Source organism: Pseudoalteromonas sp. JC3, from assembly GCF_030291895.1.
Taxonomy (GTDB): domain Bacteria; phylum Pseudomonadota; class Gammaproteobacteria; order Enterobacterales; family Alteromonadaceae; genus Pseudoalteromonas.
Window position 1 is genome coordinate 4,005,001 of sequence record NZ_CP127855.1, and the last position, 57,671, is coordinate 4,062,671.

General features: G+C 44.9%; 47 protein-coding genes and 1 rRNA gene (2 of these 48 only partly in view). 13 read left to right on the forward strand and 35 right to left on the reverse strand.

Going from position 1 to position 57,671, the window contains the following annotated elements; all coding sequences use genetic code 11:
- From QSH61_RS17480 to QSH61_RS17570, 19 genes are all read right to left on the reverse strand, one after another.
- A 16S ribosomal RNA gene (locus tag QSH61_RS17480) occupies positions 1–312 on the reverse strand (it extends 1,221 nt beyond the left edge of the window).
- 972 nt (positions 313–1,284) lie between these two features.
- Complete coding sequence (gene rplQ, locus QSH61_RS17485) at positions 1,285–1,683, reverse strand: 50S ribosomal protein L17 (protein WP_010606804.1); 399 nt, start codon at positions 1,681–1,683, stop codon at positions 1,285–1,287.
- Positions 1,684–1,722: 39 nt separating this feature from the next.
- A complete protein-coding gene (locus QSH61_RS17490; RefSeq protein WP_010378288.1) occupies positions 1,723–2,709 on the reverse strand; it encodes a DNA-directed RNA polymerase subunit alpha in 987 nt (328 codons plus the stop codon).
- A 24-nt stretch (positions 2,710–2,733) separates the two neighbouring features.
- Positions 2,734–3,354, reverse strand: coding sequence for a 30S ribosomal protein S4 (gene rpsD / locus QSH61_RS17495; protein ID WP_010378286.1), 621 nt, complete (start codon positions 3,352–3,354; stop codon positions 2,734–2,736).
- Positions 3,355–3,375: 21 nt separating this feature from the next.
- A complete protein-coding gene (rpsK, locus tag QSH61_RS17500) occupies positions 3,376–3,762 on the reverse strand; it encodes a 30S ribosomal protein S11 (protein ID WP_010378285.1) in 387 nt (128 codons plus the stop codon).
- Positions 3,763–3,775: 13 nt separating this feature from the next.
- Positions 3,776–4,132, reverse strand: a complete 357-nt coding sequence (rpsM, locus tag QSH61_RS17505; RefSeq protein ID WP_010378282.1) for a 30S ribosomal protein S13 — start codon at positions 4,130–4,132, stop codon at positions 3,776–3,778.
- Positions 4,133–4,263: 131 nt separating this feature from the next.
- A complete protein-coding gene (rpmJ, locus tag QSH61_RS17510; protein WP_002959476.1) occupies positions 4,264–4,377 on the reverse strand; it encodes a 50S ribosomal protein L36 in 114 nt (37 codons plus the stop codon).
- Positions 4,378–4,399: 22 nt separating this feature from the next.
- Positions 4,400–5,728 (reverse strand): preprotein translocase subunit SecY, encoded by a 1,329-nt coding sequence (gene secY, locus QSH61_RS17515; protein ID WP_010606805.1) that lies wholly within the window; start codon positions 5,726–5,728, stop codon positions 4,400–4,402.
- Positions 5,729–5,739: 11 nt separating this feature from the next.
- Positions 5,740–6,174 carry a 50S ribosomal protein L15 gene (rplO, locus tag QSH61_RS17520; protein ID WP_010378278.1) on the reverse strand — a complete coding sequence of 145 codons (435 nt, stop codon included), beginning with the start codon at positions 6,172–6,174 and terminating at the stop codon, positions 5,740–5,742.
- Positions 6,175–6,178: 4 nt separating this feature from the next.
- On the reverse strand, positions 6,179–6,358 hold the full coding sequence (gene rpmD, locus QSH61_RS17525) for a 50S ribosomal protein L30 (RefSeq protein WP_010378276.1): 180 nt from the start codon (positions 6,356–6,358) through the stop codon (positions 6,179–6,181).
- 6 nt (positions 6,359–6,364) lie between these two features.
- A complete protein-coding gene (gene rpsE, locus QSH61_RS17530) occupies positions 6,365–6,871 on the reverse strand; it encodes a 30S ribosomal protein S5 (RefSeq protein ID WP_010606806.1) in 507 nt (168 codons plus the stop codon).
- A 9-nt stretch (positions 6,872–6,880) separates the two neighbouring features.
- Entirely contained in the window at positions 6,881–7,231 is a 351-nt protein-coding gene (rplR, locus tag QSH61_RS17535) for a 50S ribosomal protein L18 (protein WP_010378271.1), read from the reverse strand.
- Positions 7,232–7,240: 9 nt separating this feature from the next.
- The gene (rplF, locus tag QSH61_RS17540; protein WP_010378268.1) at positions 7,241–7,771 is read right to left on the reverse strand and encodes a 50S ribosomal protein L6; all 531 of its coding nucleotides are present in this window, start codon (positions 7,769–7,771) and stop codon (positions 7,241–7,243) included.
- Between the two features lie 13 nt (positions 7,772–7,784).
- Complete coding sequence (rpsH, locus tag QSH61_RS17545; RefSeq protein WP_206471182.1) at positions 7,785–8,177, reverse strand: 30S ribosomal protein S8; 393 nt, start codon at positions 8,175–8,177, stop codon at positions 7,785–7,787.
- Between the two features lie 20 nt (positions 8,178–8,197).
- The gene (rpsN, locus tag QSH61_RS17550) at positions 8,198–8,503 is read right to left on the reverse strand and encodes a 30S ribosomal protein S14 (protein ID WP_010378264.1); all 306 of its coding nucleotides are present in this window, start codon (positions 8,501–8,503) and stop codon (positions 8,198–8,200) included.
- Positions 8,504–8,513: 10 nt separating this feature from the next.
- On the reverse strand, positions 8,514–9,053 hold the full coding sequence (rplE, locus tag QSH61_RS17555; protein ID WP_010378262.1) for a 50S ribosomal protein L5: 540 nt from the start codon (positions 9,051–9,053) through the stop codon (positions 8,514–8,516).
- 15 nt (positions 9,054–9,068) lie between these two features.
- The gene (rplX, locus tag QSH61_RS17560) at positions 9,069–9,383 is read right to left on the reverse strand and encodes a 50S ribosomal protein L24 (RefSeq protein ID WP_010378260.1); all 315 of its coding nucleotides are present in this window, start codon (positions 9,381–9,383) and stop codon (positions 9,069–9,071) included.
- Between the two features lie 10 nt (positions 9,384–9,393).
- A complete protein-coding gene (rplN, locus tag QSH61_RS17565; protein ID WP_010378257.1) occupies positions 9,394–9,762 on the reverse strand; it encodes a 50S ribosomal protein L14 in 369 nt (122 codons plus the stop codon).
- 413 nt (positions 9,763–10,175) lie between these two features.
- On the reverse strand, positions 10,176–11,015 hold the full coding sequence (locus QSH61_RS17570; RefSeq protein WP_206471183.1) for a polysaccharide deacetylase family protein: 840 nt from the start codon (positions 11,013–11,015) through the stop codon (positions 10,176–10,178).
- Positions 11,016–11,182: 167 nt separating this feature from the next.
- Here QSH61_RS17570 and QSH61_RS17575 point away from each other — a divergent pair, with 167 nt between their 5' ends.
- Positions 11,183–13,735: a serine/threonine-protein kinase gene (locus QSH61_RS17575; protein WP_206471184.1), complete on the forward strand. Its 2,553-nt coding sequence runs from the start codon at positions 11,183–11,185 to the stop codon at positions 13,733–13,735.
- Here the strand turns inward: QSH61_RS17575 and QSH61_RS17580 are convergent.
- Together QSH61_RS17580 and QSH61_RS17585 are read right to left on the reverse strand one after the other, a co-directional pair.
- Positions 13,732–14,196 (reverse strand): DP-EP family protein, encoded by a 465-nt coding sequence (locus QSH61_RS17580; protein ID WP_206471185.1) that lies wholly within the window; start codon positions 14,194–14,196, stop codon positions 13,732–13,734. The two genes, QSH61_RS17575 and QSH61_RS17580, sit on opposite strands and share 4 nt — an antisense overlap.
- A gap of 239 nt (positions 14,197–14,435) precedes the next feature.
- Positions 14,436–16,379, reverse strand: a complete 1,944-nt coding sequence (locus QSH61_RS17585; protein WP_174170286.1) for an AsmA family protein — start codon at positions 16,377–16,379, stop codon at positions 14,436–14,438.
- Positions 16,380–16,578: 199 nt separating this feature from the next.
- Here QSH61_RS17585 and QSH61_RS17590 point away from each other — a divergent pair, with 199 nt between their 5' ends.
- Complete coding sequence (locus tag QSH61_RS17590; protein WP_206471186.1) at positions 16,579–17,745, forward strand: hypothetical protein; 1,167 nt, start codon at positions 16,579–16,581, stop codon at positions 17,743–17,745.
- Between the two features lie 269 nt (positions 17,746–18,014).
- Positions 18,015–18,686, forward strand: a complete 672-nt coding sequence (locus QSH61_RS17595) for a TorF family putative porin (RefSeq protein ID WP_206471187.1) — start codon at positions 18,015–18,017, stop codon at positions 18,684–18,686.
- A 91-nt stretch (positions 18,687–18,777) separates the two neighbouring features.
- Here the strand turns inward: QSH61_RS17595 and QSH61_RS17600 are convergent, their stop codons facing one another.
- The 3 genes from QSH61_RS17600 to purT form a co-directional block, all read right to left on the reverse strand.
- Positions 18,778–19,878, reverse strand: a complete 1,101-nt coding sequence (locus QSH61_RS17600; RefSeq protein WP_206471188.1) for a hypothetical protein — start codon at positions 19,876–19,878, stop codon at positions 18,778–18,780.
- Between the two features lie 274 nt (positions 19,879–20,152).
- Positions 20,153–21,046 carry an aldo/keto reductase gene (locus QSH61_RS17605; RefSeq protein WP_206471189.1) on the reverse strand — a complete coding sequence of 298 codons (894 nt, stop codon included), beginning with the start codon at positions 21,044–21,046 and terminating at the stop codon, positions 20,153–20,155.
- Positions 21,043–22,230 (reverse strand): formate-dependent phosphoribosylglycinamide formyltransferase, encoded by a 1,188-nt coding sequence (purT, locus tag QSH61_RS17610; protein WP_174170283.1) that lies wholly within the window; start codon positions 22,228–22,230, stop codon positions 21,043–21,045. The genes QSH61_RS17605 and purT overlap by 4 nt, the downstream gene beginning before the upstream one ends.
- 162 nt (positions 22,231–22,392) lie before the next feature.
- On the opposite strand from purT, the gene QSH61_RS17615 reads away from it, so the two are divergent.
- From QSH61_RS17615 to QSH61_RS17630, 4 genes are read left to right on the forward strand one after another with little or no spacing between them, the layout of a single operon-like run.
- Positions 22,393–27,375, forward strand: coding sequence for a non-ribosomal peptide synthetase (locus QSH61_RS17615; protein ID WP_206471190.1), 4,983 nt, complete (start codon positions 22,393–22,395; stop codon positions 27,373–27,375).
- Between the two features lie 2 nt (positions 27,376–27,377).
- Complete coding sequence (locus QSH61_RS17620) at positions 27,378–33,689, forward strand: non-ribosomal peptide synthetase (protein WP_206471191.1); 6,312 nt, start codon at positions 27,378–27,380, stop codon at positions 33,687–33,689.
- 3 nt (positions 33,690–33,692) lie between these two features.
- A complete protein-coding gene (locus QSH61_RS17625; protein ID WP_206471192.1) occupies positions 33,693–37,805 on the forward strand; it encodes a non-ribosomal peptide synthetase in 4,113 nt (1,370 codons plus the stop codon).
- Entirely contained in the window at positions 37,802–39,055 is a 1,254-nt protein-coding gene (locus tag QSH61_RS17630; RefSeq protein ID WP_206471193.1) for an MFS transporter, read from the forward strand. The genes QSH61_RS17625 and QSH61_RS17630 overlap by 4 nt, the downstream gene beginning before the upstream one ends.
- Before the next feature lie 34 nt (positions 39,056–39,089).
- Here QSH61_RS17630 and QSH61_RS17635 read toward each other — a convergent pair whose 3' ends face one another.
- From QSH61_RS17635 to QSH61_RS17655, 5 genes are all read right to left on the reverse strand, one after another.
- Positions 39,090–39,752, reverse strand: a complete 663-nt coding sequence (locus QSH61_RS17635; RefSeq protein WP_206471194.1) for a fumarylacetoacetate hydrolase family protein — start codon at positions 39,750–39,752, stop codon at positions 39,090–39,092.
- Positions 39,753–39,839: 87 nt separating this feature from the next.
- Positions 39,840–41,036: an ABC transporter permease gene (locus QSH61_RS17640; protein WP_174170277.1), complete on the reverse strand. Its 1,197-nt coding sequence runs from the start codon at positions 41,034–41,036 to the stop codon at positions 39,840–39,842.
- Positions 41,026–41,982: an ABC transporter ATP-binding protein gene (locus tag QSH61_RS17645; protein WP_206471195.1), complete on the reverse strand. Its 957-nt coding sequence runs from the start codon at positions 41,980–41,982 to the stop codon at positions 41,026–41,028. The genes QSH61_RS17640 and QSH61_RS17645 overlap by 11 nt, the downstream gene beginning before the upstream one ends.
- Before the next feature lie 59 nt (positions 41,983–42,041).
- A complete protein-coding gene (locus tag QSH61_RS17650; RefSeq protein WP_206471196.1) occupies positions 42,042–45,611 on the reverse strand; it encodes an ABC transporter permease/M1 family aminopeptidase in 3,570 nt (1,189 codons plus the stop codon).
- 11 nt (positions 45,612–45,622) lie between these two features.
- The gene (locus QSH61_RS17655) at positions 45,623–46,504 is read right to left on the reverse strand and encodes an ABC transporter ATP-binding protein (RefSeq protein WP_010606823.1); all 882 of its coding nucleotides are present in this window, start codon (positions 46,502–46,504) and stop codon (positions 45,623–45,625) included.
- 151 nt (positions 46,505–46,655) lie between these two features.
- Between QSH61_RS17655 and QSH61_RS17660 the strand changes: the two genes are divergently transcribed.
- Positions 46,656–47,333 carry a nitroreductase family protein gene (locus tag QSH61_RS17660; protein ID WP_010606824.1) on the forward strand — a complete coding sequence of 226 codons (678 nt, stop codon included), beginning with the start codon at positions 46,656–46,658 and terminating at the stop codon, positions 47,331–47,333.
- A 17-nt stretch (positions 47,334–47,350) separates the two neighbouring features.
- Here QSH61_RS17660 and QSH61_RS17665 read toward each other — a convergent pair whose 3' ends face one another.
- Genes QSH61_RS17665 through QSH61_RS17675 form a run of 3 tightly spaced genes read right to left on the reverse strand, consistent with a single transcriptional unit; the run spans position 47,351 to position 52,013 of the window.
- Positions 47,351–48,397, reverse strand: coding sequence for an efflux RND transporter periplasmic adaptor subunit (locus QSH61_RS17665; protein ID WP_174170274.1), 1,047 nt, complete (start codon positions 48,395–48,397; stop codon positions 47,351–47,353).
- The gene (locus QSH61_RS17670; protein WP_206471197.1) at positions 48,387–51,692 is read right to left on the reverse strand and encodes an efflux RND transporter permease subunit; all 3,306 of its coding nucleotides are present in this window, start codon (positions 51,690–51,692) and stop codon (positions 48,387–48,389) included. The genes QSH61_RS17665 and QSH61_RS17670 overlap by 11 nt, the downstream gene beginning before the upstream one ends.
- Before the next feature lie 15 nt (positions 51,693–51,707).
- The gene (locus QSH61_RS17675) at positions 51,708–52,013 is read right to left on the reverse strand and encodes an ArsR/SmtB family transcription factor (protein WP_010606827.1); all 306 of its coding nucleotides are present in this window, start codon (positions 52,011–52,013) and stop codon (positions 51,708–51,710) included.
- 134 nt (positions 52,014–52,147) lie between these two features.
- On the opposite strand from QSH61_RS17675, the gene QSH61_RS17680 reads away from it, so the two are divergent.
- The 4 genes from QSH61_RS17680 (at position 52,148) to QSH61_RS17695 (ending at position 53,684) form a co-directional block, all read left to right on the forward strand.
- Positions 52,148–52,300, forward strand: coding sequence for a YgaP family membrane protein (locus QSH61_RS17680; protein WP_083229929.1), 153 nt, complete (start codon positions 52,148–52,150; stop codon positions 52,298–52,300).
- A gap of 37 nt (positions 52,301–52,337) precedes the next feature.
- Entirely contained in the window at positions 52,338–52,682 is a 345-nt protein-coding gene (locus QSH61_RS17685) for a rhodanese-like domain-containing protein (protein WP_010606829.1), read from the forward strand.
- A 242-nt stretch (positions 52,683–52,924) separates the two neighbouring features.
- Positions 52,925–53,338, forward strand: coding sequence for a hypothetical protein (locus QSH61_RS17690; protein ID WP_010606830.1), 414 nt, complete (start codon positions 52,925–52,927; stop codon positions 53,336–53,338).
- A gap of 19 nt (positions 53,339–53,357) precedes the next feature.
- Positions 53,358–53,684, forward strand: a complete 327-nt coding sequence (locus QSH61_RS17695) for a helix-turn-helix transcriptional regulator (protein WP_010606831.1) — start codon at positions 53,358–53,360, stop codon at positions 53,682–53,684.
- 69 nt (positions 53,685–53,753) lie between these two features.
- Here the strand turns inward: QSH61_RS17695 and QSH61_RS17700 are convergent, their stop codons facing one another.
- Positions 53,754–54,380, reverse strand: a complete 627-nt coding sequence (locus tag QSH61_RS17700; protein ID WP_010378204.1) for a YiaD family glycine zipper/OmpA-like lipoprotein — start codon at positions 54,378–54,380, stop codon at positions 53,754–53,756.
- Positions 54,381–54,462: 82 nt separating this feature from the next.
- Entirely contained in the window at positions 54,463–55,260 is a 798-nt protein-coding gene (locus tag QSH61_RS17705) for a substrate-binding periplasmic protein (protein ID WP_206471198.1), read from the reverse strand.
- 96 nt (positions 55,261–55,356) lie between these two features.
- On the opposite strand from QSH61_RS17705, the gene chrA reads away from it, so the two are divergent.
- Positions 55,357–56,487, forward strand: coding sequence for a chromate efflux transporter (gene chrA, locus QSH61_RS17710; protein ID WP_206471199.1), 1,131 nt, complete (start codon positions 55,357–55,359; stop codon positions 56,485–56,487).
- A 24-nt stretch (positions 56,488–56,511) separates the two neighbouring features.
- On the opposite strand, the gene QSH61_RS17715 is transcribed toward chrA, so the two are convergent.
- Positions 56,512–57,671: the 3' portion of a mechanosensitive ion channel family protein gene (locus tag QSH61_RS17715; RefSeq protein ID WP_174170269.1), read on the reverse strand. Its footprint extends 70 nt past the window's final position; 1,160 of the gene's 1,230 nt are visible here — the last part of the coding sequence; its start codon lies beyond the right edge, outside the window — the gene reads right to left on this strand; its stop codon occupies positions 56,512–56,514.

Sequence of the window (57,671 nt, forward strand, 5' to 3'; positions counted from 1 at the left end):
TCCAGTGTGGCTGATCATCCTCTCAAACCAGCTAGGGATCGTCGCCTTGGTGAGCCTTTACCTCACCAACTAGCTAATCCCACTTGGGCCAATCTAAAGGCGAGAGCCGAAGCCCCCTTTGGTCCGTAGACATTATGCGGTATTAGCCATCGTTTCCAATGGTTGTCCCCCACCTCAAGGCATGTTCCCAAGCATTACTCACCCGTCCGCCGCTCGTCATCTTCTAGCAAGCTAGAAATGTTACCGCTCGACTTGCATGTGTTAGGCCTGCCGCCAGCGTTCAATCTGAGCCATGATCAAACTCTTCAATTAAAAGTTTTTTCGAAACCTAAGCTTCGTGCTCATTGAATTCTGATTGTTTGTTTCTACTTTTCAAAAAAGTAAAATCAAAACGAATTGACTATATAGTCACTCAGTTACAATTGAGACTCTAAATTTGTTTGCGTCATCTAGCGAACTAGAATCTGCTGTTAGAACTCAACCTGTACGAGTGCCCACACAGATGATTGCTTCATATTTTTAAAGAACGTTTCGAAACATTTCGTTGTTTCGAGGGATGTGCATTCTAAGCATTCCCAACTTTTTGTCAACACTTAATTTTGAATTTCTTGAGAAGAAGTTTCGAACTTAAGTTTTATTTGACGCTAACTCGTTGCTGCTTTGCTTTTCAGCGTAGCGCCCCGTGTCAGTGGGGTCGCATTATAGGGCGATCCGATTTTAGTGCAACCCTTTTTTTAAAGAAAATTGCAAAAAATAGATCGCTCGAGCAAAAAAAAGCCGAAACGTTCATTTTTAACACGTTAATAAGGCATATTAGGCTTTCTAAAGGCGACTTTTCTAGTTTAATTAACACAATTTTCGAATCTACAAATATGTAAGAGAGGTGTGTCTACTATAGATAGCACTTTTTAGTATGGACTTGGTGAACACTATCTATAAAACAAACCGGCCTAAACTGAATCTATTCAGTTTAGGCTGAGGGAATTGAGATAACTCCTAAAAACTACTGTTGTAGAAGATGAATAGCTGTAAGCCCTCTTTTATTTTATCAACTGGACCAAGTTCAATTTTTATGTTGATTAGAGCAGAATACATTGTCGGTAATGTATGAGTTAGCAGTTGCAGGTTCTTCAATTGCTAACTTTATAAATGAAGCTAATAAGAATAGTGACCAAAAGATATGAGAGAGCGTTTAGTTATTATAAACAGGCGCAAAAGTCTTAAGGGATATAAAAAGAAAAAGCCGAGCTATGCTCGGCTTTTTTGTGTCTTTAAAAAGACTAATTACTCTGCAGACTGCGCGTCTTCTTGAACTTCTTCTGTCGCTGGGCGATCTAGTAGTTCAATATAAGCCATTGGCGCATTGTCACCTGTACGGAAGCCACACTTAAGAATACGAGTGTAACCACCTGGACGATCCGCGAAACGTGGACCGATCTCAGAGAACAATTTACCAACTACTTCTTTATCACGCGTGCGAGCAAACGCTAAACGACGGTTTGCTACGCTGTCAGTCTTAGCCAGTGTGATTAAAGGTTCAATTACACGGCGCAGCTCTTTTGCTTTAGGCAAAGTAGTTTTGATGATTTCGTGCTTCACCAAAGAACCAGCCATGTTGCTAAACATCGCTTTGCGATGGCTGCTGTTACGGTTTAATTGACGACCACTCTTACGATGGCGCATGACCCTATCCTTCTAACTAAACTAATATAGTAACTTAGATTACTCAGCTAGACTTGCAGGTGGCCAGTTTTCTAGGCGCATACCTAGAGATAGACCACGTGAAGCTAGCACGTCTTTAATTTCAGTTAGAGACTTCTTACCAAGGTTTGGTGTTTTCAGAAGCTCAACTTCAGTACGCTGTACTAAGTCACCGATATATTGAATTTGCTCGGCTTTCAGACAGTTTGCAGAACGTACAGTTAGTTCTAAGTCATCAACTGGACGAAGTAGAATCGGATCGAACTCCGGCTTCTCTTCTTTCTCTTCTGGCTCAGAAACATCACGTAGGTCTACGAATGCATCTAACTGCTCAGCAAGGATAGTTGACGCACGGCGGATCGCTTCTTCAGGATCTAAAGTGCCGTTCGTTTCCATATCGATGATTAGTTTATCTAAGTCTGTACGCTGCTCAACACGAGCTGACTCAACCGAGTACGCAATACGCTCAACCGGGCTGAATGATGCATCTAGCAACAAACGGCCGATTGGACGCTCATCGTCATCAGAGGATAAACGACTAGACGCCGGTACATAACCGCGACCACGCTCAACACGAATGCGCATGCTGATTTCGCTATTGTCAGCAGTTAAGTGACAAATGACATGCTCAGGGTTGGCGATAGTCACATCTCCGTCGTGCTGGATATCAGCCGCAGTCACAGGGCCTACACCAGACTTAGTCAGGGTAAGGAAAACTTCATCTTTACCTTCTAGAGATACCGCTAGACCTTTAAGGTTTAACAGAATTTCAATGATGTCTTCTTGTACGCCTTCTTTCGCACTGTACTCGTGCAATACGCCGTCAATTTCAACTTCTGTCACAGCACAACCAGGCATAGATGAAAGAAGTATACGACGTAGAGCATTACCTAGTGTGTGGCCAAAACCACGCTCTAGAGGCTCTAAAACTACTTTAGAACGCGTTGAGCTTACAGCGTCGATATCGACTAATCTTGGTTTTAGGAATTCGGTTACAGAACCCTGCATTTTATCCTCTCTTAACTCTTAACTTTACTTCGAGTAAAGTTCGACGATTAGTTGTTCGTTAATGTCCGCAGACAGATCAGAACGCTCTGGTAGACGCTTGAAAGTGCCTTCCATTTTCTTACCGTCAACTTCAATCCAAGTTGGCTTTTCACGTTGCTCAGCCAACTCTAGAGCAGCGATGATACGCGCTTGCTTTTTAGACTTCTCGCGAATTACTACTACATCTTCAGGAGTAACTACGAAAGAAGGGATATTAACAACACGACCATTAACCATAACCGCTTTGTGGCTTACTAGCTGACGCGCTTCAGCACGTGTGCTTGCAAAACCCATGCGATATACAACATTGTCTAGACGTTGCTCTAGAAGCTGTAACAAGTTTTCACCTGTGTTACCTTTAAGGCGAGCAGCTTCTTTGTAGTAGTTACGGAATTGCTTTTCTAGTACACCGTAGATACGACGAACTTTTTGCTTTTCACGTAGCTGTAAACCGTAATCAGATAGACGACCTTTACGTGCGCCGTGCTGACCAGGTGCTGTTTCTAGTTTACACTTAGAGTCAATTGCTCTTACGCCGCTTTTAAGGAACAGGTCAGTACCTTCACGACGACTCAGCTTGAGCTTAGGGCCCAAATATCTTGCCATGTTCTTTCTCCTAACCTATTGTTATACGCGACGTTTCTTCGGTGGACGACAACCATTGTGTGGAATTGGCGTCACGTCAGTGATGTTAGTGATACGGTAACCAGCAGCATTCAATGCACGAACAGCAGACTCACGGCCTGGACCTGGACCTTTGATGAATACTTCTAGGTTCTTAAGACCGTACTCTTGTGCAGCAACACCTGCACGCTCCGCAGCAACCTGTGCAGCGAATGGAGTAGACTTACGAGAACCACGGAAACCTGAACCACCCGCAGTCGCCCAAGAAAGAGCATTACCTTGACGGTCAGTGATGGTCACAATCGTGTTGTTGAAAGATGCATGAACGTGAGCCATGCCGTCAACAACCTGCTTTTTGACCTTTTTACGACGAATTGGTGCTTTTGCCATAACTTACCCCACCTTATTTCTTGATAGGCTTGCGAGGACCCTTACGAGTACGCGCGTTAGTCTTAGTACGCTGACCACGTAGTGGTAGCGAACGACGGTGACGTAAGCCACGGAAACAACCAAGGTCCATAAGACGCTTGATGTTTAGTGTAACTTCACGACGAAGATCACCTTCAACAGTGTACTTGCCAACTTCTTCACGAAGGATGTCAAGTGTTTCGTCATTTAACTCGCCGATTTTAGTAGTTTCAGCGATACCTGTCGCAGCTAAGATCGCCTTAGCGCGAGTTTTACCTACACCATAGATGCTTGTTAAACCGATAACAGCATGCTTATGATCAGGAACGTTAATGCCTGCGATACGGGCCACTAACATATCTCCTATAAATAAACTTGATTATCATCTTGCTGGAAAGCCCGTATAGGATACCCAACCGACATTCAAGTTTTACCAAAGAAACAGGCTAAGTAAAGTTACTCAGCCTGCACGACTTAATTTGCTTAGCCTTGCCTTTGCTTGTGCTTTGGCTCACTGCAGATCACACGTACAACACCTGCACGCTTGATTACTTTGCAGTTACGGCAAATTTTCTTAACGGAAGCACGTACTTTCATTACTCAACTCCGTAAACTGACCTTAACGGCCGTAGCCTTTAAGGTTCGCTTTTTTCAGCACAGAATCATATTGATGTGACATCATATGAGTCTGTACTTGTGCCATAAAGTCCATGATGACAACAACGATAATCAGAATCGATGTACCGCCGAAGTAGAATGGCGTTTGCCATGCCATAGTCATAAACTCGGGCACCAGACAGATAAAGGTTATATACAAAGCACCTGCCAATGTCAGGCGTGTCATCACTTTATCAATGTATTTAGATGTCTGCTCACCTGGACGAATGCCTGGAATAAAAGCGCCAGATTTTTTCAGGTTATCTGCTGTCTCACGCGGGTTAAACACCAACGCAGTGTAGAAGAAGCAGAAGAAGATAATAGCCGCAGCTAATACCATCGCATACAGTGGTTGACCTGGAGTCAATACTGCTGAGATAGCTTGTAGCACATCAGCGACCGGACCTTCACCTTGGCCAAACCAGCTTGCTATTGTACCAGGGAACAAAATGATACTGCTAGCAAAGATTGGTGGAATAACACCCGCCATGTTAACTTTTAGTGGTAAGTGCGTGCTTTGAGCAGCAAATACCTGACGACCTTGTTGACGCTTCGCATAGTTTACAACGATACGACGTTGACCACGTTCGAAGAACACAACTAGGTAAGTTACGGCGAATACGATTACCGCAATCAATAACAATGCTAAAATATGCAGATCACCTTGGCGCGCCATTTCTGCTGTCGAACCAATTGCAGACGGCAGGTTAGCTACAATACCAACAAATATTAGAACTGAGATACCGTTACCGATACCACGCTCAGTGATTTGTTCGCCCAACCACATAAGGAACATAGTTCCCGTGACTAAGCTCACTACAGCTGTGAAATAAAAGCCGAAGCCTGGATTCACAACTAGGCCTTCCATCATGTTAGGTAGACCAGTAGCGATACCTATCGATTGGAATGTAGCAAGCACAAGCGTACCATAACGCGTATACTGGCTGATTTTCTTACGCCCTTGCTCACCTTCTTTCTTAAGCTCTATCATCGCAGGATGTATGTGCGTTAATAGCTGCATAATAATCGAAGCCGAGATGTACGGCATAATACCTAGCGCCAATACCGATGCACGCTCAAGCGCACCACCGCTGAACATGTTGAACATCTCAACAATGGTGCCCTTTTGTTGCTCGAAGAATTCGGCAAGTACAGCGGCGTCAATCCCAGGGATTGGCACAAAAGAGCCCAGACGGTAAATAATGATAGCACCCAATACGAATAGTAATCGGCGCTTCAGTTCCGCAAGCCCACTTTGTGCACTTTGCATATCTTGACCTGGTTTAGCCATAGCGTACTTCCTTAGTCTTCTACCTTGCCTCCGGCAGCTTCGATAGCTTCGCGTGCACCTTTAGACACTTTCATGCCTTTAACAGTAACAGCGCGTGAAACTTCGCCAGATTTTACAACTTTTACGAACTGGATGTTCTTTTTAACGATACCAGCTGCCTGTAACGCGTTTAGATCTACCACATCGCCTTCAACTTTAGCGATTTCGAATAGATTCACTTCTTTAGACACAAGAGACTTGCGTGAAGTGAAACCAAACTTAGGTAGACGACGTTGCATAGGCATTTGACCGCCTTCGAAACCAACGCGTACTTTACCGCCAGAGCGTGACTTTTGACCTTTGTGACCACGGCCACCAGTCTTACCAAGACCAGAACCGATACCACGGCCAAGACGCTTACCAGCTGTTTTTGAACCTGCAGCAGGTGAAAGTGTATTCAAGTTCATCGAATTACCCCTCAACCTTAACCATGTAAGAAACTTGGTTGATCATACCGCGAACTGCTGGCGTATCTTCTAGCTCAACAGTGTGGTTGATACGACGTAAACCAAGGCCACGTAATGTAGCTTTATGCTTCGGTAAACGACCGATTGAGCTACGTACTTGAGTTACTTTTACTGTGTTTGCCATGGTGTCTTACCCCAAGATTTCGTCAACGCTAAGACCACGCTTCGCAGCAATACCTTCTGGAGAATTCATATTCTCTAGCGCTGCGATAGTTGCGCGAACGATGTTGATCGGGTTAGTTGAACCGTATGCTTTAGATAGTACGTTCTGTACGCCAGTTACTTCTAGTACTGCACGCATCGCACCACCTGCAATGATACCTGTACCTTCAGATGCAGGCTGCATGTAAACTTTAGAACCCGCGTGGCGACCCTTGATTGGGTGCTGTAGCGTGTTACCTTTAAGTTCAACTGTGATCATGTTACGACGTGCTTTTTCCATTGCTTTTTGAATAGCAGCAGGAACTTCACGTGCTTTACCATAACCAAAACCTACTTTACCAGCGCCATCACCAACTACTGTTAGTGCAGTGAAGCTAAAGATACGACCACCTTTAACCACTTTAGACACACGGTTTACCGCGATTAGCTTTTCAGCCAATTCAGGCTGTTGTGCTTTTGCTTCTACGTTAGCCATTGTCTACTCCTAGAATTGCAGACCGGCTTCGCGCGCAGCATCAGCTAGCGCCTTCACACGGCCGTGATATTTAAAGCCACTGCGATCAAAAGCGATTTTTTCAACGCCTTTGTCAGCTACGCGCTCAGCGATTGCTTTACCAACTGCTTGAGCCGCTTCGATGTTGCCTGTGCCTTTAACTGTTTCAACAATTGCTTTTTCAACAGTAGAAGCAGCAGCCAGTACATTACCCTCAGCATTGATTACTTGAGCGTAAATGTGACGTGGCGTGCGGTGGATAACAAGACGTGTTGTGCCTTGTTCGATAATATTTCTACGAGTGCGCTTAGCACGACGTAGACGAGCTGTTTTCTTATCCATCGTCTTACCTTACTTCTTCTTAGCCTCTTTACGACGCACGTGCTCATCAGCGTAACGTACACCTTTACCTTTATAAGGCTCTGGTTCACGGTATGAGCGGATGTTAGCAGCTGTTTGACCAACTAACTGCTTGTCTGCGCCTTTAACAACAATTTCAGTCTGGCTTGGAGCTTCGATAGTGATACCTGTTGGGATCTCGAAGTTCACTGGGTGAGAAAAGCCAAGGGTTAAATCTAATGAATTGCCCTTAACTGCCGCACGGTAACCAACACCTACTAGCTGTAGTTTCTTCTCATAACCATCGTTAACACCAACAATCATGTTGTTGATTAGCGCACGTGCAGTACCAGCTTGAGCCCAAGCATTAGCAACTTCACGAGGAGCTGTAGTGATAACGTTGTCGTTTAGTGAAACTTCAACCGCATCGTTGATTGTGCGAGTTAATTCACCGTTCTTGCCTTTAACTTTGATGTCCTGGCCGTTAATTGTAACTTCAACACCGGCAGGAACATTGATTGGAGCCTTCGCTATACGAGACATAGTTCCCCTCCGATTAAGCTACAAAGCCAATGATTTCACCACCAACGCCAGCGGTACGCGCAGCGCGGTCTGTCATCAGGCCTTTAGAAGTTGATACGATAGCGATACCTAGACCACCCATTACCTTAGGTAATTCGTCACGTCTCTTATAGATACGTAGACCAGGGCGGCTAACACGCTGGATGTTTTCGATTACAGCTTTGCCTTCGAAGTACTTAAGTTCGATAGTCAATTCTGCTTTTACGTCACCAGATACTACGAAGTCAGTGATATAACCTTCGTCTTTAAGTACCTTAGCTACAGCTACTTTCAGCTTTGAAGTTGGCATTGAAACAGATACCTTCTTCGCAGACTGACCGTTACGGATACGTGTGAACAAATCCGCAATTGGATCTTGCAAGCTCATGTCTTACTCCCGTGATTCTATTACCAACTAGCCTTTTTAAGGCCAGGAATTTCACCGCGCATCGCTGCTTCGCGAACTTTAATACGGCTTAAGCCGAACTTGCGAAGGTAACCATGAGGGCGGCCCGTGATGTTACAACGATTACGTTGACGTGAAGGGCTAGAATCGCGTGGTAAAGACTGTAGCTTTAACACTGCATCCCAACGCTCATCATCAGATGCATTAACATCGCTGATGATAGCTTTTAACGCAGCACGCTTTTCAGCATACTGAGTAACTAATTTAGCACGTTTTACGTCACGTGCTTTCATTGAATTCTTTGCCATAACCCTACCCTTACTTTTTGAATGGGAAGTTGAACGCTTCTAACAACGCACGGCCTTCGTCATCTGTTTTCGCAGAAGTAGTGATTGTGATATCCATACCGCGAACGCGGTCTACTTTATCATAATCGATTTCTGGGAAGATGATTTGTTCACGTACGCCCATAGAGTAGTTACCGCGACCGTCAAAAGACTTTGCGCTAACACCGCGGAAGTCACGAATACGTGGCATCGCGATAGAGACTAAACGCTCTAGGAAATCCCACATACGCTCGCCGCGTAGGGTTACTTTACAGCCAATTGGGTAACCTTCACGGATCTTAAAGCCAGCAACTGATTTGCGTGCTTTCGTCACTAGAGGCTTCTGACCAGAGATTGATTCTAGGTCTGCTACTGCGTTTTCTAGAATTTTCTTGTCAGCTAGGGCTTCGCCCACACCCATGTTAAGTGTGATCTTTTCGATCTGAGGGACTTGCATGACAGAGCTGTAACCGAACTTCTCTTGAAGCTCTTTTACCACTTTGTCTTTGTACACTTCATGCAGTTTCGCCATCGTCTACTCCAACTATTAAATAGTTTTACCGGTAGACTTGAAGAAACGGACTTTTTTACCGTCTTCAAATCTAAAACCTACACGATCCGCTTTGCCAGTTTCGGCATTGAAAATCGCTACGTTTGATACGTCGACTGACGCTTCTTTCTCAACAACACCGCCAGCTTGCTGTAGTTGTGGTACAGGCTTCTGGTGTTTCTTGATGATGTTAACGCCTTCAACAAATACTCGGCCAGTTTCAGTAACAACTGAAAGCACTTTACCGCGCTTACCTTTGTCTTTACCGGCTAGTACGATTACTTCGTCATCACGACGGATTTTTGCTGCCATGATCGACTCCTTATAGTACTTCTGGTGCTAGTGAAACGATCTTCATGAACTTTTCAGTACGAAGTTCACGAGTCACAGGGCCGAAGATACGAGTACCAATAGGCTGTAAGTTATCATTTAAGATAACAGCCGCATTGCTATCGAAACGGATTAAAGAGCCGTCTGGACGACGTACGCCTTTTTTAGTACGCACTACTACTGCGTTTTTAACATCACCTTTCTTCACTTTGCCGCGAGGAATCGCTTCTTTAACAGAAACTTTAATGATGTCGCCAACCGCTGCGTAGCGACGGTGCGAACCACCAAGGACTTTTATACACTGCACTTTGCGAGCGCCGCTGTTATCAGCAACGTCCAGCTGAGTTTGCATTTGGATCATCTTAATGACCTCCGGTGTAGTTACAACTCGCCTAGATTTCGTTCAAAATCAAGGCATTTAGGTTAAATTCCACTCAAAAAACTGTGATTATGTCTTTCAAGGGCGGGCAATTGTATCAGCAATGTCGCATCAAAGATAGTTCAATTTTTAATTAATTTAACGCGTTAACATGACGTACCGATTACAGTTTGAGGATATGGCGGCAAGCAATCGAGAATTCAACCACTTGCGCAAATATTAAACAAAGTTTACAGCGGAAATTTTATTTCGATTATTGTTTAGACATATCGCTTAGTAGGCTGTGAACAAGAGTTTCTCATCCTTTTCTCACAAACAAGCTCAAGCTTTGAGCAAACAGCTATATGGAGCGACGAGAGAATTTTAGAAATCGTCAAGTCGAGATAAATCTCGACCTACGGCTCTCTTTTACTTTTTATGTAATCACCCACATTGCTTACGGTGTCTAACCAATAACCGTTTTTAGGGTCCTGTAAGTAAGGAATAAGCTGGTCTAACATTTTGGTATCGACGGTGTACATGCCTTTTTCGCCCACCTCATGTCCAGCAAGAATTATCCAACTGTTATTTGCCCTAAGGTGCTCCAGTAACCCTTTTAGCTCTTCAAAACTAACACCGTCCATTCTCACTCCAGTGAGCTGCGCAAAGTCAGTATAAGTTGGGTGGTTAGCGGTTTCATCTAACCACGTGCGGCCACTGTCAAAATGCTTCGCAATCATCGGCACATAACTTTTTACTTCAGCGCCGCGACCAACAAAGGTATTACCACAAGGATATGCAAAGCTTCTGGGGGTTACGCCTAAATGCTTTTCAATATATTTTGTGGTGCTTACTACATCGCGTTCTATGTAGGCCAAATCAACCTGTTCGAGTCCTTTGTCCTTTTCCCTCAGCCAAGCAAAGTTGCCCGTACATAAGTGTTCACTGGTGTGATTACCTATTTCATGCCCCTGCTTCACAGCGGCTTGCCACAATGCGAGCTTTTCCTTCACCTGTGGTGGCATAACATAAAATGTGCCTTTCACCTTATGGCGATTGAGTAGCGGCACTCCCACATCAACTTGACTTGGTCTTGCATCATCAAACGTAAGGCTTATTGCGTTACGAGCGTTATTGGGGTAACTAAAGGTTTGTTTGTTATCTGCCGCTATACTAGAAGTATTCACGAGCAGAGCGCTTGCCATCATGGCGGCCAAACTGAAGTGAGAAACTAAATTAGAAGATAGCTTTGCCATTTGCTTTTCCTTATTGTTGTTTATCCTTATAACCTACATGCGGCTGTGAGTATGACAAAGTGTTAAATTTTCAACTTGTTATTTGCGACTAAGCCCAACGCAAATGGTACTAATTTAGTATTTTTAGCGATACACTAACCCCAATAATAAAAGAGAAAGACAGCGCTGTGTTGAAGTTAGAAGAATACTATCAGGACGTGATCTTGCTCGCCGAAGGCGGAATGAGCAAAGTGTACCTTGCTACCGACAAAAAATTAGGCCGCCGAGTGGCGGTAAAGGTGATGTCACTAACTCAGCACACGCAATCAGATGCACTCAACGAAGCCCGCCTGTTAGCGCGTTTCAACCATCCAAATATAGTACAAATTTATGATGTCTTTGAAAGCGATGGGCAAATGGCTTTGGAAATGGAATATGTGCAAGGTGCAACTTTACAGCACTACACAAAAACACACGTATTAACTACCGAGCAAAAAGTAGAGCTACTAAGCCATATTGCCGATGGCCTGGCCTCAGCTCATGGCCAGAACATTCTTCATTTAGACTTAAAACCTGGCAATATACTGGTGAATGAACAGAGCATAGCCAAAATTGCCGACTTTGGTATTTCACAATTAGAAGACAACCAAGCCTCTCGTCCACATACCAGTTACGGTAGTCTCACAGCAATGTCACCAGAGCAACTTCGTGATGAAACGCTAGACAGTCGCAGTGACTTATTCTCATTTGGGCTAATAGCTTATCAATTGTTAGCAGGACATCATCCTTATTTCGAACAAGCTGACGATGGTAGTGACAAGTCTATTGCTGAACAGATCAAGTTCCAGCCATTAAAAGCCAGCGCTAAACGTATTTTAGATATTCCCCCTGCACTGGCACAGCTTATTGATCGCTTATTGCAATACGACAAAAACGCTCGTCCAAGCAGCGCGAATGAAGTCAGTCAGCAGCTAAAGCAAATTTTACAAACCTTTAGCTACGATAACAGCGAAGCGACAGTCTCACTTGAACAAATAGAGCTACGAGATAGAGCCAGAGAGAGAGCCAAAGTACGTAAAAAGCAACTAGGTATTGCAGCACTTTTCACCTTTTTAGTGTGCTTAGCCGTTGGTGGGTACTGGTATTGGCAGGAAACCAAACCCAAGATCTATATTGCAGCGCTACCGATAAAATTCACTAACTCTTTTCAACTACTTGAAGCGCATCAACAAAACATCGAGCTAGCAATTAACGACGCACTTAAACAACATTTTTTAAGTAATAATGATTACGTTTTCATTTCAGACAGTGAAGTAGATCAAACACAAAAATTTATTGGTGTTGACGCACCATTAAAAGCATTGGGGCGAGCGTTAAATAGTAATGAGCTTATTACGATAAAACTAGACTGTAATATTCAAAGCTGTGACATCGTTATCGACTTAGTTGATGCGTCTAATGGAGCCTTAATTAATAGTGCGCGAACGATGACGTCGAGTGAAAACTACAGCCATGTTTTTGCTATTACAGCCTCGGCCCTCACTTCATTAACCGGGCGCTCAACTGATTTAGCCACTAGTAATAAAACATTACTGAATAACTACGCCACACTGCATGATGCTAGCTTAGAAAAAAGGGCTGACCGCGCTGCGATATTAAAAGAGTTAACAACGCTGATTGATACTGCACCGGACTTCCTGCCGCTGTATTCACTTTACTCTGAACTCGCGCCGCAGTTATATAGAGATAGTTCGAATGACCAAGTACTTCAAAACTGGGAACAAGTATTACAGCAAGCCCCCAAGAGATTAAAAGGAAGTACAATTATTCAAGGGTCCTATCTCAAGTTTTATGCTCTTGTAAAAGACAAGAGCCATGCCAAAGAAACCTTTTTAGCAATTCAGAATTCAGCCAAGGACGAGTATCAAAAGCATGCACTTATCAGCATCTACTATCATTTAATAAACGATTACGCTTCGGCACTTCATCACACTGAGCTTGCCTATGAACTTAGGCCAACCTTAAAAGTCATCCGCAATGCAGCCTTGTTCAATATGAAGCTTGGCCAATATGAAGAAGCCTTGCCGTACTTACGAGCAGCCAGCCACTACGGCCCTGATAACCTGAAAACACTAAAGGCCATTGCCGATATCTCTCTTCTACTTGGCAAGCTACATGACGCAAACAAATCTTATCAAGCTCTAGTTAAGCGCTCATATACAAGTACGGCTACCTTTAATAATTATGCCATTGTATTGATGTTATTAGGTGACTTAGAGCGGGCACTCGAGTTTGCTGAACGAGCAACTCAATTGGCGCCCAGTAATGTAGAAATCTTGCTTAACTACGCAGACATATACTCACTAATGGGCGAGAAGGCGAAAGCCAGTGAAGTGTATCTGCAAATTTTAGCCAGTGATCCAGCAAGCCAAGTTGAAGTCGTGCGCATCCAAGCTCTAGCACACCTAGATAGGCATCAAGAGGCATTAATAGCAATTGATGAATATTTGGCTGAGTATCCCGATTCAGCTGAAGCTTTTTACGTAAAATCGCTAATTCAAACGCTGATAGAAGAAAAGTATTCCGCGATGGCTTCACTGAAAAAAAGCATTGATTTAGGCTGGAGCCCGTCTTTTTATCGCCTGTCATGGTTCAAGACACTATGTCACTCACCATCACTTGAATTAAGAATTGGCACAGAACACTTTACCTATCTGTGCCAAGTGCAAATTACGAATTAACCTGGAATATCTGGGTCGTCAATAATCACCCTTGGATCTTGAGAAAAATAACGCACGACACCATTTGCGGAATTGCATTGAGCAACAAGTCTGAACTCAATATTCGAGTTGTTATTCTCTACGAGTGTAACAACCCTCGCATCAGGGTTAGCTGAAAGCGCTTCGATATCATCTTCACTTAGCGTATTCACAACATTCAATGCTTCAATCTTCACCTCAACCGTTAACTCATCTTTTAATGTGCTTGTAAGGTTATAATTGAAATTGTCTTGCGCTTCGGTAAAAAAAGTACCGTTTTCAGCAAAGCTCCAGCCAGCTTCATCAGTAACGAGCTTATAAGTTAGAACAGCGCTTTCACCCTGAGCTAATTTAAGTTCAACTGGTTTATCGTCATTTGAAAATATCCAGTTACCCTCAGCTTTTGGCGTCACCGTGTATTCGAGTAAAATAGGTGTACTCATTCTTTTATCCTTCGTTTGTTTATAGAGCTATTCGCATCTATCTAAGCACATGAATAGCAGTAATTCTATTACAGCTGGTTACAGTTTATAGGCATAAGTCATCATAAGCTCACTATAACTGCATATAGATAATTAACTCGCGATAAATATAGAACAAGGGCTACCATCGGCAAGCCCTTGTTTAGCTGAAATTGATTTAAAACAAACAGATGAGCTGTTTATTGAAGCGTCATAAAGATCTATCCACCAAACAAACCTTTAAGTTTGTCTTTTACCTTATCCTTAACCTTGTCTTTGGCTTTGTCTTTTGCCGCTTCTTTTAGGTCTAAGCTAGTTTCAACTTTGTGGAATGGACCTTTGATCCGCACCGGAATTTTAAAACCGGTACTGTCATCGCTGCTGGCTTGCCCTTCAATGGTATCAACAATTCCAGTCACCACACGATAATCAACTAAAGTTTGTGGTAAATCAACGGTGCCCTTGCCTGTCACTCGTAGTAACGGGCTTGCCAACGAGAAGTCATCGTTTTGACCTACGCCTTTGGTAAAGACAAAGGTGCCAGTCATGGCTGAGAAGTCGGTTTTTTGATCTGGGTCGAAATTAGCATTGAGTCCTTGCGATACCGAAGAGAAATCGCCTTTGAGCATCTCTTTGCCCTTACGGATCATCTCAGCAAGGTTTGCGCCTTTTACGCCACCATCTTTGAACTCAAAACCTAATTTACCACCAAGGGCATTCACAAATTGCTTTTGACTGACACCTTGTGTGTTTAACGCCCAATTAAGACTACCTTTACCCAATACTTTGTCAAAGCCAATGGCATCAGTCAGTAGTGGCTCGGCATTAATTGCCGTTAACGCAAAGTCAGTACTGATGGCATAAGGTTTTGCTGCTGCATTTACAACGACCTTACCTTTACCCTGACCTTCATAGGCTTGGAATTTATCTAGGCTCAGTGTTGCCTTACCTGAGTTAAGTACTAGACTGATTTGGTTTTCGCCAAGCTTAATTTCTCTCGCACGTAGCCCTGTAGAGGTGATCTTCACATTCGCATTGAGGCTATTAAGTGCTGACAAATCAATTGCAGTGTCATCCCACACGATAGGCTGTGCTGGTGCGCCTTCTGGCTCAGTTTGCGTTTGTGGCTTTTCCACAGGTTCTGGTAAATACGGGTTAAGATCTAACATGCCAAGGTCAACACTCGCGGTAATATCAGGCTTACCTGAGAGGGTGACTTTACTTTGACCTTTTATTACCAATTCGTCCAAGGTTGCCTCTAAGGTATTGAGAGTAAAGACTTGCCCTTGCATCGTCATTTTGGCGTTTAGGCCAAAGTCGTTGAACGCATTTTCTTTGGCTTTTAGATCAACGCCCTGCCACTTAGCTAGCGCTTTTACCGAGTCGCCAGACAAGGCTAATTGACCGCGAATGGTTTTACCTTGCTCTGCAATTTCACCTTTATAGTCAAGGTTGAACAGCGCTGATTTTACTTGTTGTTCAACATTAAAGGTTTCACCTTCGATCGCCTTTGCTGGATTATCGAGTGTAGTAACTAGGTTAAAAGTTTGACCTTGAAAAGTCAGCTTGCCGTCGACTTCTAGTGGTTGGTACAGTGACGATAACATCACGCTAATGTCTAAATCAGTTACCTGATATTCAGCGCCTGTCACACCGTCAAGATAAGTCACCGAGCCACCATAAATCGCCACTTCGCCAAGGCTAACATCTAAGCCTTCTGGTAACTGCATATTACCTTTTGAGCTGGTTTGCGCCGTTGTCGTGTTTTCTGCACTGGTGGGTAGCAACTGCCAGTTAGCATTACCTTGTTTGTCGGTTTCTAGAATAATTTTAGGATTATTGATCACAAAGCGCTCAAGCTTAGCTTCACCAGACAACGCACTTAACCACGGAATATGCACGGCAAGTTGCTCCATAGCGAACATATCTGGGCGACTGCCCGTTGCCATGTTGGCAAATCGCACTTGGTTTAACTCAATGTGCAACGTTGGGAAAATACCGATGTCAGAGTCGCCATCGATCGACAGTTTTCTACCTGTCACTGACTCAACCTGTGACGTGACTTGGTCAATAATTGCCTGTTTAGGGATTAAAAACGGGGCTGCGATAACAAGAATAATAATAAGCGCGACAATGGCGCCTACGATTTTAACTAGCCGGTTCATTGCTTTTCCTTCGTAAGGCTTGGTTCTCTTTATGATAACGGCTGTAGTCGAATATACCATGAATAAAGGCAAATAATTTGTACTGAGCGATTGCAACCTTTTGACTAATCGGTATGATCCTCGCCCTTGCCAGTTTTTAGCGTCATTAGCTATATTTTACTGGTTGGTTTATTAATCAAACTTGGAGTATCTAACCCGCATGAAGAAACTGCTCATATCACCGTCAAACATGGCCTTGGGCGAACAAGAAAGTCAGATTTATCAAAATATCCTCAAACAGGCCACGGAGATCAGCCTTAATCTGATGGCGGTTAAGGTGGAAAATCACCCTGAAGATTTTCTTGGTTGGTGTTATGAACTGCTTGATGTGGCGAAAAATCGTATCAATTTTGATTTACTGGATGACCATCAATTACCCACAGTGAAAAAGCTACAAGATCTGCTCATCGCAGCGATTAGCTTTTTACAACTCAAAACGTTACGCATTGCGCCTTGGCCTATGGTGGCTGCATTTATTGCCAGTCACAAAGAAGTGATTGCACTAGATGAGCAATTAAAACTGATTGAATACCTTAAACCAATGCGCAGCACTCCACTTAAAGACATGATCAAAGAAGATCGCCTCGCCTTTAGCGGTAAGCATGCTGCAAATTTAGATACCAGCGTGTATCAGTTTGACGTAGAGTGGTTTGCCTCCACCAAAAGTGCAAAAGGCTTTCACCAGTTATTAGACGACCTTCCGGGTGCTTTTGATGAAGCGCTAGCCGCAATCCCGGCAGAAGGTGACGTGACGCTCGAACATTATCAGTCATTTATGGTCGGGTATTTAAGTGCCTTTGCTGGCAGCGAGGAAAAGCCAACGCTTGCACCAGCTACTCGCCTATTAGCAATGCGTCGCCCTGATGTGTTCACTCCAATAACCTCGAGCAAGCTTGACGCTTTGTGCCAAGCGCTTGGTGTTGCTAAACTTAACAATCGCGATTTTGAGCGTTACTGGACCGATGTCGTCAGCACCATTAAAGCAATGCCATGGTATACGATGGCCGCTCCCGTGGATGAGTTTGAAACGCAACTTGCTGAAATTAAAGCGCTGCTACCATGCCTGTTTTATTACGCGGATAAAGACACCACCACTAACTCCAATTACTTTAAGCTACTGCATAAGCCTAAGCGCAGCGGCAGCAGTGGTGGCAAAAAGACCGTACGCCGCGGTAAAGAGTCAGCTGAAGTGTTAGTCGACCGCGCACTCGCGGATGAGTCTATTCCAGAGCATATTCGCACCAAACGTGACTCGATAGTCGCTGAAGTGGAAAAAGGCCGCAGTGTTGATGAAACCATCAGCCTAATGCGCACCATCTTTGGATAACTAACCTAAACTTCAATAACGGCTAGCGCAATCCATAGCTTGCATTAATATCGTGCAAGCTGTGGTACTTTGCACCAGCTACGTGCAACATTTATGCAAATCACTCTGTCCTATTTTCGAAAATCAGAAATTAATTTCCAATATTTTTAATAACATAGAATAAATTCCCCACTATTTCCTGACATTGGCCTCCCCCTTGCACTTACTCTTTACAGAAAATGCAATGACAACAACCGAATAATAACTCTGCGTTCAATGGGGAAAACAGAATGAAAAACAAACCTTTGCTTATGCTACTCGGCGGCCTGACTGCGTGCTTTTGTGTCTCTGCTCAGGCGGAAGTGACCGCGAATATTGCGGCAAGCTCAAATTATTACTGGCGTGGTATCACCCAGACTGATGACGGCGCAGCGGTGTCTGGCGGCTTGGATTATAGCAATGAGTCTGGGTTTTATGCGGGCACTTGGGTCTCTAACATCGACTTTGGCGACTCCGCCAGTTACGAAATGGATCTGTACGCGGGTTACGCTGGCGAAATCAAGGGCATGAGTTTTGATTTCGGTTATATCCACTACGCCTATCCCGATGCCAGTGGAGATATTGATTTTGGCGAGATTTACGCCGCGCTTGGCTGGCAATACTTTACGTTTAAACTCAGCCACCTAGCCACAGCGCAAAGCGACTCAAGCACAGAAGAAGACATGCTATATGCCGAAGTGTCGGCCTGCTTCCCCATTTTTAAAGACAGTGAATTAACTCTACATATTGGTCGCTCCAGCGGAGACACAGTGCTTGAGTGGACAGGTGAAGACGACGCTTATATGGATTACGGGGTGAGTTTATCTACGCAAGGCTTTACCTTTGGATTAGTAAAAACCGACCTAGACAGTAATGACGATATCAAAGCATATGTAAGTTATGGATTAGATTTTAATCTGTGATGACCAAAGGTGAGCGGTCCTGTGACAGCCGCATCACCTTATTTTTTACTTGCTGCAACACGTAGGGCCGAAAGGCCCTTTTTTTAATTCTTCAACATTCTGAGTTTGAAACATTAAAAACGTACTGTAATTCATTGCGAGAATTGTAAAAATGAATTGTGCAACCTGTTACCTTACTGCTGTCTCCAGACTCTGGCGGAATTCCACCTGGATTACCAAACCGAGTCGCCGAACCATCCTTAAGTTTCAACTGTCCGAACTGACTTAATTTTTCTAGCTGGTATAAAACACACTCATTAGTAATTTCTTGCGGCCCATGAAGTGCTTGCAATAGCGTTGTAATTCTTTTCCCCCCAGCAACTCGCGAATGAGCTTTATTCAACTTCATACCCAGCAAAGGTACATTTTCAGCATCCCAACCGATATGATCTATGCTCAACGCTAGCACATCACGAAATGAGCTAGACTCTTCATTTTCATAAAACGTCTTAGCATAAACTAGCGGTTGCTCATGTTCAGGTATACTGACTGACACACTCGCTCCAAAATGAGATAGACTCACGGAACCTCCAGTGAAACGCGCGCCTTGATAAATTCTCTTATTAACATCAATACCGTCACCCATCCCAACTGTAATCTCAGCCAACGCAAGCTCCTCCAGTGCCATCATTTTTGAGGGGTCGAGCAAAGTTGCTAGCGCAGAATTTGATGGGCACGATTGTTCTGGCTGCTGAGCCTGACTACGCACGTTTGACAAACCATAACGACTCACATTCTGACTTGAGGTAGTTGCTAGTACGTGCTTCATCTCTTCATAAAAACTGGCCGCCTCTGCAAAGACCTTTTTTTGTACTTCCGTTAACGAAAAGGCAGTCACTTTGACATCATAGGGTAAAAGATCTTCATGCGTAACCCAAAAACCGTAAGTCGTTCCACTTGAAGGGTGTACAAGAAAAACCTGTTTTTTTGCAGAAGTACACTGCATGTTTTCAGGGGTCATAGGCGCGCTAGGTTTTAATGGATAGCAGCTTTTTTGTGGTGCATAAGTTTTAGCCATTTGCTGAGCTTTACTTTCAGATGTACATAAGCTGCAAAACTGGCCTCGATAATCAGACGCACTCGAATTCGCAAATACAGGTCTGGTGGCCAATATGCACATCAAGAATAGCACCGCTGAGATTATACATTTCATTTATTTAACTCCTTTTTAGAAATGAAAGTACAAAATAATCAAAAGAAGAGACAATATACAAGTAGTTTGAGATAAGTATTAAAGTTCAAAAGTCGTGCTCTCAGCTACTGCCAAGCTATCTATGTTTACTAGGAAAAACTTCGCTATTCATTTGTTCTAATTGATAAATTTTTAACAAACTACGATACCTGGGGTTTGAATGCAACTGATATTATAACTGGCTCAAATTTATTGCCGTGGTTTGCCCCAAATAACTTCAGGGCAAACTAATCGGTTATGGTACGCTATGCCCGGTGGACGCCGTCCAAATGCGATACCACTGCTCGCGACTCATGCTAAGTGACTGTGAAGCAAACGCGCTGGCAACTCGAGTGATATTTCCCGTTCCAAGCACAGTGGCGGGTTTCGATGGATGCATGGCAAGCCATGCGTAGATCACTTGATCAATTTCAGTGCTACCAATCTCTTCACCCACTTGCTGTAGCACCGCACGCAGTCGTTTGGCTTTTTCATCTTCGCTGGAGAATATTCTCCCCCCTGCCAGCGGCGACCACAGCATAGGATTCATGCCTAGTTGTTGGCACTGATCAAGCGTGCCATCGTCAAGCGCTTTCATCTCATAAGGTGAAAACTCAATTTGGTTAGTCACTAAAGCGAAATCGAGTCTCGATTGCAATAAGGCAAGCTGGCTGGGTGTAAAGTTCGAGACCCCAAAATGCAGCACATCGCCGTTTTGTTTGAGGGTATTAAACGCATCGGCAACTTCATCAGCATCCATCAGATAATCCGGGCGATGGATCAACAACACATCTAACCTATCCGTGCCGAAATGCTTTAGTGACTGCTGCGCTTGGGCAATGATATGCGCCTTACTCGAATCATAGTGGTTCGCCTTTCCCACTAGCCCCAAGCTTGGAAATGCGGGCTTAATGCCACATTTAGTGATGATCCGAATGTGCTCTCGAATACCAGGATCAAGCGCTAAGGCTTTGCCAAACTCCGCCTCACACTGATACTCACCGTAAATATCAGCATGATCAGTATCGCGTATTCCAAGCTCAATCGCTTGCTTTAAAAAGCGTAAATTTTCTTGCGGCGTAATTTGCCAATCTAATAGCCGCCAAAACCCCAATACTAATGGGTCAAGTACGCGGGTGTTTGAGTTCATAACGTAATTCCTACTGTTGCAGCCACTTGCTTGGCTTTTTCGACAGCACTTTCAGCCGAATCTGAGCGCGCTAACGCCACACCCATTCTACGCTTGCCACTCACCTCGGGTTTACCAAACAAACGAATATCCGTTAGTGGCTCTGCAAGCGCTTGTGCAAGATTGTTGAACTGTAGCTGTGTTGATTCCCCTTCGACAAGGATCACGCTAGATGCCGATGGCCCATTAAAGTGAATGGTGGGGATAGGCAAACCTAAAATTGCCCGAGCATGCAGCGCAAACTCACTTAAGTCTTGCGAGATAAGCGTGACCATGCCGGTATCATGTGGCCTTGGTGAGACTTCGCTGAAGTAAACTTCATCACCCTTAATAAAGAGCTCAACGCCAAACAGACCCCGACCGCCCAGTGCTGCCGTGACTTTTTCAGCCATCGCTTTACTGCGCTCTAGCGCGAGTACTGACATCTGCTGCGGCTGCCAACTTTGCTGATAATCACCATCTTGTTGCACATGTCCAATTGGCTCACAAAAACTCGTGCCATCAATGTGGCGTACCGTCAAAAGCGTAATTTCGTAATCAAAATCAACAAAACCTTCCACAATCACTCTGCCCTGACCTGCACGCCCCCCCTCTTGAGCGTAGTGCCAAGCCGCTTCGATATCCGCGACACTTTTAATCACACTTTGCCCTTTACCTGACGAGCTCATGATAGGCTTAACCACACAAGGTATGCCGATATGCGCGACAGCAGCATTAAAGTCTGCCAAGGTGTCAACAAACTGATAGGGGGAAGTAGCAAGCCCAAGCGTTTCAGCGGCAAGACGGCGGATCCCTTCTCGGTTCATGGTCAGTTGAGTCGCTTTGGCGGTTGGCACAACCGTGTAACCTTCAGCCTCTAATTCCACCAGCTTATCCGTCGCAATGGCTTCGATTTCCGGCACGATATAATCAGGTTGCTCTTGTTCAATAATCGCTTTGAGCTTTTCACCATCCAACATAGACAAGGTATAGCTGCGATCTGCCACTTGCATCGCTGGCGCATTGTCGTAGCGATCTAAGACAATCACTTCTGCACCTAAGCGCTTAAATTCGATAACGACTTCTTTTCCTAATTCGCCACCACCGCAGAGTAATACTTTGCAAGCAGTTACCGAAAAGGGCGTGCCCAGAGGTTTGATTTTCATGATGATTCCTTGGTTGGTTTGATACCCCATGGTAGCGACTTTTTGTCATATGCAAAAGCTGAGAAGACGGCAATTCAACTAGAAATCACAAAATACACATTTCAAACACATTCTTTACATATCGTACACAAAGAGCATTTTTATATTTAAAGGATTACTTCAATGACTGCCCAGTCTCCTATTGATTACAGCACTCAGCCGCAGATCTTATTAACGCGCGCACTCAACCAATACGCCAATAAAATCGCACTGGTATTTAACGGTACGCAAGTCACCTATCAAGCACTTGAAGAGCAGGTAACACGGGTCGCCACGAATATTCAGCAACAGGTGAGTCTGAGCCAATCTCAATCGCCTTATGTGGCACTATATCTCGAGCGTGGCATTGATATGGTCGTGGGGATCTTAGCGGCAATAAAATCAGGACTGGGTTATATCCCTATTTCCACGGAGGCACCCAAAGCTCGCTGCGAGTTTATTCTTGAAGATAGCCAACCAGCGCTTATCGTCACCCATGGACATTATCAAGCACTGCCACAATTTGGCCACACACCTCAAGTGCTGATCGACTCTCCTGCAACGCAAGCCTTTGTTACTCCTGATTATAAAATGAGTGATATTGCTTATGTGATCTACACCTCGGGCACCACTGGTACGCCAAAAGGCGTAGAAGTACCTTACCAAAACTTACTTTATTTAGCCGAATCACAAGTTAACCGTTTTGAGCTAGACCGATTAGACCGCGTTATGATGTTTGCTTCTTATATTTTCGATGCTAGCGTGTTTGAGCTGCTCGTGCATATCATGTTGGGTCAAACTGTATTTGTAACGACAGAAACCGAGCGACGAGATGCCAAAGCGCTGAGCCAATTGATCTCAAAAAATGCGATTCAATTTGGCGCTATCCCTCCTGCATTGCTGGCTTTGATGGATCCCCGAGATTTACGCTCGATGCGCAAATTAATCGTTGCAGGAGAAACCCCAAATCTAGAAATGCTATCTCGACTTTCAGAAGTCACGCGAGTGTTTAACGGTTATGGTCCTACCGAATATACCGTGTGCACCTGCGCCAATGAATATACCAATGCCGACTCCGAATTTAATATTGGTCAACCCTTTGTGAATACCAGACTTTATGTGCTAGATGAGCAATTGCAACAAGTAGCCAATGGTGCTATCGGTGAGCTCTATATTAGTGGTGCAGGTTTGGCAAAAGGATACTTAAACCGTCCTGAACTCACAAAGTCTCGATTTATCGCAAACCCCTATTATCAAGCAGAAGTAGACCCTGCGCACTTCGCTAGACTTTATAAAACTGGCGACTTAGTTAGTTTTGAAGGTGATAATTATCATTTTGTTGGTCGTAATGACAACCAAATTAAGCTACGCGGATTTCGTATTGAGTTAGGTGAAATAGAAAAAGTTGTTGCCCAACATGAGGCGGTAAAACTTGCAAGCTGCCAAGTAGTACAACGAGGTAATGCTAAGTTCTTGGTGGCATTTATCGTTCCCCATAGTAAACCCACAGCAGACCTTGGACAACACATCAGCCAGTTAGCAGAAAAGTTACTGCCAGACTACATGCTGCCAGATCACTATCAATGTTTAGACGCATTACCCATGACCGAAAACGGGAAGGTAGATAGCCGCGCGCTCGCTAATTACGAATTAAGTAGCCAACAAGACCAACCGCAAGATCAGCTGAGCCAAGAACAACAAGATTTTTTAACACAGTTTCAAGGTTTCTGTTTGCCAGGCCTTGGCTGGCAACAAGATTTTTTCCAACAAGGTGGTGACTCCATTTCTGCAATCAACCTTAGCAACCAGTTATTTCAGCAGTTCGGCTTAAGCGTGCCAACACACCTAATCTATCGCTATCGTAGTGCTGGACAAGTATGGCAGGCAATGCAAACTCAACACTTTGAAACCATTGCGATTCCAAAGCGCGATGCTGATTTTGCTGAGGTCGCCCCGCTATCACTGCAACAACGCGCGATTTGGTTTTTAGCCAAAGCCGATCCAAGTGATAAAGCCTATCATGCAAAGTGTACAATCACCTTCAGTGGTGATTTAAATGTACCAGCACTACAAGGTGCATTACAGGATATCGTTGATAACCATGCGATTTTCCGTACTAGCTACGACTTACATGAGCCACTGCAATATATTGCAAAACACTACCAGCAAGACGTGCCTTACTTTGACTTTAGTGAGTATCAAGAAGCACAAGCATTAGCTGAGGTCGACAAACTCGTTAATGGTCATATGAATGATATTTTTGCGATTGACCAATTACCGCTAGCGCGCTGGGCAATTGTAAAAATTAGCGAATATAAACATGTACTTATTCATATTGAACATCACTTAGTACATGATGGTTGGTCTTCTAACATCTTCCTTGCTCACCTATTTAGTTGTTATAAACAGCGCTTGCATGGCGCAAGCCAAGGTACTTTGCCTGAAATCACACAATACGCCGATTACGCAGCCTATCAGCATCAATGGTTAGGAACAGAGCAAGCCGAGTTGCAACGCCAATTTTGGAAAGCACAACTACAAGATGCACCGAGCCGTATTAACTTGCCTGTTTCTCGTCTCGGCGAAACCGCCACCGAACGTGGTCGCGCACACCGAGTAAAACTGCCTCGTTCGCTATGGAACAATTTAAAAGCCTACAGCCAAGCGCATCAGATCACGCCATTCGCCGTCGCCCTTGCGGCATTAAATATTGTCCTTTCGCGCTTTAGTGGCGATCAGGATATCTGTATTGGTTCTGGCGTTGCAAACCGAGGCTACACCAATGTGGATGATACCATTGGTATGCTCGTCAGCACCGTAGTGGCGCGAGTTCAGCAAACACCAGAAATGCCTGTTGAACAACTGGTACAGCATTGTTTTGAAGTCAGTAACGACATGCTGGCCAATCAAACCCTACCATTTACTGAAGTCGTCGCGGACGTAAACCCTGAGCGCATCAAAGGCGTCAACCCGTTATTCCAGATCTGTTTTAGCTTCCATGATTCACCACTCCCAGAGCTCACGCTTCCGGGGTTAGATGATATTGAGTATTTCGAGGCGATCAGCAGTCAAGCGGCGAAGTTTGAGATTAACATCGTGGTGCTTACCCGTATGGGGCAAGATCAGGATGATTCGGTCACCATGTTATGGGAGTTTGACTTAAACCGCTACGATCCTTGGTTTATCGATGCCTTGAGTGACAACTTCAGTCATATTCTCGCGCAACTTATCAGTGTAGATGGGCAATTACCACTTGAGCAGTTAAATTTACAAAGCCTTGCTGAGCGCGATGTTCAAGCGGCACAGCACCAGAGCCAAGACTTGCTGTCACTATTTACGCATCACGCGCAGTCTCGCAACCAGCAAACTGCACTTATCACCAGTCAAATGGAGTTAAGCTACCAGGAGCTAAGTACTCGATCAGACAGTCTGGCTGCACATATTCTTAAGCAGTATGGCACGCTTGAGTATATCGGCCTATACCTGCAGCCCGGCATTGACACAGTGGTTGCAATGCTCGCCATCATGAAAGCTGGCGCCGCTTATGTGCCGCTATCGCCAAGAGCGCCAGCTGCCCGCAATGCTTTTATTATTGACGATGCTCAGCTCAAGTTAGTATTAACTAACACCATAAGTCAGCAAAGCTTGAGCGAAAATGAGCAATCAAATTGGCCACTGTTAAACTTGGATAATACATTCGCGCCTTGCGATATTGCACTTTGCCGACCGTCGCCTGATTCTGCAGCCTACATAATTTACACCTCAGGTACGACGGGCCAACCTAAAGGCGTTATTCAAAGCCATAAAAATGTTGCGCGTTTGCTATCTGCCAGTCAACCGCTTTACCACTTTAATAGCGAAGATACTTGGGTGCTTTATCACGATACGATTTTTGACTTTAGTGTTTGGGAAATATGGGGAGCACTGTGTCATGGCGGTCGGTTGTTTATTCCAAGCTACGAACAAGCAAGAGACAGTTTTGGTTTTGTAAAGCAGTGTGAGCAATTTGCTGTCACCGTCCTTAACCAAACTCCAAGTGCATTCTATAATTTTAGTGATATTGCCATTTCTACGGGCGCGTCACTTGATAGCCTTCGCACTGTGATCTTTGGTGGTGAGCAGCTCAACTACGATAAACTAGCTCCTTGGTGGCAACGTTTTGGTAAACGTATTCAATTGGTCAATATGTACGGTATTACTGAAACCACAGTACATGTCACGTACCAACCTTTGCACCCTAACATGAATACCCAGATTGCTGACATTGGTGTGCCGCTCAATGATATGCAGGCTTGGGTGCTGGATAGTCAGTTACGTCCAGTACCTGTGGGCTGTCCTGGAGAGCTGTTTATCTCTGGTGCAGGTTTGGCGATTGGTTATTTGAATCAGCCAGAACTGAGCGCTACTCGCTTTTTCGAGCTAACGCTAAATGGCAAACTCACCCGCGTTTACAAAACCGGTGATAACGCCAGACTATTGCCAAACGGTCATTTAGAATATCTAGGTCGTTTGGATAACCAAGTGAAGATCAGGGGGCATCGTATCGAGCTTGGTGAAGTCGAATCCCAATTGCTCAGCTGTAGCGGTGTTAAAGAGGCAGCAGTGATCACCTATACACGCCAAAATCAAACGGCGCTAAGTGGCTATGCTGTGATGGAAAGCCATGCTTATTTTGACGCCGAGCTGTTACTTAATTATCTACGAACGCAGCTGCCAGCATATATGATACCGGATAGCATCACCCAACTCACGGCGATGCCACTAACCGTTAACGGTAAGCTAGATAGCAAAGCACTACCACTGCCGCAGGTGTTATCATCAAACCAATACGCAGCTCCGCGCACTGCGCTTGAACAGACGCTTTGCCAAATTTGGCAAACCACATTAGAACTGGAACAAGTCGGTATCCATGATAACTTCTATCGCCTAGGTGGTAACTCCATCTTAGCGGTGCAGCTCGTACGCAATGCCCATAAATGGCATCAGATTGCGATCCCGTTATCAGCGATTATTGCCAATCCATCAGTCGCGGCTCTGGCTCAACACCTAAACACCATAGAGTTGAGTGATATCACCCAATCTCAGGAGGCACCTGCCACCACCTCTTCACAGGTGATGGAGCTATAGTCATGGAGTTAACATCTTTACTGAACGACCTTCACGCGCAGCAGTTGCGCGTGTGGGTGTCTGAGCAAAATACCTTGGCACTGGGATATGAGGGTAACGTAGCGCCAACTTTGCTCACAGCACTCAAAGCGCATAAAGCTGAACTATTGGCGCTACTAAGCGCCCACCAGATCTGCTCCGAAGCCGCCTTTTTAAGTTGGCCATTATTAAAACCAGTGCCGCTTTCCAATGCCCAGGCAAGGTTGCTGTATGTAGACAAACGTGCACCAAAGTCCTGTGCTTATCATATTCCAATGCTGGTTGAGCTGAATGATCCAGCGCAGCAACAAGACATAATCTCGGCACTCGCACAGCTGCTTGTCCATCACCCGATCCTAACGAGTGTAATTGAAACCGATGCTGAGCATTTTAACTGCCGAGCAACCTTACAACCTCTAGCGGTCGAGTATCACCGAGCAACCACTTTGGCTCATGTACAAACACTGGTAAAAGAGCACATCCACACGCCGTTTGACCTCCATACTCAAGCTCCCTTTAGAGTCTGTATTATCGAGCTTGAGCAAAGGCGTTTTATGCTTTTCCTTTGGCATCATATCGTCTTTGATGCTTGGTCAATGCGAGTCATGTTGCGCGACTTAGTTAGCTTGCTACGAGGAGAAAGCATTAAGCCATTAAGCTATTTTGACTTTGCCAAGTGGCAACAAAGGCAAGAACAAAGCGCTGCACACAGTTATTGGCACACGCAACTTGCAGGCGCTCATGCCACACAAATTGCACCGCTGTTCGCTACACAAACACACGAAACCGAATCGCTCACGCACTATTTTGCACTTTCACCACAGCAAAGCCAGGCATTGCGTGCCCTAGCAAAATCATTAAATACCACAGTGTACAGCGTGTTGCTTGCCCATTACTGTTATATTTTGGCACTTCATAGCGGTGAAACAGACATCGTGATTGGTGCGCCATCGGATAATCGAGATCACCCGCAAACGCAAGAAATGATTGGCTTTTTTGTCAACACCTTAGTGCTTAGAGTGAAGCTAGATTATCGCCAAAGCTTTGCTAGCCTCGTGAAGCAAGTTCATGAGACTGTGCGCGCCGCAAAACAATACCAAAGTTACCCTTATGATCAACAAGTTGCCTGTTTGAGTGAGGGCAAACACTCACCTCAGCCAAGCCTGATGTTTAGTGTACAGAGATTTGCCAGCGAGCTTATGGACGAGTTTGCGTTACCATTTTCAGCGGTTGATGCTTTTACTAACGAGTCTTTATATAACCCGATTAAATGTGATTTCCGTCTGGCATTTGATGATAGCAATACAAATCTGCAAGGACAGATAAGTCTTGATCCCAATAAGTTTGATGATGCATTTGCACAGCAATTTGCCCACACCTATCAGCAATTATTGGTACAGCAGTTAGAGCACAGCGACGTCGCTCTTGAGCAATTATCAACTTCTCACCCAAGCACAAAGCCATCAGCAACCACAGTTAAGCAAACTTCAACCCTATCGCTATATCAACAATTTTTAGCCTGCGCCTCAGCAGCTCCAGATGCACCAGCGTTACAAATCAACGATGAGGTTATTACTTACCAAACACTCGCTGCGCGTGTTCAGCACCTGACTGTGCAACTCCAAGCACAGTTAACCCACGAGCAAAACCCTGTTATCGCGCTGATATTTGAGCGCAGTCCAGAGATGATAGTCGCCATATTAGCAACGCTTGGAGCCGGTGCTGGATATTTACCCCTCAATCCAGAGCAAGGCCAAACACGTAGTGAGTTTATGTTGCAAGACAGTAGTGCCAACCTGCTACTTTGTCATCAAGCAACCTTGAATACAGCCATGTGTTTTAGCGCAATCACAGAGGTGCAAAACATTGACGAGTTAGCGCAACAACCAGCTCCTGTTTTCGATATAGATCAAGCGAACTCAACGTGTCATTCATCACTTGCATATATTATTTATACTTCTGGAAGCACCGGTAAACCAAAAGGCGTCATGGTAGAGCAGCGGCAAGTTCAGGCTTTGGTTCAAAGCGCAACTGCGGCTTACGACTTTAACTCCAGCGAAAAAACACTGAGTCTGGCTCCGTACTTTTTCGACGCGTCCGTAGAGCCACTCTTTTTAACGCTGCTCAACGGTGCTTGCTGGGTGATCATGAATGAGGCAAGTGCAAACTCGCCAGCTATGATAAGCGAAACTATCGTTAGCCAAAGGATCAGTCACTTAGTCACAGTTCCTGCATTTTTAAGTGCCATTGGTACGCCGCCCCAGCATCATGCACTACAGCGTGTGATCACCGGTGGTGAGCCTTGTGACCGTAATCTCATGGAGGCATGGACGCCTCTTCTTCATATTGAATATGGTCCGACCGAAACCACGGTAACCGCAACAGCAAACCACCAGCCGCTACAATCACGCTATTTCAATAATATTGGTGTACCACTGCCTCATGTTGATATTCAGATTGTTGATGCCAACCTCAAAGCGCTGCCACCCTTTTGTCAAGGAGAGATCCTGATTGGTGGCGCGAGTGTCGCACGAGGCTATGTTAACCTTGCAGAGCAGACGGCGTCGCGCTTTATTAACTGGCACGGAACACGTATGTATCGCACGGGCGATCAGGCGCGGTATCTGGCAAACGGCGAGATCCAATTTTTAGGGCGTGCCGATGAGCAGGTAAAAATTCGTGGCTATCGCATCGAGCTACAAGAAATAGAGCACCTACTTAACCTGCATTCGCAAATCAACCAAGCTTGCGTCAAAGTACAGCAAAACAACCATCTCATTGCTTATTTCACTGGCGACCAAACCCTCTCTCACACCGAGGTTGTGAAGTGGCTACAACCACAGTTGCCAGATTATATGTTGCCAAGTGCCACGTGTTGGCTCGAACAATTGCCTGTGCTCGCCTCTGGTAAAGTGGACAGTCGCAGCTTACCAAGCGTCGCTCTGGTATCACAGACACCATACCGAGCACCACGCACCCCATTAGAGCAGCAGCTTTGTGCTCTATGGCAGACGCAACTTGATGTTGAGCTAGTAGGTATTGATGATGACTTTTTTGCCTTAGGGGGCCATTCTCTCAGTGCAATGACATTAGTGGCTAAAATGCACTCTAGCTGTAACGTTAACATCAGTTTGAGTCAATTTTTGCAAAGCAAAACGATAGCGCAACTGGTATTACAACAAACTAGCAACGCCAACGAGCCTTTAGCGGTCGCATCAACATCACAATCACTTGATGAACTCATCGTGCCAGCGCAGCAGCAAGCGATGCTCACCAGTGAGCAATTAGCAACACAATCAGGCGCTTTTCATATCCCCTTACAGCTTAAATGCCCAAGTGAGCTACAACAGCAAGCGTTACAACACGCAATCTATCAGCTGGTTGAGCGTCATGCTATTTTGCGCACCCGCTACACTCAACAGCAACAAGGTCGCTGGGCATATAAAGATGAGCAAGGCGTGCCAACATGCAAAACCCTCATAAACACGCCGCATAGTGAATTTATCGCTCAGACATTTGACCTTGAGAATGATGCGCCGCTACGGATCGGACTGTATCACCAAGATGATGAATTTGGGGTGTTACTGGTATTTCATCACATAGCCTTCGACGGCTGGTCGACACAAGTATTGTTGGATGAACTGAACACGCTGCTATCAGGACACACGCTTGCCCCAACCTCACTGCAATTTCGCGACTATGCATATTGGCAATCAACACAACAATACGACGATGCCGCAGCATTTTGGCAGCAACACTTGATTGATATTGATGTCACCCCATGGCCAACCGATGAGCCAAGACAGGCGTTGTTTGATCATCAAGGTGAAGCATTCCCCTTTACCCTCTCAGCAACACTAACAGCTGAGTTAAGGGAGCTGGCAAAATCACATCAGGTATCTATGTACAACTTACTACTGTGTGCTTTTCAGCTCGCATTGTGTGCATGGGATAGTCGTGAAAGTATCGTCGTTGGCTCCCCCACCGATAACCGCGATTCGGCATTTAAAGATACGCTAGGTTACTTTGTTAATACCTTACCGATGCCGCTGCGTGTCGACTTAAATAAGAGTTTTTCTGACTATCTAAGACAAAGCCAAACGCTGTTACTTGCGGCAAAATCTCACCAACAATTGCCACTAGAGTCAATTGCCGCGCAACTTGGGTTGATCCGAGAAGTGGGTGTATCGCCACTGTTCCAAGTGTTTTTTACCTTTGATCAGTTCTCACTACCAACAGCGCAATATCAACATTTTGAAGTCGCCAGCGACACCGCCCAGCAAAACCAATATCACCCGGCCAAGTTTGACTGGAATTTGGTGATTAAAGATATGCCAGACCAACTGATTGGTCAGCTTATTGTTGCTCGCAGTCGTTATCAGTCTTCCCGCTGCCAACAATTTGTGCACTTTTTCTGCCGTTATCTTGAAAATCTCTGTCAGTACAACGAGAAGCCTTTACTGCAATGTCCTTTAGTTAGTACGAAATATTTACAGCAAGTCATCTCAGAAACTCGATTATCACAACCAAATGACGCTTTTTTAGTGCAATTTGCAAAGACAGTAGCAGCGTATCCAGCACGCACAGCATTAAGCTTCGCCGAGCAAACCGTGAGTTACCGCGAGCTAGACTTGTTTTCTGATCACTTAGCAGCACAGTTGATTGCTACCAATGACGAAGGCTCACCAGTTGCATTATATTTTGATAAAGGTATAGAAGCTCCCATAGCAATGCTAGCGGCGCTAAAAGCGGGCATGCCCTTTGTTTCACTCTCAGCTAATCATCCCGTTGCTCGTCGCCAAGAGATTATGGCAAAAGCGCAGGCAAAACTGCTCCTTAGCCGCACACCACTCAGCTGGAATGCATTGCCAACACTGACTCTTGATGTACAGACATTACAGCAAAGTGCTCAACTACGGCCATTCTCAGCCAACACTCATGCAACAGACAAGCTGGCTTACCTCATCTTTACTTCGGGGACGACGGGAGAACCAAAAGGGGCGATGCTGTCTTACCAAGGCCTTGCTAACCTCTGCACCGAGAAGCGCAACACCCATAAATTAGAGGGAAATACTCAGGTAGTCACTAGCCAATATGCTGAATATGTTTTTGATGCCTGCATTTGCGAGATATTCCCAGCCCTAGCTGCCGGCGCTAAACTGGAAATCATTCCAGAGCCAATACGCAAAGATCCACAACAGCTGTGCCGCTATCTCAAAGCTAAACAGGTCAACGTCGCGTTTATTCCTACGGTATTTATCAATCAGTTTCCAAAGTGGATAGCGGATATTAACTTAACCGTATTGTATGCCGGTGGTTCTCGTTTAGACCCAGTCAGCCACAAGTTGGCAGAGTATCATTTCAATGAGTATGGATTAAGTGAAACAAGTGTCACCGCAACACTTAGTGAAGTGTACCCCAATACACCTATCACTATTGGTAAGCCTATTCGTAACACTCGATGCTATGTGTTGGACCCTTTTATGCGGATTTTACCGGACGGTGCGTTGGGTGAGCTATACATCGCCGGTGATTGCGTCGGTTTGGGCTATTGGCAGTCACCAAAGCAAACGGCAAAACACTATATTGACTATCACCTTCGCTGTGAAAACAACCACTTTTCTGAGGAAAAGCTCTACCGCAGCGGAGACTTAGTGCGTAAAAATCAGCAAGGTGAATTCGAGTTTGTTGCCAGAGCTGACACACAGTGGGATTTACATGGTCACCGTGTTGAGCCAGGCGAAATCGAGTATAAACTCAAAGCGCATCCAGATGTTGACCACGCCGTTGCACACTTACATTTAAGTGAAACAGGCAAAGTGCTGTTGGGTTATGTCGTACTTAACGCTAACACTGAGTGTGATGTGAACGACCTTCGCCAATGGTTGAATCAACAACTCCCAAGCTATATGCAGCTTGCTGCGATATCACAGATTGACGCACTTCCAATGACAGTAAATGGCAAACTTGATACCGCTCAGCTCATCATTCCAACGCTGCAAGATAGTATTACCTATATCGCGCCAGAGACGGAACTACAACAACAACTCGCCAATGCTTGGCAGCAAGTGCTTGAAGTCTCCGAGATTGGCCTACAACACGACTTTTTTGCTTTAGGTGGCTCATCGATACAGGCAGCACAAGTTACCGCTCTGTGTAGTCAAGCACTCGGCAACGAAATTGCCGTCGCGACCTTACTGACTTACCCACAACTTGACGCATTTGCCACGCAAGTAGAACAACAGCTAAACGCGCTCGCCAGCAGCGAAGACTGCGAATTTGAAATGGAGTTATAACGCATGATCGAATCATTTATTTATGAACTAAAACAAAGTGGGATAAGCGTTTGGCAGCAAGAGGATAAATTAAAAATTGCTAGCAACGTGAATTTACAAGGCCAAGCCATCGTTGAGCAGTTAAAACAGAATAAGCCACAATTGTTACGCTACCTCACAAGGCAAGGCATAGATAGCAAAGCTCGTTTTGATGAACTGTCTATCTTGCCGTTGGAAACGCGAAGCGCTCCGCTTACGCTTGGGCAGCAACAACTACTGTTTACGCAAGAAGTGAGCAACGCGGCAAGTACTTATCATATTCCATGCCTACTCAAAATCGCCAAGCACTGCGATATTGAAAAACTCACAGCAGCAATAGAACAACTGGTGATCCGCCACAGTGCGCTAGATATGGTTGTGGCCTATGATCACCAAGGAAAGACGATACAGCAGCCTGCCAATGAGGCGTTTATCGTGACGCATCATGAGCTTGGTAATCTAAACTTGCATGAGCAGTGCGAGCATTTCTTTAATGAGCCCTTTAGCTTACAGCATTCTCGACCATTTCGTGCCTATGTCATCACCTCAAAGGAGCAGCAACATGTGTTTTTTGTCTGGCATCATATCGCCTTTGACGGATGGTCTTTGGGACTGTTTTTACAAGAATTGACATCACTCTATGAGGGAGAAAATCGACCTCTGAGTCTACAATTTAGTGATTATGCTTATTATATGGCAACACCCGGCCAAGGTGAGCGACAAGCAACAAGTCAACGTTATTGGCAAACTCAATTGGCTGATTACGAACCATTAAAACTTGCGCAAACTCAGTCGCGCCCAGCCACCTTTGATCATCGCGGCGCGATACAGAGCATTGTGCTAGATGAAAGTACGACCCTAAAGTTACAACAAACAGCGAAAACGCACCGCATTAGTATTAATACACTTGGGCTTGCGGCTTGGTATCACACCCTTGCGCTGCTCAGTCATCAACGTCAATTTGTTGTTGGTATTCCAAGCGAGAACCGTCCAACGGCACTGCAGCAAAACATACTTGGATATTTTGTTAACTCATTGCCGATTAAAGCGGATATCGACATGACGATGTTACTTGAGCGCTGGTTCACTCAAGTTAATCAAGTCGTTAATCAAGCCAAACAACATCAGGCCTTGCCGTTTGAGGCCATTAAGAATAGCTTAGACGTACCGCTCGACACTAGCATGCACCCGATATTTCAAACGTTGTTTAGCAGTAGTCAGTTTGCCCCTGAGCAACATCATACCTTATGGCAAAGCATTGACCTTGATCTTAGCCAGCAGTGCCAAGCGAAGTTTGATTTAACGTTACACTTGAGTGCAGGGAAAACCACTGAGTTGGGGTTAACTTATGCCACGGCACTTTTTTCCAGCTCATACGCGCAGCAGATCCTCGAGTTATATCAAACGGTTTTACAGGCATATCTAACAGCTGAAAACGCCCAACAGCCTCTCTATAGCCTACCTTTATTGAGTAACACGGCGCAGCAAAAACAATATCAATTAAGTGGAATGCAACACGCCTATCCGAGCGTGGCAAGTATCACCGACCAGTTTGCTGAAATAGTAGCGCGCTATCCAGATAAAGCCGCTATCAGTAATCGCCATCAAACCATGAGCTACCAAGTGCTTGATAATCAAGCCAAGCAACTTGCCAATGCAATCTTGGCAGCCTGCCCTGAACCCAAAGTCGTCGCACTCTACATGCAAAACGACATTGAGTTTGTGATTGCCATGTTGGCGGTACTAAAAATCGGCGCGGCATACACAACGCTATCGCTCAAAGACCCCGTAGCGCGTCATCAATATCAATTGAGTGATAGTCATGCCGATGTAATTGTCACCTTGCGTGAACATAGCCAAACATTGGCAACACTCAACCACAACAATATCGTTGAAGTTTTCTGTGATACGAGTCTGGAAGATACTGATATTACGGCCGATTTTGAGCCTATGTACATCGCACCTAGTGAAGTCGCGACGATTATCTATACCTCAGGTACGACAGGAAACCCTAAAGGCACATTGCTCTCTCACGCCGCAATTAGCTCTTTGGCACTCGATAATCATAGTTACCAGCATCAGCCCCAAGATAGCTTTATTCAACTCGCAAACCCAGCTTTTGATGCCACTCTATTTGAGATATGGAGCGCATTACTCAACGGTGCAGAGGTGCACTTAGGCTATCAGGACAGCCTTAATTCTGCAGCGCAGCTCAGTGCAACATTACAGACGCTGAATATCACTTCGATGTTTCTAACCCGTTCACTGTTCGACACTTTGTTGCTGCAAGACGAGCATATTTTCGCTTCTCTGACTCATTTACTCGTGGGTGGTGAAGCATTAACAGAGTCGATGGTAAATAAATTGCTGGCGTCCACATCTTGTCCAAAACACTTTATCAATGGTTATGGCCCGACTGAGTGCACCACATTTACCACAGTGCAAACGATGTCTAAACAGCAGTCTGAGATAGCAATCGGCAAGCCAATCCCAGGGCGAGCAGTGGCTGTAGTCGGTCGCAATAACGAATTACTGCCACTTGGCTGTCCCGGCGAGTTAGTGGTTTGTGGACATGGCGTGGCTGCACGTTACCTCAATCACCCAACACTCAACAGCGAAAAGTTTGTATCCCTAAATCTGTTTGGCTCAATGCAAAAGTACTATCGCACGGGCGACTTAGTATATTGGAATGCACAACAGCAACTGTGTTATATCAACCGTGGCGACCAACAAGTCAAAGTACGAGGCTTTAGAATTGAGTTGGCAGAGATTGAGCATCACCTTAATCAGCTGGCGGATATAGATAGCTGTGCGGTTATTGCCAAAAAGCAGCAGGCTCAGACCTTGCTGCATGCATATTTGGTCATCAAACCAGCGGCCGATCAAGCTGCGGCACTCAGCCACTGTAAAACTCAGCTTACCAAGTTACTTCCTAGTTATATGATGCCACATAGCTTCACTGTCCTTTCGGCGTTACCGTTAACGCTCAACGGCAAACTCGACAAAACTAAGCTGCCAGAACCTGAGCTAAAGCAGCATCAACTCGTTGTGCCACAAACCAACACAGAGAAGGAAGTGCAGGCCATTTGGCAGGATATTTTAGGCCAGAATCCACTTTGTTGTGCGACGGCAGTAACTGAGCAAGGTGCCGATTCCATTAGCTTATTAAGTTTCTGTGGCGCGGCAAGCAAGCGTAATTGGCAGCTAACGCCACAACTTATCCTTGAACACCTATCAGTGCAGCAACTGGCAAGATTTATTGATCATCAGACCCGACTTGATTTTGCCACCATGAATGAAGATCAAGCAATTGAAGCTGCGCTTGCCCATGAGCATTTCGCTCCTTCGCGTTTTTTTAATGCACCGCAGGGTGAGTTTCTGCTTCACCTCATGCCCGCAGCAGCAACCGCAGATAGCTTTGCACCTCTGTGTGAAAAACTCGCGCCCGACCTGCGCATTCACGCATTAGAAAATATCAAACTGTTCACAGGCAAACACATCAGCTTGCATACTATGGTGCGCTATTATGCTCAGCGTATTACAGAGGTATCGCCAACTGGCCCACTTTACTTGGGTGGCTTTTGTGAAGGTGCGGCATTGTCACTGGAAGTGGCGCGTTACTTGGCCGAAATGGGTAGAGAAATTGTCCATTGCTTTTTGATTGACCCCGTCTTACCAAGGCTTACTTCAACAGCGCGTCAGGCCGCTGAAGAAGAGTATATTCGCTCGCAAGACGATGACGCTAAACCCATCGCTCGAGCATTTTTAGACTTTACTCAATACTTTCAAAGCGCGACGGCGTTTACCTTCCCTGTGAGCTTCTTTATCGCCGATCATGTCAGTGATGAGGCCATTCCACTTCCGGCACTGAGGTTGATCCATCAAGTGGAAGACATACCTGCGCTGTATAAGCGGACATTTGCAAGTGACAGAAATGGTTTTGAAAATTTACTTGCCAATGCAGACTATATTACACTTGAAAGTGCACACGATGAAATCATGACCGACGCTAAAGACTTATCCATCATCGCGTCACACATTAATGCGTTAATGCAGCAAACGAATAGCGCCGCAACCACTGTGGAGCAACGCGCATGACTCGTTCACTATTTGCTACACGATACGGCATCCACCTTGGGTTAACTATGTTTGCCAGTATGCTGGTGCTCCCTATTTTTACGCCTTACATGCTGAACTTAGGCCTAGCATTGCAAGATGTGGCTTTAGCTATGGTAGTCATGGCTATCACTATCGTGGTATTTGAAGTACCAAGTGGTATTGCGGCAGATGCCATTGGTCGCCGCAAAGTATTTTTAGCTTCTTTAGTGTTTGCCGCTGTATGCAACTTACTTTTATTGTTGAGTGAAGACTTTTGGCACGTCTGCTTAGCCATGGCATGCTGGGGATTAAGTCAGGCGTCGTTAACTGGCACGCTCAACGCATGGTTTGTTGAAACTTATCAAAAGCTTGAAGGAGATGAGCCACTGAATAAGGGGTTCGGTAAAGTGTATGGTATTGGCTATCTTATCGGCGCCAGTGCCGCTTTATTTGCCGCCCTCTTTTTGGCGTTTGCGACTAGCCCAACACAACAGCTCAACCACTTGTATCAAGCCTTAATCTTGGTTTCGATAGCGGTATTGTGTGTGGTATTTGCATGTACTTTTGTCGTGGTGAAAGAGTCAACGAGACCTCAGCAAGAGGTGGTTGAGAAAGGACTGATTAGCCAAGCTAAGGCCATGCTGGCAACTTGTAAGCAAAGTGGTATGCAAAGGCTGCTGTTGGTGATTGTTTTTGCAATTCCTGTTGCCAGTAGCATAGAGAAGTTTTGGCCTGCTCTAGCAGAGCGCTATAGTAGTGCACCAGTTGACTCTATTGCGTGGATATTCCCAGCAATGATGGCAGCTGGGTTTTTATTAAATGGCGTCGCTGCTGCGATCAGCGCTCCGATCTGTTCTCTATTTGGCCAACGCTTAGGGTATGTCATGGCGTTCGCTCATTTCGCCAAATTAGCCTTTGTGCTGTTACTTGCTTGGGTTACGTCACTACCATTACTGATTGTAGCCCTGCTGTGCTTTTATCTTTGTATGGGACTAGCGCAACCGGCACAACTGCAACTACAACATCAACTGAGTAGCGATAACGTGCGAGCTAGTGTGGAGTCAATAATGTCACTGACCACTCGCTTTGGTGGCTTGCTCGGCTCTGCATTAACCGCTTTACTGTTGGGCTACGTCAGCCTGACTATCAGCTGGATAATATTAGGCGTAATTTCACTCGTTGCTATCATGCTGTGTTGCTCGAGCACAATCAATCAACCGGAAGCTGAGCTCGTTGCTGCGCAGTCGTAACAGACTACGCAGCGATGTACATAAAAGCGAGAAGCTAATCTATCGCAACTTTGCCATGCCAAGGAGTATGGCTTTTCAGCTGCAGCGTAAGTTCATCGCCATGCGCTAGGCTCCCTACCCCTTTTGGCGTTCCTGTTAAGACAATATCTCCTGGCTGAAGCGTAAAGTAACGAGCAATGTCCTTTAGCAACTCAGCGATTGGAAAAATCATTAAGCTAGAGTCGCCATGTTGTTTAAGCTCTCCATTTTGCCAAAAACGATATTCAATACACTCAGCAAAGGTGTTTTCATCACATGGTACAAAAGGCGTCGCTGGGCAACTATTATCATAGGCCTTTGCCCGCTCCCACGGGTGCCCTTGTGCTTTTAGCTCACTTTGTAAGTCTCGTAATGTCAAATCGAGTGCCAGCCCAATTCCGGCGATATGCTTGAGAGGCGCTGGGGTTTTTGCATCGATTTTGGTGCCTACCAATAGTGCAAGCTCTGCCTCATAATGATGTTCGCCAAGTGCGGCGTCCAACTTCATTTCATTATTAAATGGTACTAAGCTCGTTGCTGGTTTGATAAACAACAGTGGACTGCTTGGAATAGGGTTATCTAGCTCTTTCGCGTGCGCTACGTAGTTTCTACCAACACAAACGATTTTTCCCGCTGGTAGACTTATTTTATTGTTTTCATTATCAATGTGTTGATACATTTCACCCTCTCTGTACGGCCACAAGCTTTAGTTATGGAGCGTACCATAACCAAAGCGTTGTGCTAGCAAGTTATCATATAAACGGTATTATTCCGGTTTACAGACCCAGCGCACCATATCCTTAATTGAGGGTTCCTTGCCATACATCACCATGCCCGCTTTAAACAATCGCCCCGCAGCAACACGGATAAGGTAGCAACCAAGTAATGCGCTGACCAACGCGCATAACACTTGCCAAATGGGTACTTCAATTAACGCCATTTTTACTGGCATCACCACAAATGCGGTAAGCGGGAAAAGACTCAAAATATCCACGGCAAGGCTGCTAGGACTATCAACAATCATAAACGCGATAACAATTGGCAATATAGGGATCATCATAAATCCTGTCTTGCCACTATGGTTAGGATCGTCAATAGCTGCGGCTATTGCTGCCATAAAGGCTGTTGCCATATAAAGACCTACTATCGCAAACAGGGTAAACCAAGGCAACATTGCAAAGTCTATCATCGTAAAGTCCAAGGCTTCGTTTTTTACAACGACTTGTATGAAAGCCATCGCCAACAAAAATGAAAATAACGTACTTAACATAGCCTTTAGACAATGGAGCATTTGACCAAATATTTTGCCGTCAATCCAAGTTTGCGCATTCATACAAGAATATAATTGCTCGGTAACACGCTGCTGCTTTTCTCCGGTGATAGACACGAAGATCTGTCCAAATGACGTAAAAATACCGATGAGCATCAATAGCATCACGCCAAATGCTGTCATCGAAGACTGGTTGTGTGCCTCCTTAACCGCATCCTTGGTGTATTGATTGGAAACGCTCACAGGTTGCTGTAACAAGGCGAGCTGAGCGGCAGATAAATTAAAGCTCTGTGCGAGTTCGTTGCTGTAAAACTGCTTAAGCGCTACCTCAACTTCATTCTGCCAAGACATTTTACCTGTGGTAATCAGTTCAAACTGTAACGCCTCACCCGTTTGGGCTTGAAGTATCAAAATACCGTCAATTTCCTCTTGTTCTAACTGAGTCAGAAGTTCAGCTTTTGAAGCATCAACTCGCTTTAGAAGCAAAGGCTCAGGTAGCTGAGTTAAGTTCATGGCGGATGGTGTTGCGATAACATATTGCTCAGGTTCAAAAAACGAAGTGCTTTGCCAAAAATAGATAAGCAAACCTATCGCCAGCATAATTGCTTTACCGATCAGCTCCTGCTTGAGTTTAAAAAAGTACATAAACTCCCATTTGGTCACTTGCAGTATCTGTTGCAGCTTATGAGACATGGGCATTCTCCTGAGATTGCACTTTGCCTTGATGAGACTCGATTGCTTTAAGATAGAGTTGATGCAAGTCCATCGTTTTGGTTTCTATTCCTTGCAAAGTCGTTGATTTAGACAAATCGGCGAGCAGCAAATTAAGCTCTGAGGAGTCACTCAACTCAAACTTAATTTTATTCTGACTTAATTGAGTACAAGCCACCCTGTAGTTGCCTAAATTGAGCGCTGCGTAGTTCGTTGCTTCACTGAAACTCACTGTGATGTCGATGCCAACACCAACGTCCTGTTTTATTTCGGCTAACGTGCCATAAAGCACGGCTTGCCCGTGATTCATTAACAGCATTCGATCGGCAAGCTTTTCCACCATCGCCATCTGATGTGCGCTTAAAATAACCGTCATGCCTTGTGCTTTTAACGCTTCTAAAAACACCACCACCTTTTCTTGGTTGATGGGGTCAAGACCAGAGAAAGGCTCATCAAGCAATACAACCTTGGGTTTGTGCAATACTGCCGATATTAACTGTACTTTTTGCTGATTGCCTTTTGACAACGATTTCAACCGCTCATGCGCTCTATCACTTAAGTCAAACTGTGTTAGCCAAGACTCAATCTGTGCTAGCGCTGCGTTTTTCTCAACACCGCGTAGCTTGGCAAAATAGAGCAAATTCTGCTGCACGGTTTTTTCAGCGTAAAGCCCTCTATCTTCTGGGAGATAACCTAAACTTTGATGAGGGATTGATTGATATGCTTGCCCATCAATATTCACAGCGATTGTGCCGCTATCTGGATAGGTAAATCCAACCAACATTCTCACGAGAGATGATTTACCCGCACCATTGGGGCCCAGTAATGCAAAGATCTCACCTTGTTTAACGCTAAAACTTAGATTGTCTACTGCTTTTACCGAAACATATTGCTTCGACACCCCTGTTACTTGCAATAAATCTGGCATAACTTTCCTTTAAAAACGAATGAGGGCTTTCGAAAAGCCCTCTCCTACCTATATATCCATTAGAGTGACTTGATGTTATCGGCGGTTTTCTTATCAATCAGTTTTACAAACGGATCAACTCCCGCAAATTTCGGTAACTCTGTTACTTTCAACTCAATCTTATTTTCACCCGATGTGATGACGTGCTTTTGTAGATATAACAGCGTTTCGTCACTTTGAATGTTGTTAGGATCGGCAGAGAATAAGGCTATATCAATCTCTTGATTAAGCGGGATTTCTTCTTCGTTACCTTCACCATCTGCATGCTTTTTCGCCGCCTCAACCGTTAAGGTCACCGTATGTAGCTCTCCCGCTTGCGTCGCTTCTTGCACTTCAACACCCGCAAGCTTAAGCTCATACAACGTAATCGCATTGAACTGATCTTCGATAAATACTTGTTCTTGCTCTGAAGCCCCCGCTTTTAAGTAAGTCAAAAAGTCGAGTGTCGTTGGGTAGATATCTGTTCTAAAACGATAGTCATTTAAGAAGCTTCTTAATGCGCTATTGAGTCGCGTTTCTCCAAGTAAATCGTGCAGCGCTAACATCACAACAGAACCTTTATTGTAGTGAATGTACTGCTGACCGACTGTTCTGGATAGCGCCCGCTCTTCATACGGATCAGAACCTCGCCCACTTAAATAGGTGTCTAGTTCATACTTCAAGAATTTACGGAGATTATGCTCGCCGTACTTTTCTTTCATCACCATAATGGCAGAATATTGCGACAACATTTCCGACAGGATATTTGACCCCTCCACATTAGCACCAATCACCTGATGCGCCCACCACTGGTGTGCCAGCTCATGTGACGTCACATAGTAAGGTACATTGATATTGTCAGGATTACGGGTGTCCGTTAAAAATCCAATATTCTCCGAGTAAGGCACTGTATTGGCAAAACTTTGCGCAAAGTCTCGGTAACGAGGAAACTCAATAATACGCATTTGCTTATGTTGGTAAGGCCCAAACTCTCGAGTGAAATAATCAATAGAGTCTTTAGTCGACTGCAACATAGTGTCTACATTCCAAGCATGATCTTTATGGTAGTAAACCTCGAGCGCAATGCCTTTGTACTCTTCTCGTTTCACCTCAAGATCCATCGACAAGATGTTATAGAAGTGCAGCATTGGAGCATCCATTTCATAGACATAGGTCGTGCGGCCGTCTTTGCTGAATTTTGATTGCAAATAACCCGGCACCATCGCAACTTGCGATTCATCCGTCGTCACCGTTGCGGCGAATGTGACGAAATTTTCAGCAAATAATGGCTCATGATGATAGTGTGTTTCTTCAATCTTATTGCCACGTTTTAGTGGTTCAAGGCTGCGCTGACGACGCTCACTTTTGTCTTGAATTTGCTTATAGATGTTATAACCAAATGTCGGGAACAAGGTCGCGTTATCAATGAAGGTACCATTGTTCACCAAAGTTTCATCATAGCCTCTATCTACAAAGCCAAGCGTTTGGCGTACGACTGACATCGTAATTACACGCTGCTCACCCGGTGTCATTGGTTGTGAAAGCTCAAGCCAAGCATGCTTAAAGGTTTTATCCTCTTCAGCAAGCGTAGCGCCAGCCATTTCAACTTGCCACTCTAATGTATGATCAGGTTTATTGACCAAGAAGCGAGCAATCTCTTTATCTGAGCGGTTTTCAACCAACAGCTTTACCTGCGCTTCAATACGACGTGTCTTTGGAAATATCTCAGCATTGAGCTGTACGTCTAACGTGACAGGTACAGGGTCATCACGATACTGGGCAAATTGTTGCTCATATAGCTCTGCGATATCTTCAGCTTCATCCTGCGTGATAAACTCATTGACCATTTGCGTGTTGTAGTAGATGTAGCTGCCACTGCCCACGAATATTAAAGCACCACAAGCCAATAATGCTTTACCAGCGTTACCTAACTGATAGCCCATCAGTGAAATGCGTGCTTTCAGCGTTTGTCCTGCACCACGAGGCCAAAGTGCATAGCTTAGTGTCGCTAATATCATGCTAAAACCAAACCAGTACAAATTGTACCAATGTGCTGCACTGAGGAAATGACCATAACCATTAATATCTGAGTACGGCACTGGGGAAGTTTCGCCTAAGTGGTACATATTGTGCTCAAAACCAAAGTTGGTCAGGACTATCGAAATAATGAAATAAACGACATATATTCCCATACCCATATACTTGCTTGGACTCATCACCTGTATCAAAAATGCTAAGGTGGTTTGGAAGGCAAAACCTAACACATATAAATATCCCAAGCGCACAATATACTGGGCAAGATCTATCTGTGTCACACCCGACAATAGTTGATAGCTAATGGTGATCAAGCTACCAAATACACATAGCAGCGTCATCACCGCAACTAAGGCTATGTATTTAGAGCCCCAAAATACCCAGTTTGCAACAGGATAAGAGTCAACAATGTCTCCCATTCGCGAATCACGGTCATGCCATACCAGCTCAGCGCTGTAATACACCAATACAATGACCAATAATTGCCAGAAGCTCCCATGGATAAGCTCCACCATTCTAAAGGTCACTGGCCATACTTCTGTGCCATACCAATTAAATGAGCCAACCAGTGCAGGTATTAAGGTTGCCACCGCCAAAATTAATAACACTAAGAATGGGTAGCTTTTAAGCACTTGCTTTACTTCAAAAGTGGTTCTGGTGCAAAAGTGCACCCAACTACTACCTACGCTCGCTTTAAAATCAAAACGATTCAGCAATGCCGACGCTTGGTTACCATCTTCTTTGGCTTTACTCTTGGTTTTTTGTTTTTGCGGTAAATAATGAGAAGTATTTAAGGCTAAAACACCTAAACTGAGCAGTGCAACTGACATCCAAATTAAGCGGTTATAGAGCAGTTCATCAACTAGGCTTATGACTGACGTATTGCGATCTGCAATGGTCCAATATTCTGATTGCGCCGAAATAGCTGATAGGCCAAACATGTCTAAATACGCAGCAATAGTACGGTATTCAATATCTGAAAAAATACTATTTGCCACAAGATAAGTCACAAACAAACCCACAGCAACTAAGTACATTGCTATCATGGTTCTAAATTTTTGCGCCACCAGCGCAAATAGGCTCGCCATAAAGAACAGTGAAGGGGCCGCGATGACAAATAGTGGCGTTAAGTAATAGTTGAGTTTATTAGGCCCAATCAGTTCGGTATCTAGCCAACCGACTAAACCACCAATGCCTGAGCCTACCCAGATCCCCACTAAACACATTGAAAATACTAGTAAAGTAACAAGATAAGCGCCGAGAAAACGACCCAATCTGTACTGAGCTAAGTGCAAAGGCTTACTCAAAATAAGCTCACTGAACTTACTTTGATCGTCTCTTATTACCGCACTACCAACAAAGTTAACCACCAAAAAGATGGAAAAAATGGTCATGATGGCAACGGTTTGCAAGATGGCATAGGGCGAGTTTACATTGACGTTACTGCCACCACCAATCTGTACTGAGTCCGAAACTGACGCAAAAAAGGTGAGTAAAAATAGAATCAGAGAAGTCACATAAAAGGAAGGCTGACGGACAAAATACCGTAGCTCAAAACGCATCATTTTAAATAGCATCTGCCTACTCCTTACGCTGCTTGATTATTTCGATGAGTATGCAGAGTAGAAAAATAGACGTCCTCTAAATCGGCTGGTACCGCTTCAAAGCCTTCAGGTGCTTGATCAGCAAATACATTAAGTAAGGTCTGGCCCGCGAATAAGCGCTTAGAAATAACCGGTAAGTTTTGCTCTACTTCTTTCGCTTCTGCAAGTGTGACCGACTTACGCCAGATTTTTCCCTGTAGCTGCTCCGTGAGTGCAATAGGATTACCTTCAAGTAAAATTTGTCCGCTCGCCAATACAGCCATATTCGGACATAGCTCAGACACATCCTCTACAATATGCGTTGATAAGATGACTACTTTACTCTCACCTAAGCCAACAAGTAGATTGTGGAAACGATTACGTTCTTCTGGGTCTAGTCCCGCCGTCGGTTCATCCACAATGAGTAAATCAGGGTCGCCAAGCAGTGCCTGTGCAATACCAAAGCGTTGACGCATACCTCCGGAAAATCCGCTTACCGCATTTTTACGGTGATCATATAAGTTAGTTTGTGCGAGCAATCCGTCAACGGCTTCTTTACGCTCTTTTTTATTATTTAACCCTTTTAGGATTGCCATATGATCCAATAAATCATACGCACTAACGCGTTGGTAAACACCAAAGTCTTGCGGCAGGTAGCCTAAACGTGCACGAAGTGCCTTTGGCTCCTTTAAAACATCTACACCATCGAACTGTATAGTGCCTGCATCTGCCGACTGTAATGTGGCAATCGTGCGCATCAACGAAGATTTACCAGCGCCATTAGGTCCGAGCAAACCAAACATTCCCTTTGGAATAGTCAGGTTTACACCTCTCAAAGCATGAACGCCATTGTCATAGGTTTTTGAAAGTCCTGAGATTTCGAGCATTTTTATTTCCTGTCCGGATTTTTATTATTGTCCTTTTTATAACATTTCCCTAGGTTAGTGACAATTAACATAAACATATCAATTGCAAATAAAAGTAAACACTGAAACACTAAGAAGCATTCTTAGTTTACAACACCCAAGGAAAACTAACATGCAAGATCACGCCAACCACCCATTGACGGATTTTATTGAATACCCTCACGAGGAAATGCTAAGTCGTGCGGAAGCATTCTTGGAGAACAGTAAGAGACGTCATAGTATCCGTGCTTTTAGCGACCGCCCAGTACCGCAAGAAATCATCGAAACTTGTATCAAAGCAGCGGGCACTGCCCCTAGTGGTGCAAATCATCAGCCATGGCATTTCGTGGCGATTGGCAGCGCAGAAAAGAAAAAACAGATCCGAGCTGCAGCCGAAGACCTCGAGCGCTCGTTTTACCAAGGCCGTGCGGGAGATGAGTGGCTGGACGCACTAAAGCCTTTGGGCACAGATGCACAAAAACCCTACTTAGAACATGCACCTTGGCTTATCGCTATTTTTAGTCAGAAAAAAGGTGGGATCCACGCGGAAGACAAAAATACCAACTACTATGTCCATGAATCGGTTGGGATAGCTACTGGGTTTCTTATCCAAGCTCTGCATAATGCAGGACTTGCCACACTGACCCATACACCTAAACCTATGAGCTTTTTAAGCGAATTGTGCGGTAGAGATAAAGATAACGAACGTCCTTATATGTTATTGATTGCGGGTTATCCAAGTGATGATGCAACTATTCCAGAGCACGCAACAGTGAAAAAATCACTCGCCGAAATCGCTTCCTTTATTTAAAAGTTCGGATCAGCTAACTATCGCTGCACAGCTAGCTGATCACCTTCGTTTAGGCCACTAATAACAATCGTTTTATTACCTGTCTCTTCGCCCAACCTGAGGTAGCGTTTGTGAAGCTGGCCAATTTCTATTACCTCAACCATCGCCAATTGACCATACTTGCTGATCATATTAGTTGGAATTTGGATAACCGCCTGCTCGCCAAGCACAAGTTCAACCAGCGCGTACATGCCAGGCACCACTTTTTGCAGCAAAGGCATATCCAGTTTAATAATAAAGCTGCGCGCTTGGCTGTCGGCAATTGGCACCATTTCCGACACTCGCGCGGTTTGGCTTATGTCTAGCGCAGGTATGCGTACCTTAATCTCGCTTCCTAGCTGAATATGCTTAACTTGGCTCTCGCGAATTGGCGCTTCAATCTGCAATTGTAATGGGTTGAATAACGAAATAATGGCGCCACCGGGGCTAACCATGCTGCCCGGCTCTTGTAAGCGCGCCACCACTTTACCCGAAATAGGGGCTGTGATTTGCGTGTAACCCAGCGCGACTTCAGCGCTACGATACGCTTCTTGCAATGCCTTATCTTGCGCTTGTAACTCGTTCACTGTGGCTTGCCACTCATCCACTTGGTTAATCGCGATAAGCCCTTTTTCATTAAGAGATTTATTGCGTACTAACTGCTTAGTTGCTTGCTCTAGCTTGGCTGAATTTGCCGCTTGCTGCGCTGCCACTCTTTGCAGCTCTGCTTTAAGCTCTGCATCATCGAGTGTTGCTATCAGCTGTCCCGCAGTGACTTTATCACCGGCTCTGACGTTAAGCGTTTTAAGCTCCGCCAATAACCGACTGGACACTAACGTATTTTCTTTTGCGACCACACTCGCGGGAACTTGTTCAATCATCGCAATCAGCGACTTTTGTACTGTATAACGTGTTCCTTGATAGGCGGGAAGTTCGGACTTATTGCCCGGAGCTAGCTTATTTTGGAATCCACCAGCGAGCCATACGACCATCAATAATAGGCAAAAAATAGCAAGAACAGGAATAAAGATTTTATTACGAGACATGAGAAGACTCCTGAACTGATGAGGCATTAAGGGGTTGATTAGGTGTCGATGATGATTTGAATACTAAATAGTAAACGATAGGCACGACCAACAGTGAAAATAACGTTGAAGCAATGATCCCAAAGATAATAGCAAGGGCGAGGCCACTAAAAACGGGATCTAAGATAATCACTAAATTGCCTAATAACGTCGTACCTGCTGTAAGTAATACCGGTCGCATTCTTATACTTCCCGCCGCAATCAATGCATCGATAAGTGCCATACCAGCCGCTCGAGACTGATTAATAAACTCCACCAAAATCAGGGAGTTTCTCACCACTATTCCGGCCAGCGCTATCATCCCTATCATCGCGGTCGCTGTAAATAACACGGGCTCAGGCGCACCTGCAACCACACGCTCACCAAACTGGTTGAGTAACCAAAAACCCGGCATAATCCCTATCATAGTGAGGGGAATAGCCGACATAATGATAAGTGATAAGCTACTAGATGCCGTTTGTACCCGCAGGATGATAAATATCGCCACCAGTGCAAACGCAAATGCGATCCCCATATCTCTAAACACATCTATGGTAATGCGCCACTCACCTTCGCCTTTAAAGGTATAATGGGTTCCCTCAAACATTGACCAAGTGACTCCTCCGCCACTGTGTAAAAAGGTGCGAGATGCCCAATTGCTCGGTGTTATCTGTTGGTTTTCATCCGCAACCACATCGGCAATCACCTCAGCTGGCGTGCGGCCATTTAGCTCCGCAAACACATAAATCACCTCTTGTAGGTCTTTTCGAAGGATCACGGGAGCCGTAGGAATAGATGTTAATTCGCCCAGTTCACCAATCGCCACAAGGGGTCTCGCAGCCTGCTCTAAGCCGTATTCTTGAGTGGTTTTAGCCAACTCCTGACGACCACGAACTTGCATCGCTAATACGTTTTGCCATTGATTACGCTGCGCGTAACTCACACCTAACTCGATGGGCACCGTTGCGACCTCACCTTGAGTATATAAAAAGCCTGCTGACATGCCGCTGCTTGCAACCACTAAAGATTGATTAATATCCTCTGTGGCCACACCTGATAACGCAGCCTTTTGTTTATCAACCACAAACCGCTTTAGCCATGTTGGCGAAGCCATTGAGGTGTCAACCTCAACCACATGTGGCTCCTGCCTTAAACGATGTGCTAACCTCTGGGCTGCTTGCTCTTGCGTTTCACGAGCAACAAACGGATCTGCATAAACCTCAGCAACGAGTGTACTTAATACCGGAGGTCCCGGCGGCACTTCCACCACTTTTACTTGCGTCAAAGTTTGGTTAAAAGGCTGAAGCTTTTCACGCAGTCGCATGACGATGGCGTGAGATTGATGTTCGCGTTCACGCTTATCCACCAGTAAGACTCTAAGTTCGGCAAGATGCGTACCACTACGACGATAATAGCCTCGCACCATACCATTAAAATCCATACTGGAAGGCTTGCCGACAAAAGCGGCGATGTCGGTCACTTCAGCTTCTGACCAAACGATTTGCTGTACTTGCCTCGTCATTGCGGCCGTTTGCTCAAGGCTGGTTCCCTCGGGCATATCTATCAATACTTGGATTTCACTTTTATTATCAAACGGCAGCAATTTCAGTGGTACGGCCCTAAAAATAGGGAGGCTCACACTTGCAACAAATAACCCTAACACACCCCATAATAACCATTTGGCTTTGCGGGGGTTTTGTAAAATTGGCAGCATGATTTTGCTGTAGTACGAGTCTTGAGGCGCGACTTCACTTGTTTTTGAATCCGCTTTGAGTAGCTTTTTAGATAGCCAAGGCGTCACTAAAAAAGCCACTAACGTCGAGGCAATGACACTAATGGGGACGTTAAATGCCATGGGTGCCATATATGGGCCCATCATGCCAGTAATAAACGCCAATGGAATAAACGCCATGATGATAGTTAACGTTGACATCAAAAGCGCAGATTTGATCTCGACCATAGCAGCGACAATGTTATGATCTGTGTCAGCCGCCGCGCCGCGATGAATAAAGCGACTAATATTATCAATCCCAGTGATTGGGTCATCGACTAACAATCCCAGCGACAAAATAAGCGCAAACAAGGTGACCCGATTAATGGTGTAACCAAACGCAAAGTCCAACCCAAGTGTAATGCCATAGCAAATTGGCACTGCAAGACCAACAACGATGGCAGGCCGCCAACCTAAAAATACGCCGACAAATATCACAACGGTAAATACCGCAAAGGCCAAGCTAGAGGTAAGACTATTGACTTTGTCATTGGCCGTCTCGCCATAGTTTCTTAGTACTTTTACCGATACCTCAGCGGGAAGGAGCTCCTGTTGTAGCTGGGTCACAAGCGCTAAACTTTGCTCTGCAACCGTTACCGCATTACTTCCCTTTTGCTTCGCCACGCCAATCGTCACTAATGGTGCATCAGCCTGGCTGCCGCTGCTTGCTAACCACTGATAGCTATCGGGCTCACTAGGACCATCAATAACCCGAGCAACTTCTTTTAAAACAATGGCACGACCATTAATTACATTTACCGTGAGACCTTCAAGTGCCGACTTATTACGAAGGACATCACCTGATTCAAAGGCAATTGTGTTACTGCCTGCCGTCACTTGCCCGACTCGTGTCACTAGATTACTACTTTGGATAGCACCTAAAACATCCATTGGTGTTGTTTGATGTGCGGCAAGCGCAGCTAAGTTCAACTCAACCCTAAGTGCTCTCGTGCGCCCGGTAATAACTGAAACCTCGCTGGTATCTGCAATGCTCTGTAACTGGATAGCTAGCTCTTGTGCAAAGCGCGTTAGCGCGTAGTCATCATATAGTTGCGGCTTGGAACTTGTCAGTCCAAGCATAAGAATCGGAACGTCATCGACTTCTATTGGGCGGATCTGCCACTGAGTGACAATTCCCGGCATAGTATGCTGGTTGGCATACAGCTTAGTGTAGGTGTTGAGAATGGCTTTCTCTCTGTCTTCACCCACATGAAACCTTAACGTGACAACCGTGCCGCCGGTTTGGGTCGTAGAATAGACGTGTTCAACGCCCGGAATTTGCAGCAGTAACTTTTCAAGTGGAGTGGTGACCAATCGTGCCACTTCTGGTGAGGCAGTATTTGGTACCGACACATGAATATCCAGCATAGGCACCACTATTTGTGGTTCTTCCTCTCGTGGTGTCATTTGCAATGCAAATAATCCAAGTACCACAGCGCACAAGAAGATAATCGTTGGCAAGCTGCCTTGTAGAGCATACCGAATGACACCATCTAACTTTTGCATCTCAGTCGTTCCTAGTTACTCTGCACTTGAGGCGCAGAACAGCTGATATAAACTCTCGAGTAGTACAGCGACTCGGCTATCTTTAACCTGATAATAAATCGTCGCCCCCTCACGCCTAGTCGCCACGATTTGTGCCTTTCTCATGCTGGCTAAATGTTGTGATAAGGCAGACTGCGCTAACGGCACCATTTCGTTAAGCTGGCTAACACTGAGCTCTTGCTTTTGCAATGCGCACAAAATCATCAAGCGATTTTTATTCGCCATAAGCTTTAACAAGGCTTCTGCCTGTTCGGCATTTTGCGCCATTTGCTGAAGATCCATGTTGACTCCCAAAAAATAAATGCGCTTAAAGTATAGACACAAACATTAGCAATGTCTAATATTAGAAATACCTAATATTAAAGGTGACACTCATTATGACCTTACATCCTCTACTTAGATTAATCGCTGGTGTTATGTTTGCCATTTCTTTACTGCTCACACATTTTGTCAACCCACATTGGGTTTGGTTTAGTGTGTTTATTTGTGTCAATTTAGTGCAGTCTGCTTTTACAAACTGGTGCCCTATGATCGTTATATTGAAGAAACTTGGCATTCAGGAAAGGTGAGTCATAATGAAACCGATAACCCAATAAGGAGCTATATATGCTGATATCTGCCCAAGATGTATTAAAGACAGTCAAGCCTAATCAACGCTGCATTGACGCGGTACAAGCAAAATCAGAGATTGCACAAAACAATGGTCTGGTTATCGACGTGAGAGAGCCGGCTGAACACAGTCAAAAGGCAGCCAACGGCACGGTAAATATCCCAAGAGGATTGCTAGAATTTAAGCTTCCAGAGCTGGAAAAAGACGCAGACAGACCAATTTATTTACACTGTGCCGCTGGTGGCCGTGCTATTTTTGCCGCAGAGCAACTAACTCGTATCGGTTACACCAATGTCAGCGTAATTACCTGCAAAGCTGAAGTGGTGTGTGACACGCTTTAAGCACATTATGACCTTCTTTTTATTGAGGCACTGAGTCACAAAACTTTATTAGGCTCAGTGCTTTTTCTGACTTCCATTTCTTACCCAACCTTAACATTCGCTATAAAAGCATTTAAATCATTAAGTTAATTAATTTTATAAATCTATTGTCATATGACAGTTTGAGCACTGACGTAAGCTTGTCGGCGTGTTTTAATGGAGAAACAGGCACAGTGGAGACAACAACTTAACGGGAGTTCAATATGTCTGACTTAAAAAAGCTAGAAAGAGCCACCTACAAAGTGTATTTCCAAGATGGAGATCATCAAATTACGTGTTGTGCAAATGCATTAAATTGCACTCAATATGTTTTCGTCGACGATGTTTGCGTTTCTCAAAAACGCCACTTACTCGGTGATAGTACCCATAAATTTACTTATGCAGATCAAGCCTATGAAGCTAGATTTTGTTTAATTAACGGGTTTACTTTTGAAACTGAGTGCCTACTACTCAAAGGAAAAAAAATACTTGGTCGCCAGTCAAGTACCCCTCTGAACGATCAACTGACCTTAGCGAAGGTCATATTCACTTTTATGGGCTACGGCCTGGTTGCAGGTTTTTGTATATTTACTCTCGCGTACTACTTGGGACGCTGGTACGGCAGCACCGTACTTTAAGTTCGTCAAGGAGGAGATAATGCAAATAAATAATAATACAGTAAAGCTGTTGCGAACCGAAAAGAGTTGGACTCAGCAACATTTAGCAGATGCCTCTGGAGTAAGTCTACGCACAATTCAACGCGTCGAGAGCGACGGGACAGCAAGTAAAGAGACTGTAATGAGCTTGTGTGCGGTGTTTGAAATCTCCCAATCCAAGCTTATTGACTTGGCCGACATGCTCCATAATAAAGAAAACAAAGAAGAAAAAACAGTGAGTTATCATTTATTCTTGTTTACTGCAATCCTATCCCTAAGCGTTGGGGGCGTTATCGGCGCAGGCCTGATTTATCTGATAATTCGATAAATACCTTATTCTTATAGCAGCCGAAATCCATAAAAAGGAGTGCTCAAACATAGCACTCCTTGATTTTTCTTACGCGCGGTTTGGAATAATTTTAATTTCGACTCGGCGATTTTGTGCCTTACCTTGCTCGGTGCTATTGCTCGCGATTGGCTGAGACTCACCCATGCCCTCTGCGTACAAACGCGCAGGTAGTACTTGCTGTGATAATAAATACTGCTTTACGCTATTTGCGCGCTGTTCAGACAAAGTCTGATTGAAGCTCGCTGAACCAGTAGAATCTGTATGTCCGACAATCGTTAAGAATGTCTTATCGTACTGCTGCATCACGCGTGCAATACCTTGAAGTGTATTGTAAAAACCAGGGCTGATAGCTGACTTACCTGTCGCAAAGGTTATGTTTGATGGCAACACTAAGCGCATTTGATCGCCTTCACGAACAACCTCAACACCCGTACCAGCAAGCTCTTGGTTAAAAGCGGCTTCCTGCTTGTCCATATAGTTACCAATCGCGGCACCTGCAATTGCCCCAACCGCAGCACCAATGGCAAGACGCTTATCTTTGTGGTTACCAGTAGCTTTACCTAGCACCGCACCAGTCGCAGCACCAATCGCCGCTCCCTTACCTGTGTTATTCATTTCACATCCAGACAAAGCAACCACAACAGCTGCACCAATTAACATATTTCTTGCAATCATCTTCCCACCTGAGTTCGTTTCAACTTGATTGTCTATATTGTTGCAATAAACAATTAACTCTGGCTGAAGCTTTACTGGTTTTTTAAGGATGAGCAGGGACTAAGTCGCTTATATGCTCAGAAACTGGTGGCAGTTTATATTTTGCAACCACAGCATCAAGCTGCTTTTTTTCAGCCAATTGCTTCATCGTTAAACGAATGGTTTGCGCAAGCTCGGTGCCGCTGAAGCGTTTGCTCATCGCCATATGACCATAAATCGGCTGAGCGTGGTGATAGGAGACTTTTTTTAACTTTTCAATGGGCTGACCAAGCACTTCCATCGCCACCTCCGCGGTGTCTTCCACTGCGATCACAAGGTCAACACGTCCTTTAAGCAATAAATCAAACGCCACTTGCTCACTAAACACAGGGACTTTATTGAGTTGACGGTCCTCATCAAAGCGAGGGTAAAAAACGCCGCCACGCGTCACCGCAATCCGCTTGGTATAAAGATCCGTATATTGTTCCACCCGAATATCGCTGTCTTGCTTAGCATAGAACACAAACGAAGATGTCAGCGCCATGTAGGCGGGTTCGACAAAGTCGATTAACTTTTCTCGTTGAGGCGTACGGATCAAGCCACCCATGACGTCTACTTCACCTTGCGCTATCATCCGCATACAGCGTGAGAAAGGACAGGGAACGGCATTTATTTGATAATCAACACCAGCTTGAGCCTGTACCGTTGCCAATATATCTAAGACTAAACCTTGCACTTCACCATTGTCTTCAATAATGCTATACGGTGGCGCGTGATCAACAGCGACATTGATTTGCTGAGCAAAACAAGAGAAGTTCGCCAACAAAAAAAATAAACAGGGCGATAAAAAAGTCATTCGCATAATACTTATCCAACTGAGGCGCACCAGCACCAAAAGTCATAAATATGTCATATAAAAATGTGAGGATACAAGGTTAACAATATCACAAGGTACACTATGTTTCTGAAAATATTTTATCAGTTTTTGTTATTAGGATGTACGAGCTTTGGGGGACCTGCAGCCCACCTTGGGTTCTTTAAAAAACACTTTGTCGATAACTTAAAATGGCTGAGTAACGAGCGCTATGCCAGTATGATCAGCCTGTCACAAATACTGCCAGGACCGGGGTCCAGCCAAGTCGGATTCGCGATTGGTTTAGAAAAAGCTGGAATGCTAGGAGGGATCGCCGCCTTTTTAGGATTTACGCTACCGTCTTTTTTGCTCATGATCATGCTGGCATTAACCGCTGAGCAGCTTTCGGGCACTGCGTTGAATGTCATTGATGGGTTGAAGTTGTTTGCTGTTGTTATCGTTGCCGATGCGGTACTGAGTATGGCGAAAAGCTTTTGTCAAACCACAGCACTCAAATTCGTCGCATTTTTCGCCACCTTCACACTGTTGATGCTGCCGAACTTAAGCGCACAATTGGGTGTGCTTATGACGCTTGTCATCGCGGGTTGCTTTTACTCATTCAGCAATGCGCCAAGTAAACCGAGTCAATCAAAAAGCCAAATTAACTGGTCTGTATTTGCACTCTTTATTGGCCTATTTGCGTTAACCTTTGCCATGCTACCAAATCAACTATTTGCCGAGTTTTATCAGGCAGGTGCTTTGGTTTTTGGTGGTGGTCACGTCGTGCTGCCGCTGCTACAAACCAGTGTCGAGGGGGTCGCGCAAGAAACCTTCTTAACGGCTTATGCTGCCGCGCAAGCCATTCCTGGGCCGATGTTTACCATCGCAAGCTTTTTAGGCGCCGTTGTCGACAATACCCATCCCATTTTGGGCGCAGCGATTGCGACGCTCGCTATTTTCTTGCCGGGCCTACTGTTAATGTGGGCGTTTAACCAACAGTGGCAATCACTTATTGCATTGCCACGGTTTGCAAGTATTAGCGCGGCCTTAAATGCCGGTGTTGTGGGAATTTTAGCCGCTGCGTTTTATCAACCAATTTGGCTTTCTGCGGTGCATAGCTTGCTCGATATCACCGCGGTGGTATTAGGCTTTGCAGCACTAAAATGGCTAAAGCCCGCGATATGGCAGTTGCTTATTGCCTTTATGGTGTTTGGGGTTATCGCAGGAAGTGTGTAGGCCACGCTTGAGTGGCCTTGATGATTATTCTGAAGTTGCGTCTGGTTTGCTACCGGCGCGCACTTTCACGCGGTGTGCGCCAAAGTAATCACTCACGCTTTGATATGGACGTAACCCAAATGCTGGCATTACGCTTAGCATGTAGTCCAAAATATCGGCTTGTAGGTGCTCGTAAAACACCCAGCGTTTATCGCGACTAAAACAGTAAAACTCTAGAGGCAAGCCATGTTGTGTGGGTGCAAGTTCCCTGACCATACATAAACAATCTTGATTGATGGCATCATGCTGCTTCAAGTAGGCCTCTGCATAGCGTCTAAATAAGCCTAAATTGGTGATATCGCTTGGTACATCTTCAAGTTTTTCCAGTAGTGGATATTGCTCGGTTAGCGACGCTCGCTTTTGCTCTGGCAACGGCTCAATGCTAGTAAAATCAATATGGATGGCGCGTTTGATGCGGCGTCCTGCTGACTCTTGCATGGCACGCCAGTTTTTAAATGAATCAGAGATCAACATATAAGTTGGTATGGTGGTGACGGTGTTATCCCAGTTACGTACCCTAACGGTATTTAACCCCAGATCTATCACCTCGCCGTCTGCACCAAATGCGTCAACTTGGATCCAGTCGCCAGTGGTTACCAGTCGGTTGGCCGCTATTTGAATACTCGCAACCAATCCCAAAATCGTATCTTTAAATACCAAAATAATGACTGCCGCGATAGCACCAAAACCGGAAAGAATATAGGTCGGTGATTTATCCACCAAGATACTGACCACCAATATAGAACAAACTATAAATATCAGTAACTTAATTACTTGAATAATCCCTTGGATCGGCACTTCTTTGGCGAATGGAAAGAGGTTATAAACGCCATTCCCTAAATTGACTAAACTGCTAAATAAAAACCCTGATGCCACCACCAACATAACGTACACCAGTGTTTCCATCACGACAAACACCCAAGCTGGCGCGACAAATAGACGCTCGTGGTAGGCGGAAAAAACCAGTAAACACAATACAAAGGCAAAGCGGCCGCTAAATTTACTTAACTGAGGGGCAAGGTGACCAATTTTACGCGGTGAAATATGGCGCGCGAGGTTTTCTACATTGGGTAGCACTAAACGGCGGATCACCCAATATAAAAACAATAATCCAACCACCGCGACACCATTGGTAAATAAAGCAC

What these genes read in the sequence shown, in the direction of transcription:
- rplQ (WP_010606804.1), bottom strand. Translation starts at nt 1,683, where the DNA reads ATGCGCCATCGTAAGAGTGGTCGTCAATTAAACCGTAACAGCAGCCAT.
- QSH61_RS17490 (WP_010378288.1), bottom strand. Translation starts at nt 2,709, where the DNA reads ATGCAGGGTTCTGTAACCGAATTCCTAAAACCAAGATTAGTCGATATC.
- rpsD (WP_010378286.1), bottom strand. Translation starts at nt 3,354, where the DNA reads ATGGCAAGATATTTGGGCCCTAAGCTCAAGCTGAGTCGTCGTGAAGGT.
- rpsK (WP_010378285.1), bottom strand. Translation starts at nt 3,762, where the DNA reads ATGGCAAAAGCACCAATTCGTCGTAAAAAGGTCAAAAAGCAGGTTGTT.
- rpmJ (WP_002959476.1), bottom strand. Translation starts at nt 4,377, where the DNA reads ATGAAAGTACGTGCTTCCGTTAAGAAAATTTGCCGTAACTGCAAAGTA.
- secY (WP_010606805.1), bottom strand. Translation starts at nt 5,728, where the DNA reads ATGGCTAAACCAGGTCAAGATATGCAAAGTGCACAAAGTGGGCTTGCG.
- rplO (WP_010378278.1), bottom strand. Translation starts at nt 6,174, where the DNA reads ATGAACTTGAATACACTTTCACCTGCTGCAGGTTCAAAAACAGCTGGT.
- rpmD (WP_010378276.1), bottom strand. Translation starts at nt 6,358, where the DNA reads ATGGCAAACACAGTAAAAGTAACTCAAGTACGTAGCTCAATCGGTCGT.
- rpsE (WP_010606806.1), bottom strand. Translation starts at nt 6,871, where the DNA reads ATGGCTAACGTAGAAGCAAAAGCACAACAGCCTGAATTGGCTGAAAAG.
- rplR (WP_010378271.1), bottom strand. Translation starts at nt 7,231, where the DNA reads ATGGATAAGAAAACAGCTCGTCTACGTCGTGCTAAGCGCACTCGTAGA.
- rplF (WP_010378268.1), bottom strand. Translation starts at nt 7,771, where the DNA reads ATGTCTCGTATAGCGAAGGCTCCAATCAATGTTCCTGCCGGTGTTGAA.
- rpsH (WP_206471182.1), bottom strand. Translation starts at nt 8,177, where the DNA reads ATGAGCTTGCAAGATCCAATTGCGGATTTGTTCACACGTATCCGTAAC.
- rpsN (WP_010378264.1), bottom strand. Translation starts at nt 8,503, where the DNA reads ATGGCAAAGAATTCAATGAAAGCACGTGACGTAAAACGTGCTAAATTA.
- rplE (WP_010378262.1), bottom strand. Translation starts at nt 9,053, where the DNA reads ATGGCGAAACTGCATGAAGTGTACAAAGACAAAGTGGTAAAAGAGCTT.
- rplX (WP_010378260.1), bottom strand. Translation starts at nt 9,383, where the DNA reads ATGGCAGCAAAAATCCGTCGTGATGACGAAGTAATCGTACTAGCCGGT.
- rplN (WP_010378257.1), bottom strand. Translation starts at nt 9,762, where the DNA reads ATGATCCAAATGCAAACTCAGCTGGACGTTGCTGATAACAGCGGCGCT.
- QSH61_RS17570 (WP_206471183.1), bottom strand. Translation starts at nt 11,015, where the DNA reads ATGGCAAAGCTATCTTCTAATTTAGTTTCTCACTTCAGTTTGGCCGCC.
- QSH61_RS17580 (WP_206471185.1), bottom strand. Translation starts at nt 14,196, where the DNA reads ATGAGTACACCTATTTTACTCGAATACACGGTGACGCCAAAAGCTGAG.
- QSH61_RS17585 (WP_174170286.1), bottom strand. Translation starts at nt 16,379, where the DNA reads ATGAACCGGCTAGTTAAAATCGTAGGCGCCATTGTCGCGCTTATTATT.
- QSH61_RS17590 (WP_206471186.1), top strand. Translation starts at nt 16,579, where the DNA reads ATGAAGAAACTGCTCATATCACCGTCAAACATGGCCTTGGGCGAACAA.
- QSH61_RS17595 (WP_206471187.1), top strand. Translation starts at nt 18,015, where the DNA reads ATGAAAAACAAACCTTTGCTTATGCTACTCGGCGGCCTGACTGCGTGC.
- QSH61_RS17600 (WP_206471188.1), bottom strand. Translation starts at nt 19,878, where the DNA reads ATGAAATGTATAATCTCAGCGGTGCTATTCTTGATGTGCATATTGGCC.
- QSH61_RS17605 (WP_206471189.1), bottom strand. Translation starts at nt 21,046, where the DNA reads ATGAACTCAAACACCCGCGTACTTGACCCATTAGTATTGGGGTTTTGG.
- purT (WP_174170283.1), bottom strand. Translation starts at nt 22,230, where the DNA reads ATGAAAATCAAACCTCTGGGCACGCCCTTTTCGGTAACTGCTTGCAAA.
- QSH61_RS17615 (WP_206471190.1), top strand. Translation starts at nt 22,393, where the DNA reads ATGACTGCCCAGTCTCCTATTGATTACAGCACTCAGCCGCAGATCTTA.
- QSH61_RS17620 (WP_206471191.1), top strand. Translation starts at nt 27,378, where the DNA reads ATGGAGTTAACATCTTTACTGAACGACCTTCACGCGCAGCAGTTGCGC.
- QSH61_RS17625 (WP_206471192.1), top strand. Translation starts at nt 33,693, where the DNA reads ATGATCGAATCATTTATTTATGAACTAAAACAAAGTGGGATAAGCGTT.
- QSH61_RS17630 (WP_206471193.1), top strand. Translation starts at nt 37,802, where the DNA reads ATGACTCGTTCACTATTTGCTACACGATACGGCATCCACCTTGGGTTA.
- QSH61_RS17635 (WP_206471194.1), bottom strand. Translation starts at nt 39,752, where the DNA reads ATGTATCAACACATTGATAATGAAAACAATAAAATAAGTCTACCAGCG.
- QSH61_RS17640 (WP_174170277.1), bottom strand. Translation starts at nt 41,036, where the DNA reads ATGTCTCATAAGCTGCAACAGATACTGCAAGTGACCAAATGGGAGTTT.
- QSH61_RS17645 (WP_206471195.1), bottom strand. Translation starts at nt 41,982, where the DNA reads ATGCCAGATTTATTGCAAGTAACAGGGGTGTCGAAGCAATATGTTTCG.
- QSH61_RS17650 (WP_206471196.1), bottom strand. Translation starts at nt 45,611, where the DNA reads ATGCTATTTAAAATGATGCGTTTTGAGCTACGGTATTTTGTCCGTCAG.
- QSH61_RS17655 (WP_010606823.1), bottom strand. Translation starts at nt 46,504, where the DNA reads ATGCTCGAAATCTCAGGACTTTCAAAAACCTATGACAATGGCGTTCAT.
- QSH61_RS17660 (WP_010606824.1), top strand. Translation starts at nt 46,656, where the DNA reads ATGCAAGATCACGCCAACCACCCATTGACGGATTTTATTGAATACCCT.
- QSH61_RS17665 (WP_174170274.1), bottom strand. Translation starts at nt 48,397, where the DNA reads ATGTCTCGTAATAAAATCTTTATTCCTGTTCTTGCTATTTTTTGCCTA.
- QSH61_RS17670 (WP_206471197.1), bottom strand. Translation starts at nt 51,692, where the DNA reads ATGCAAAAGTTAGATGGTGTCATTCGGTATGCTCTACAAGGCAGCTTG.
- QSH61_RS17675 (WP_010606827.1), bottom strand. Translation starts at nt 52,013, where the DNA reads ATGGATCTTCAGCAAATGGCGCAAAATGCCGAACAGGCAGAAGCCTTG.
- QSH61_RS17680 (WP_083229929.1), top strand. Translation starts at nt 52,148, where the DNA reads ATGTTTGCCATTTCTTTACTGCTCACACATTTTGTCAACCCACATTGG.
- QSH61_RS17685 (WP_010606829.1), top strand. Translation starts at nt 52,338, where the DNA reads ATGCTGATATCTGCCCAAGATGTATTAAAGACAGTCAAGCCTAATCAA.
- QSH61_RS17690 (WP_010606830.1), top strand. Translation starts at nt 52,925, where the DNA reads ATGTCTGACTTAAAAAAGCTAGAAAGAGCCACCTACAAAGTGTATTTC.
- QSH61_RS17695 (WP_010606831.1), top strand. Translation starts at nt 53,358, where the DNA reads ATGCAAATAAATAATAATACAGTAAAGCTGTTGCGAACCGAAAAGAGT.
- QSH61_RS17700 (WP_010378204.1), bottom strand. Translation starts at nt 54,380, where the DNA reads ATGATTGCAAGAAATATGTTAATTGGTGCAGCTGTTGTGGTTGCTTTG.
- QSH61_RS17705 (WP_206471198.1), bottom strand. Translation starts at nt 55,260, where the DNA reads ATGCGAATGACTTTTTTATCGCCCTGTTTATTTTTTTTGTTGGCGAAC.
- chrA (WP_206471199.1), top strand. Translation starts at nt 55,357, where the DNA reads ATGTTTCTGAAAATATTTTATCAGTTTTTGTTATTAGGATGTACGAGC.